This is a genomic window from Actinoplanes sichuanensis (assembly GCF_033097365.1).
GTDB classification, from domain to species: domain Bacteria; phylum Actinomycetota; class Actinomycetes; order Mycobacteriales; family Micromonosporaceae; genus Actinoplanes; species Actinoplanes sichuanensis.
Genome location: NZ_AP028461.1, coordinates 9383204 through 9440874, shown reverse-complemented (window position 1 = coordinate 9440874; position 57671 = coordinate 9383204). Strand labels below are relative to the sequence as shown.

Genomic DNA, 57671 nt, shown 5'->3' with positions numbered 1-57671 from the left:
CGTGCGCGCCGTTGGACGCGGTGGTCTGGCTGTGAGGGCCGTTGGCGGCCGCCGTGTGGCTGTGCGCGGCATGGTGGCCGACCGCTGGGCCGGGAGCGACGGACGCCCCGGAGGAAGCCGGACCGGCGGTCGAGCCCGGAGCGCCGGCCCGCAACGAAGCGGCGACCGAGGTGTCGATCGGCGCGGTGACCGTCGCATTCCAGGCCGGCTGAGCCACGACCGGTTCCGAGTGTGGCGCGGCACGGCGCGGTTCGTACCCGCCAGGCCCGCTGAGAGCCTCGCTGCCCGGCGCGGAAGGCCGCACCGGGGAAGCGGTGGGGGTGACGCCACCCAGATCGTTTCTGGGGGCCGTCGAGCCGCCGGCCTCCTCGGCCGCCCGCCGCCGGGCCGCAGCCGCCGCGACGCTGATCTCATCCGGTGCGGACGGAGCGGACGCTGCGGACGAAGCGAAGGGTGCGGACGAAGCGAAGGGTGCGGACGAAGCGAATGGTCCCGCCGCAGCGAATGGTTCGGCCGCACCGGGCGGAGTGAGCAGGGCAGATGAAGCGGCCGAGGGAGACGGGGCCGACACGGTAGACGGTGGCGACATCGCCGGCGGGGTGGACGACGCTGACGCGGCGGACGGTGCCCCCGACGGCTCAGTGGGCCGGGGATCGACGTTGCCGCCGGGTCCGACCGGAGACGCGAGCGGCCCACCGGGGACACCATCGGGTGCGGCGTCGGTGATCCGTGGGATGTAGGCCGTCTGGGCGTCGCTGTCCGGCGCACGGTGCCGACCGGACCCGGACGGGTTCGCGGGGTACTCCGGAGGGACCATCACCGGACAGCCTGCGCCGCGCGGAGGTCGGTCGAACCGTCGTACGCCTGCACTGTCACGTTCTTCTCCACCTTTTCCGTGTAACCGAGCCCGAAGTCGGCGACGGCCTCCCGGAACTGCCTGACTCCCTCTGACGAGTCCAACGCGCGAGTGAGCGCTGTGGGTTCGCCGATCGCGGTGATCTTGAAAGGCGGTGAGAAGACCTGGCCGTGAAGGAGCAGCGTGTTGCCGACACAGCGTACCGCGCTCGTGGAGATCACACGGAGATCCATGATCGTCATGGCCTCGGCGCCACCGGCCCACAACGCGTTCACCACGGCCTGGACGTCACCCTGATGGACGACCAGATCGTCGTTGTCCGGAGCGTTGTCGCCGAAGTCGGTGCCGCGCCGAGGTGAGTCGTTGAGGGTCACGGTCATGCCGGGGCCCTGTAGTCCGGTGAAGCCGGCCGACTGGCGCAGCGCGTTGGCCTGACTCTGTGCCGGTGGATCCAGTTCGGCCAGTCGGCCGGTCTGCTGGTCGACCTCGTTGAGCAGGCGAGCGGCCTTGTTCTCGTTGGCCGCCAGCCGGGTCCGCTTCTCGGCGATCAGTTGAGTCAGTTGCGGCCGACGGTCGTCGCGGAGTGCCGTACCGTCTGCGGTGGTCGCCGACGTCGTGAACAGCAGACCCGCCGCCAGCGCGATCAGCGGGACCCCCGCGGACCAGACCGATCGGCGGCGGTCGCGTCGTGGCCGGAGGCCGCGGGCGACGCGCCGGAGCACGAGTTGCCAGGAGGCTCCACCGGCGTCGCTCGGAACGCCGCCAACCCCTCGAAAAGCCACCCAGCCCCCTCAAGAACAGACGCTCGGGGTATTTTCTCGCCCCGGCGGGTGCCTGTCTGCGTACCGTCTTGACTACGCTAGCGGTCGAACAGTATTCGCCACGGGCAGCATTCGGGAGTTCCGGAGCCGCTCAGCGGTGGGTTGTTCACCACTTGTTGCCCTCAGGAGATCGCCGTGCCCAAGTCAGTGGTTCGCAAGAAGAAGGTCTACACCCCGCCGTCGGACATCAACCCGGCGGTGAAGGGTGCGTCCAACAAGCCGAGTCCGGTCTGGGTGCCCGTCAGTGCGGTGACCCTGATCGTGGTCGGCATCGCCTGGCTAGTCGTCTACTACCTGTCCGAGCAGCAGTGGCCGGTGGCGAGCTGGGAATACTGGAATCTTGCGGTCGGCTTCGGCTGCATGGTGGCGTCGCTGGGCCTGCTGTCACGCTGGCGCTGAAACGCTGTTTCCTTTCTTACCGCGTATACGTGAAAATCCTCGAAAGTTAGCGCACCCCCGCCTGGCGTGGGGTGCGCTTTCGGCGTGGGACGCACGCCCTTGACCTGTGGCGCGCGCCCGTCTATTACTCGTGGGTAACATGGGCGGGCGCACCGCCGACCGAGGAGGCACAACGCAGATGGGCTACGCGCAGATAGTCGCCACCGTCTTAGCGGGGGCAATCACGGTGGTAGCCGTCTACCTGGCGGTACGTGCCGTTATGACGATCACCGCGGTGATCCGACAGGGCCAGCCCGATCCGGCCCGGTTCGCCGAGCCGAAGGTCCGGACCAAGACCATGCTGGTGGAGACCGTCGGTCACACCAGGATGCTGAAGTGGTCCGCGATCGGCGCGGCCCACTGGTTCGTGATGTTCTCGTTCCTGATCCTGTCGCTGCTGGTGCTGGAGGCCTACTTCGAGGTCGCGGCCCCGGCGATGGGCCTGCCGATCATCGGCCACTGGACGATCTTCGGCCTGGTCACCGAGTGGTTCGGGATCCTCGGCACGATCGGCATCCTCTACCTGATCTTCGTACGGCAGCGGAACAAGCCGGGCGCGGTGAAGCGGAGCCGGTTCCTGGGCTCGACCATGTGGCAGGCGTACTTCGTCGAGGCCGTCATCGTCGGCGTGCTGATCTTCGGCTTCCTGATCCGGGGCTTCAAGGTCGCCGGCGACCACTTCGAGTACCCGCTGTGGGCGACCCCGGTCAGCCACGCGGTCGGCTCGATCCTCCCGGCCTGGGAGGACGGCGCCACCTGGATGGCGCTCATCAAGATCTGCATCTCGATGACGTGGTTGATCACCATCTCGCTGAACCCGACGATGGGTGTCGCCTGGCACCGCTTCCTGGCGTTCTTCAACATCTACTTCAAGCGCAGCCCGGAGAAGCCGGCCGGTTCCGGTCTCGGTGCGCTGAAGCCGATGATGAGCGAGGGGAAGCCGCTCGACTTCGAGGAAGCCGACCCGGAGAAGGACCTCTTCGGTGTCAACCAGGTCGAGCAGTTCACCTGGAAGGGCCTGCTCGACTTCTCCACCTGCACCGAGTGCGGCCGCTGCCAGTCGCAGTGCCCGGCCTGGAACACCGCCAAGCCGCTGTCACCCAAGCTTCTCGTGCTGTCGTTGCGCGATCACGCGTACGCCAAAGCCCCTTATCTCCTCGCCGGAGGCGGTAAGGATCTGATGGGTGAGGAGAAGGCCACCGAGGCCCAGCTCGCCCACATGGACGTCCTGGCCCTGGCCGAGGCCGACCGCCCGCTGATCGGCGGCGTCGACGAGAACGGCGTCATCGATCCGGACGTGCTCTGGTCCTGCACCACCTGTGGCGCCTGCGTCGAGCAGTGCCCGGTCGACATCGAGCACATCGACCACATCGTCGACATGCGCCGCTACCAGGTGCTGATCGAGTCGAGCTTCCCCTCCGAAGCCGGCGTGATGCTGCGCAACCTGGAGAACAAGGGCAACCCGTGGGGCGCCCCGCAGAACACCCGTGAGGACTGGACCAAGGGGCTGGACTTCGAGGTGCCACGGGTGGGCGAGGTCGAGGACTTCGACTACCTCTTCTGGGTGGGTTGCGCCGGCGCCTTCGAGGACCGGGCCAAGAAGACCACCCGCGCGGTCGCGACGCTCCTCAACGAGGCCGGTGTGAAATACGCCATCCTCGGCGAGGGCGAGACCTGCACCGGCGACCCGGCCCGGCGGATCGGCAACGAGTTCATCTTCCAGATGCTCGCCCAGCAGAACGTCGAGACGCTGACCGAGGCCTTCGAGGGCCAGAAGTCCAAGAAGATCGTCGCGACGTGCCCGCACTGCTTCAACACCCTCGGCAACGAGTACGAGCAACTCGGCCTCGAAGTCGAGGTCGTGCACCACACGCAGCTGCTCGCGCACCTCGTGAAGGAGGGCAAGCTCACTCCGGTCCAGCCGATCGACGGTGACGTGACCTACCACGACCCCTGCTACCTGGGCCGGCACAACCGGGTCTTCGACGCGCCCCGCGAGGTACTCGGCGAGGCGGCGAACCTGGTCGAGATGCCACGTAACCAGGAGCGCTCCTTCTGCTGCGGTGCCGGTGGCGCCCGGATGTGGATGGAGGAGCGGATCGGCAAGCGGATCAACGTCGAGCGCACCGAGGAAGCCCTGGCCACCGGGGCGAAGACGATCGCGGTCGGATGTCCGTTCTGCTACACGATGATCGGCGACGGCGTCACCGGTAAGGGCAAGCAGGAGGAGGTCGAGGTGGTCGACGTGGCCACGGTCCTGCTCCGCTCGCTGAAACAGGAAGCCTGATCGTTCTGATGGTCAGTGGCCGGCAGCTCAGCTGCCGGCCACTGTCGTTTCCGCCCGGGGCGTGACCGCACGGTTGGTGGCGAATGGCCCGAGTCCGGCACAATGAGGTCCGAGGTGAAGCGATCATGGACGGGCTGTTCCTGACCGCGGTGCTCCCGTTGGTGGCGTTTGCGCTGCTCACGGCGGGCAACGCGTTTTTCGTGGCGGCCGAGTTCGGGTTGGTGACAGTCGATCGGGTGGAGATCGACACACGCGCCACCGCGGGTGACCGCCAGGCGCGCCGGGTGCAGACCGCCCTGCGGGAGCTCTCCTTCCAGCTCTCCGGCGCGCAGCTGGGCATCACCCTCACCGCGTTGCTCACCGGATACCTTGCCGAGCCGGCCCTGTCGGAGCTCTTCATCCCCCTGGTGGAACCGGTCGCCGGCGACTCCACCGACACCGTGACCCATGTGCTCGCCCTGGTCGTGGCCACCCTGCTCTCCATGCTCTTCGGTGAGCTGGTGCCGAAGAACGCGGCGCTGGCCCGCCCGATGGGGATCGCGCTGCGCACGGCCGCACCTCTGCGTACCTTCTCGATCGTCTTCAAATGGCTGATCGCCGCGCTCAACGGCACCGCGAACTGGCTGGTCCGTCGCCTCGGCATCGAGCCGCAGGAGGAGCTGGCCAGTGCCCGCTCCCCCGAGGAGCTCGGCCTGCTCGCCGCGATCAGCGCCTCGGCCGGCGCGCTGCCCACCGAAACCGCCACCCTGCTGCGCCGGACCATCCGGTTCGGCGAGAAACGGGCGGCCAAGGCGATGACGCCACGTGTCGACGTCGTCGGGCTCAAGACCACCGCGAGCGTCGCGGACCTCATCACAGTGGCGCGAGAAACCGGACACACTCGATTCCCGGTGTACGAGAGCACGCTCGACGTCGTCACCGGAGTGGTCGGGGTGAACGACGCCCTGGGCGTGCCACCCGAGCGACGGGCCGCGACACGCGTCTCCACCCTCGCCCGGGAACCGGTCCTGGTGCCGGAGAGCCTCAACCTCGACAAGGTGCTCGAAGTGCTGCGTACGGCGGGCGCCGACCTGGCCATCGTGGTCGACGAGTACGGCGGCACCGACGGTGTCGTCACCATCGAGGACCTGATCGAGGAGCTGGTCGGGGAGATCGCCGACGAGTACGACATCGACCTCGCCGAGACCGGTACCCAGGAGCTGACCGCCCCCGGTGGGGAGAAGACGTTCCTGGTCGACGGGCTGCTCCGGGAGGACGAGGTGCACGAGCAGACCGGGTTCCGGCTGCCCGAGGGGCCGTACGAGACGCTCGCCGGTTTCCTGCTCGCCCGCCTCGGACACATCCCGGTCGCCGGGGAATCGCTTGAAGAACACGGGTGGGAGTTCACCGTGATGGAGGTCGACCGGCACCGCATCGAGCAGGTGCGCGTGGTCGCGCCGCCGGAGCCGTCCGATGACTGAACTCCTGTTCGTCGCGGTTCTGCTGGTCGGTAACGGCCTCTTCGTGGGCGGCGAGTTCGCGCTGATCGCGTCCCGGCGTACCGCTCTGGAACCGCTCGCCGAGACCTCGCAGGCGGCCCGCTGGGCGCTGTCCGCGATGAGCCAGATCCCGCTGATGATCGCCGGCGCTCAGCTCGGCATCACGATCTGCACCCTGGTGCTCGGCGCGATCGCCGAACCGACCGTGGCGCACCTGCTGGAGGGCCCGTTCCATGCGATCGGGCTACCGGACAACGCGGTGCACCCGATCGCGTTCGTGCTGGCCCTGATGATCGTGACGTTCCTGCACACGGTCGTCGGCGAGATGGTCCCGAAGAACATCACCCTGGCCGGCCCGGAGCGGTCCGCGCTCATTCTCGGCCCGTTCATGCTGGCCTTCTGTACCGCCACCAAGCCGCTGCTCAACGCGATGCGCTGGGCGTCCCGCAACATCCTGAAACTGTGGAAGATCGAGACGACCGACGCGGTCAAGACGGTCTTCACCGCCGAGGAACTGGCCGGCATGGTCACCCAGGCCCGCAGCGAGGGCCTGCTCGGCTCGGAACAGTACGCCCGCATCCACGCCGCGCTCGGCCTCAGCAACCGCACCGCCGCCGACACGTTGCTGCCCTGGTCGCGGGTCACCACGGTGGCCGCCGACGTGTCACCGGCGACGCTCGAGGCGGTCGCCACCCGCAGCGGCCGATCACGGTTTCCGGTGGTCCAGCGCGACACCCGCCGGGTCCTCGGATTCGTGCACGTCAAAGACATTCTGGGGTACGGGGGAGCACAGCGCCGCCTACCGGTGCCGCCCGAGGTGATCCGTCCGCTGGCCGTCGTGCCGCCGGACCGAAGCCTCGCCGACCTGTTACTCACCATGCGCCGCGACCGTCTGCACATCGTGCTGGTCAGTGACGGGAGCCGCCCGCTCGGCGTGATCACGCTGGACGACGTGCTGCACGCGGTGATCGGCGAATCGTCCGCGGCGGCGCATCCGACGTCACGGATGCGGTGATCTGCGTTACCCCGGTTCGGATTCGGTGGTTCGGTCTACCGCGTTCGAGTGGTTCTCCGGCGTTTCGGTGCGCCGGTTCGCGACTTAGGCCTCATTCCGGACAATAAGCACATGCTTCACTTTCGGCGACGCGCTGTACCGATCGGTGTCCTTTCGGCGGCTCTCGTCCTGACCGGGGTGTCCGTGATCCTGCAGCGCACCCCGTCCGTCGCCGGGCCGCCTCCCCCCTTCGGGCACAGCCCGGTCCCACCGACATCAGGTCCGCCCGCGCCACTGCGCGTCACACCGGTGCCCGCGGTCACCCCGAGCCGGCCGGTACCAGGTTTCCTCAACAACGTGAGTGCCTTCTCCGCGCCGGTCACACCCGGCCGGATCCGCATCGCCGGGTCGCCGTTCGAGGTCCGGTACGACTTCGACGCCGGTGTCGGCCGGCCCATCGCCGACGTCGAAGGCGGGCACGAACTGCGGCCCCTCGGGCAGAACGGGGGCGCGCTCCGGCTCGTACCCCAGGGCTCCGGTCTTGCCGTCGCCTACCCGGACCGATGCACGCTGCCGCGCGAACGGGATTGCCCCCGCGCGATCCTGGAGGGCTTCCGCGACGACAGCCTCAACCCCGGACGGCGATCCATGCGGTACGGGGCGTCGGTGCGGATGACCTACGCGGACCTCGCCGACGGGTCCAACGTGCTGCAGAAGGGCTACTCGGTCGGTGGGGTCAGCCAGTACAAACTCCAGGTCGACCACCGGCAGGGCCATCCCAGCTGTGTGATCGCCGGAGCCCGGGGCGGAATCTACCGAGCCGAACCGTGGATCAACGTGGCCGACGGCCGATGGCACGACCTGGAATGCCGCCGAACCCTGAACCGCCTGATCATGGTCGTCGACGGCGCCCCGCGAGCCTGGGTGCCGCTGCCACCCCAGCTCTCGATCGCAAACGCCGAGCCCCTACGAATCGGCGGAAAGGGCCCGGCCCCCGGAAACGACCAGTTCGCCGGAGCAATAGACGACGTCTTCATCACCATCGGCGACTGACCGCGGCCAGGCGCGCGGGTGATGGCGCACTGCCGGCCGAGCAGCCTGGTCAGTTCGCCGGTAGTGGGCCTATCTCGTTGACATGTGCCCACACGTCCGACAGCGGGAAATCGGGGGGACACGGGATGGCCTCGACCTGAGGTGCCGGTCCGGAGCCGGTGTGCCGGTCACGGACGCGCACGTCACCCAGGAGAACTCCTCGTATGTGCCGCCGCCGCCCGCGCCTCGCCCGTTCACGGCGAACTGCGCGGTGACTCGACGTCCGTCCGCCGTGACCGCGAGCAGGTGAGAATCCTTGCCGCGGTCCCGCAGGCCGGGCTCGATCTCCTCGCGAAGCCGCTGACCGGTCCAGGTCTGACCAGCCGCCTGACGCAGTTGATAGCTGAACCCGTCCCGGAAGTCGTCCAGGCCCTGACGAGCCGACTCGACGGCCGCGTCACGCGCCTCATCCGTCGCGTCGGGAAAGTCGCATCCGGCACCGACCACCAGCACGCCGACGGCCAGAGCCACCAGGCCGCACCTTCGTCCGGCGGCTCTCACTCCCGGTGTCTCCTGTCCTGGAGGTGGCCCGCGGCGTCGGCCCGGCTCCTAGCGACGTCGAGCCCCGGAGAACGCAGCCCCTCTTTCTTAGGTCCTGATTGCACTACGGTCCTTCTCCATCACGTCGAAGACAGCCCGTAGGCGCTTGTCCGCAGCGTAGCCAAGGGCCGCGAGTATCCACCCGGCTGTTTCGGCATGGCCCGGAACGACGGAAGCCCTGGTGAGGACATGTGTCCTGACCAGGGCTTCCGTATGTGGAGCGGGTGACGGGAATCGAACCCGCACTGTCAGCTTGGGAAGCTGATGTTCTGCCATTGAACTACACCCGCAAGCTGCCCCACTGTACCTGATTATCCGAGTCGGCGATGGCACCGGTCCCGGAAAAGCGAGCGGCCAGGACACGAGCAGCTGTCGAGTGGGTGTCGGGGTCGGTGGTCAGCTGGCCACGGCTAACAGGTTGGGTTTCGGGTGGGGGGCCTGCCAGGTCTGGGCGTAGGCCGGCAGGAACGGGGTGGCGGCCAGTGGTAGCGCTCCGGCTGGGCCGTGGCGGCGGAGCATGGCTGTCTCGATCGTCAGCTCGAACAGGCGCCAATCGACGTCTGGAGAGGCGTGCAAGGTGCCGGCCAGGTGCGCGATCACCCGGGTGTCTCGGACCGGGACTGCCCGGCCGGTCAGGGTGGCCTCGTCGTCGTTGTCCTCCGGTGGGTAGGCGTGCAGGGCGTAACGCCCGTCGCGCTCCAGGTCTCGGCGTTTCGGGGAGTCGACGATGAAGCAGTAGAGACCGTCGGCTGTGAAGACCGGGGAGACCGGGTGGACGCGTGGACCGCCGTCTGGGCGGATGGTTGCCAGGTAGCCCATGCCGGGGCCGTACTGCTGCAGGAGCGCACGGATGCCGTCGGCGAGCGCCGGCTCGGCGGCGGCGAAATCGGACCAGGAAGCCATGCCCGCATTCTATCGAACATACGTTCGATGCGGCCACTGAACACGCCGATTCGGGCGACTTCGGCCTGGTCGGTGCGGCTCCGGACAGGAGCGCGCCGGGGACGGTCGGTATGGTGTTGCGATGCTGCTCTCCGACCGTGACCTGGTCTCGGAAATCAAGTCCGGTGGCCTCTCGCTGGAGCCGTTCGAGCCGTCGCTCATGCAGCCGTCCAGCGTCGACGTTCGGCTGGATCGGTTCTTCCGGGTGTTCAACAACCACCTGTACACCCACATCGACCCGGCCGAGCAGCAGGATGAGCTGACCGCCCCGGTCGAGGTGGAGGATGGTCAGCCGTTCGTGTTGCATCCGGGTGAGTTCGTGCTGGCGTCCACGCTTGAGGTGATCACTCTCGGGCAGGATCTCGCCGCCCGGCTCGAGGGCAAGAGCAGTCTCGGGCGACTCGGCCTGCTCACCCACTCGACCGCCGGGTTCATCGACCCGGGGTTCTCGGGGCACGTGACGCTGGAACTCTCCAACGTGGCCAACCTGCCGATCAAGCTCTGGCCGGGGATGAAGATCGGGCAGCTGTGCATCTTCCGGCTGTCCAGCCCGGCTGAGCACCCATACGGTTCGGCCGTTTACGGATCCCGCTACCAGGGGCAGCGCGGGCCGACGGCGAGCCGTTCGGCGCTCAACTTCCGCACCTGGCCGACGCACTGAGGGGCGGGCCGCCGGAAGGTGAGACGCGCTGAGAGGCGAGCCGGCGGACGCAAGGGCCAAAGGCGCAGGCCGAAAGGGTGAAAGGCGCGAAGGCCGAAGGCGGAGGCTGCAAGGCGAAGGGCGGACGGGAAGCCGCTGATGGGTGGGGCGACCGGCCCGCTCGGCGTGGGGGAGATCCGGGTAGCCGTACCCCTAATGGGTGTTTCGTCGGACCGGAAGCCCGTTCGCGGACGCCGCGCCGAGGACCTGTTCGATCTGTGCCGGGCTCAGCCCGGCCGTCGGAACCGGCAGGAATCGGGTGCCGCGCAGTCGGAAGAGCAACTGCCCGGAGAGTTGTTCGACCGACCGGACGGCCCGCCAGGCGTACGCGTGCCGAACCTCCGAGTCCGAGCTGGCGACCCCGCCCTCGCTGATCTCGTAGGTGGTGAGCCGCCCGGCGCGCAGGCCACGCGCGGTGTGGTTGAGCAGGACCACCGGCACGATCACGGCGAGCGCCGCGCCCCCGGTTAGAAGACCCGGGCTGAGGTCCCCGGTGACGCCCAGCAGAAGCACCGCGACCAGCAGGAACGCCCATCCGGCGAGGCGGGCGGCGAGGACCGGGCGGCGGAGGCCGTGCCTGGTGGCGGCGGCGATCAATGCCGGGTCGGCAACCGCGGTGATCTGGATCTGCACCCCCGAAAAGTACCTTTTGCCCGCCGCTGATCGGCACCCTCCGGGCGGCTGTAACGGGATCTACGATTGGCGGCGTGTATCTCATGATTTCGACGTACCTGAAGCCGCTCGACGAGGTCGACGCGGCCCGTGCCGACCACCTGGCCTTCGTCGACGAGCTGGAGAAGACGGGCTACGCGGTCACCGCGGGCCGGATGGACCCGCCGACCGGCGGCATCATCCTGCTGGACGTGGACACCGAGGCCGAGGCGCAGGAGCTGATGGCCACCGACCCGTATGTGGTGCGGGGCCTGGCCGGCTACACCGCGACCGGCTGGCACCCGACCCGGGGCGCTCTCGCCGGCTACCAGCGGGCCCGCTAGTCCATTTTGTTTACGGGTCCAGGTCCATTCCGGTCAGCAGGGTCCTGATCACCAGCTCGGCCGACACCTCGGGCGGGCACTCGTCGACGATCACGGCCGTGCCCAGGTACCTCGATCCGAGAAGTTCGCGCAGGCCACGAGCCTGAGCCCCGGTGGCCGCCCAGTCGTCGACGACGAGGGCGCGGTCGCCGGGGCCGATCAGTTTCTCCCGTACGCCCAGGCGCTGCACGTCGCCGCGGTGGTCCGAGGGCACGTCGGCCCAGATCATCGGCTCGGCGATGGCCCGGCGCGCCCCGGCCCGGTACGCCTCCACGAACCCCACCCCGAGCGCCCGTGCCACCAGGGGCCCGACCATGAATCCGGTCACCTCCGGCGAGACCACGACGGTCGGCCGGTCGGCTCGGAACAGGTCGGCGAGGGCCGGTCCGAGACCGTCCAGGATGCGCGGGTCACGCCACCATCCGGAGCGGTCGCTGACCATGTAGTCGTGGCCGGGGCCGAGGTCGGTCCAGCGGAAGGCGGATCGGAGAAGATCACGGAGATCGTCGGTCACGCAGACATCCTGTCACCGGGCGCCGTTCTTGTTGGACCGACCGAATGACTGCGGTACCTACGTCAGGTCAGAACCGACTCAGCCTACGGGTCAAGTTGATGCCCGACGTCAGGTCGATCGGGCATGCTGTTCGGCGGAACCATGCCTACTTTCATGGCGGGACGACGCCCGCTGAGCCCAGGGAACCGCGCCGGGATCGGCGCGGCCCTCGTGCTGCTCGCCGTCGTGTCCGCCGTGGAGTCGACCGAGCCCGGCGTGGACTATGTCGGTCTGCTGGCGGCGGTGCCGTTCCTGGCCGCGGTCTTCGCCGTCTGGCAGTTGGTCCTGGGGACCGGCGTGGTCGCCACGATGGTCGGGGCGGTCTTCGTCGGGCTGGCCGGTCCGAATGTCGGCATGGCCGGCCTGGTCAACCTGATGGGCATCGTGCTGGCCACCGGCGTGGCCGCCGCCGGTGCCACGATCCGCCAGCGGCAGGCCGAGAAGATCGCCGAGCTGCTACGGCTGGCGGCGGTGGCCCAGCAGGCGGTGCTGCGACCGATCGGGCCGCAGGTGGGCGCGCTGGCGGTGGCCGGCCGGTACATCTCGGCGACGGCTGCGGCGGACATCGGAGGCGACCTCTACGAGGCCCTCAACACGCCTTACGGCGTTCGGATCATCATCGGGGACGTACGGGGTAAGGGCCTCGACGCGGTACGCCTGGCGAGCATCGTGCTCGGTTCGTATCGGCATGTCGCGTACGAGCGGGCCGATCTGAAGTCGATCGTGCAGGATCTGGACCGGGCGGTGGCCCGCAGTGTCGGCGATGAGGATTTCGTCACAGCGGCTCTGGTCGAGGAGCGCGGCGGCACCCTGACGATCGTCAACTGTGGACATCCGGCGCCGCTGCTGCTGCGGCGGGGTCAGGTCATTCCGCTGGAGCCGCCCGCGCCGGCACCGCCTCTCGGTTTCATGCCGGAGGTCAAGGCGCGGGTGGAGCGTCTGGAGCCGGGCGACCGGCTGCTGCTGTTCACCGACGGGCTGGGCGAGGCGCGGCGGGACGGTGAGTTCTTTCCGACCGCCGACCGTGCGTGGCGCCTGCTGGGCCACGGCACGGTCGGGGACGGTCTCGCGTCGCTGGAGACGGCCCTGGTCGACTGGGTCCATGGGCGTCTCGAGGACGACATCGCGTTGGTTCTGCTGGAGTACGCCGGTCCGGACGGCGGCGCTGCCGTCTCGGTGCCGAGCTGGGAAGTCGGAGCCGCGGGCAGCTGATGTCAGGCCGCGCTGTCCTCGGTCTCGACCGGGACGGCCGGCGAGGTCGGCGCTGGAACTGGTGGAACCTGGTCGGGTTGACGGTGTCGCCCGACGTAGTTGCGCGGCTGGTTGGCCTGGCGCGGCTCCGGGATCAGGTTCTTGAGCGTGGCGAACATGGCGTCCCCCTGTTCGTAGCTGTCTATCCCTAAGAACGAGCCGTCCGTGCCCGCGATACGTGATCAGCGTGTCGAAGTAGGCAAATGGCCGAACGGCTGTATCGACAGCCACCCGATCGGACTGACCCACGCCCCTTCCTGGTGGGTCTGCCCAGAAACCCTGCCTGGGTTGTCGCTGGCTACCGATGAGTAATAGAGTGGGGTTACTGACGGGTAACTCGCGTCCGGAGAGCGGGGCCAAGCACCATGACGCACTACAAGAGCAACCTTCGTGACCTCCAGTTCAACCTGTTCGAGGTCTTCGGAGCAGAGAAGTCGCTCGGCCAGGCGCCGTTCGACGAGTTCGACCTGGAGTCCGCGCGCGACGTGCTCGTGGAGGTCGACCGGCTGGCCCGTGAGGACCTGGCCGCCAGCTACACCGACGCGGACCGCAACCCACCGGTCTTCGACCCCGCGACGAACACCGCGCCGCTGCCGGAGTCGTTCAAGAAGTCCTACGAGACGTTCATGGCGTCCGAGTTCTGGCGGCTCGACCTGCCGACCGGCCTCGGTGGCACCCCGGCGCCGCGGAGCCTCGTCTGGGCCGTGGCCGAGCAGATCCTCGGGGCCAACGCCCCCGTCTGGATGTACTCGTCCGGTCCGTCCTTCGCCAACGTGACCTGGACCGAGGGCACCGAGGAGCAGAAGGAGTGGGCCAAGCTCTTCGTCGAGAAGCAGTGGGGCTCCACCATGGTCCTCACCGAGCCGGACGCCGGCTCGGACGTCGGTGCCGGCCGCGCCCGCGCCATCCCGCAGCCGGACGGCTCGTGGCACATCGAGGGCGTCAAGCGCTTCATCACCTCGGGCGAGCACGACCTGAGCGAGAACATCATCCACTACGTCCTGGCCCGCCCGGTGGGCGTCGAGGGCGTGGGCGGTCCCGGTACGAAGGGGCTGTCGCTCTTCATCGTGCCGAAGTACCACTTCGACCCGGCCACCGGTGAGCTCGGTGAGCGCAACGGCGTCTACGCCACCAATGTCGAGCACAAGATGGGCCTCAAGGTCTCCAACACGTGCGAGATGACCTTCGGTGAGCACGGCACCCCGGCCAAGGGCTGGCTGCTCGGCGAGGTGCACCAGGGCATCCGGCAGATGTTCATGATCATTGAGAACGCCCGGATGATGGTCGGCACCAAGGCGATCGCCACCCTGTCCACCGGTTACCTCAACGCGCTGGAGTACGCGAAGAACCGCGTACAGGGCGCCGACCTGGTGCAGAACACCGACAAGGCCGCGCCGCGGGTGACCATCACCCACCACCCGGACGTACGCCGTTCGCTGATGCTCCAGAAGTCGTACGCCGAGGCCCTCCGCGCCCTGGTCATCTACACCGCGACCTGGCAGGACAAGGTCGCCATCGCGCAGGCCGCGGGCGACGAGAAGACCGCGAAGATCGCCAGCCACGTCAACGACTTCCTGCTGCCGCTGGTCAAGGGCGTCGGGTCGGAGCGGGCGTACGAGCTGCTCGGCGCCGAGTCGCTGCAGACCTTCGGCGGTTCCGGCTTCCTCCAGGACTACCCGCTGGAGCAGTACGTCCGGGACGCGAAGATCGACACCCTCTACGAGGGCACCACCGCGATCCAGAGCCTCGACCTGATCTTCCGCAAGATCGTCAAGGACGGCGGGCGTACGCTCGGCACCGTCGCCGCCGAGATCCAGGGCTTCATCGAGAGCGAGGCCGGCAACGGTCAGCTCAAGAACGAGCGGCTCGCCCTCGGCAAGGCGCTCACCGAGATGCAGAACATCCTGGGCGTGACCCTGGGCTGGCTGCAGGCCGTGCAGAACGGCGAGGCCCGGGAGATGTACAAGATCGGCCTGAGCTCGCGCCGGATCCTGCTCGCCCTCGGCGACGTGGTCCTCGCGTGGCTGCTGCTGCGCCAGGCCGAGGTCGCCCTGACCGCGCTGAACGGCGAGGTCTCCGAGGCGGACAAGAAGTTCTACACCGGCAAGGTGGCCGCGGCCCGCTTCTTCGTCGCGGAGATCCTGCCGCGGATCGGCGCCGACCGCCGGATCATCGAGAACACCACCCTCGACCTGATGGACCTGGACGAGGACGCGTTCTGATCTGAAGCTTTTCCCACTCTCCTGAAAAAGGCGAAGGCCCGGCGGACAACGACGTCCGCCGGGCCTGAGTCTTCTCGAGGCCACCGGCTACGATGATCGTCGATTCCATCGTGGATCGCCGAGCGCGGGGGCTCATCGGGTGCGGATTGCTTCTCGGAACCGACTACACGGCACCGTTCGTACTGCCCGTCAAGACCGGCTCCTACAACGGAAACGTGCGACTCGACTGGCGGGTGACCGACCGGTTCGGTCAGGCCCGCATGCTGGGCCCGCGGATCATCGTCGCGGACAACAGCGGTCCCGCCGTAACGATCAGCAAATGGCCGAAGAACAAAGACCATGAAGGTCCAGGTCCGGGCGTACGACAAGCTCGGCAACGTGAAGTACACGAGCACCCGGACCTGGTACCGGAGGTAGGGCTCAGCCCCGAGCGGTGTGAGACCGGGTCAGGCGCATCGAACCCGGTTCCACCGACGGCCACGGCTTCTCGCCGGTGTGCACGGCCAGGCCGGACGTCTTCATCTCGACGACTGTGCCGGTGTACTGATCATCAGGTAGCAGTAGAGCGGACACTTCGGACATTGTCGGGTTGTGGCCGATGATCAGCACCGTCCGGACCGTCTCCGCGACCTCGTGCAGCAGGTCGAAGACCTCGCCGCTGCGGCCCAGATAGAGCGAATCCGGGTAGTGCACCTCGGGCGACGGCTGCCCGTTGCGGCCCTGCGCCAGCGCGATCGCGGCGTTCTGCCAGGTCTGCCGGGTGCGCTTGGCCGGTGAGCAGATCACCAGGTCGGGATGCAGCCGCTCGTCGACGAGCCACGCGCCTGCCGCGTCGGCGTCGAGGCCGCCCCGATCGGACAGGGCACGGTCGAAATCGTCGAAGTCGCCGGGGATCTCCGCCTTGGCGTGGCGCAGAAGGATGAGCGTCCGCGTGGTCATCGGTACAGCTTGCCTGATTGGGATTCGGTGCGTGCGGGTAAACGCTCGATCAACGCATTCATCACGGTCGAGCGGGCTCGCACGGCCGGGCGGACACCCGAGGAGGGTCCGATGGGCATCGGTGCAAGCATTTTCCTGCTCGCTCTGGGGGCGATCCTGGCGTTCGCCGTGGAGGCGGACATCAGTGGACTGGACATCGGCGTGATCGGCTGGATCCTGATGCTGGCCGGCCTGGTCGGCCTGGTCATCACGCTGTCGTTCTGGAGCAGCCGTCGCCGTACCGTGGTGACCCGCACGCAGGCGCCGGTCGCCGGGGCGGGCTACACCTCCGAGTATCGCGAGGTCCGCCGCGACGACGTCCCGCCGCCGCCTCCCCCGGCGTACTCCTGACGAGAAATGCCCCGTGCACGAGCCCGGGGCATTTCTCTGCGCAAGCTAGGCGTACAGAGCGAAGTAGACGGCGATGTGGTGGCAGATCGCCGCGACCAGTGTGCAGGCGTGGAAGAACTCGTGGTGACCGAAAACGGTCGGCCACGGGTTGGGCCGCCGCAGCGCGTAGAAGACCGCGCCGATCGTGTAGATGGCGCCACCCACGAGCAGCAGCACCAGGCAGGTGACACCGCCGACGTGCAGCACCTCGGGGATGATCGCGACCGCGACCCAGCCGAGCGCTACGTAGAGGGGTGCGCCCGCCCAGCGGGGCAGGTGCGGCCACACCATCTTCAGCGCGACGCCGCCGAGCGCCCCGCCCCAGACCAGGCTGAGCAGGACGACCTGCTGGGTGCCCTCGAGCAGCAGCACACAGAACGGCGTGTAGCTGCCGGCGATGAAGATGAAGATCATCGAATGGTCGGCGCGCCGCATGATCTGATAGCCGCGCTCACTCCACACCCGGCGGTGGTAGAGCGCGCTGATGCCGAACAGGCCGCACACCGTGATGCTGTAGATCAGGCAGCTGACGAACGGTGAGATGCCGGGGCGGCTCAGCGCTATCGAGCTGAGCACGATGCCGCAGACGAGCGCGACGAAGAACGCGTACTGATGCAACCGGCCGCGTAGTCGCGGCTTGCCGAGGTCGGTCGGCTTCATCCGGAACGGGGCTGAGGTCGTCACGCGTTCCAGGTTACGGCACCGTAGGTTACTGAGGGGTAGTGATGCCGGATACGGTTGACGCTGCCGGATGATTTCCACATGAAGATACGACGGGTGGGGGCGGCCGGGCTACTGATCGAGTGCGATGATGCCGACCGGGTCGAGGACTGGCGCGCTGAGCTGTGGCAACGCCGCGAAAAAGGTGAGCTGCAAGCGGTCGAGATCGTGCCCGGCGCGCGCACGATCCTGCTCGACGGAGTGGCTCCCGGCACTGCGGGACTGCTACCGCGATGGGAGCCGGCACTCGGCGGAATTCAGTCCGAAGGGCCCCTCGTGGAGATCCGGACGGTCTTCGACGGCGAGGATCTCGCATCCGTCGCCGAACTCTGGGGCGTCACCACGGACGAGGCGATCCAGCGCCTGACCGACACGACACTCCACGTCGCCTTCTCCGGATTCGCCCCTGGATTCGCCTATCTGCGGGGACTTCCGGACGCCTGGGCGGTCTCCCGGCTCGCCGCTCCGCGGCCTCGCGTCCCGGCCGGCGCCGTCGCGCTGGCCGGCGGCTACGCGGGCATCTATCCCACAGCGTCGCCGGGCGGGTGGCGGCTCGTCGGTCACACCGATCAAAACCTCTTCGATGTACGGCGGAAGCAGCCTGCCCTCCTCACCCCCGGGACTCGCGTGCGGCTGGTGGCGGCATGATCACCGTGTTGCGGGCCGGACCGCTGACCACCGTGCAGGACCTGGGCCGGCCGGGTCACGCGCATCTGGGCGTACCCCGCTCGGGCGCGCTCGACGAACCGGCCCTGCGGCTCGCCAACCGGTTCGTCGGCAACCCCGACGACGCCGCCGGCCTGGAGACCACCCTGCTCGGCTGTGCCCTGCGGTTCGCCGAGGCGGCGCTGGTGGCGGTCACCGGCGCGGTCGCCCAGGTCGACGTGAACGGGCGTCCGGTCGAACGACCACACGGCCAGCAACTGTTCGAGGTGCCGGCGGGTGGCGTGCTCGACATCAAGCGGGCCAGTCGTGGCGTGCGGTCCTACATCGCGGTGGCCGGTGGCATCAACGTCGAACCGGTGCTCGGCAGCCGTTCCACCGACACCCTCTCCGGGCTCGGGCCGGCCCGGCTGATCGAGGGCGCCGACCTGCCCGTCGGTGTGCCCAGCGGAGCGCCCTCGCTGGTCGGGGAACCGGCCCGGATCGGCGGTGAACTGGTGCTCGGGATCCGGCTCGGGCCGCGCGACGACTGGTTCGAGTCACACGGGCTGTTCGGTTCGGCGTACCAGATCAGCCCGTTGAGCAACCGAGTCGGCGCGCGGCTCGCCGGCAATGCCCTGACCCGCAGAGACGTCGGCGAATTGCCTTCCGAGGGGGTCGTCCTCGGTGCCGTCCAGGTGCCCGCCGACGGGCAGCCGATCATCTTCCTCGCCGACCACCCGACGACCGGCGGATATCCGGTGATCGGAGTTGTCGACGACGTCACACCCCTCGCGCAGGCGCGTCCGGGCACTAGCGTGAGGTTCCGTGAGCTCGATTGATCTGAACGCGGACCTGGGCGAGGGCTTCGGCGCCTGGCGGCTCGGCGACGACGACGCCCTGCTCGACGTGGTGACCTCGGCCAACGTGGCCTGCGGCTTCCATGCCGGCGATCCGTCCACGATGGCCTCGGTATGCCGACGGGCGGTCGAGAAGGGCGTCGTGATCGGCGCCCAGGTCGGCTACCGCGACCTGGCCGGATTCGGACGGAGGCGGATCGAGTACGCCCACGACGAGCTGCGCGACGACATCGTCTACCAGATCGGGGCGCTGGAGGCGTTCAGCCGGATCGCCGGTGACCGGGTGCGCTACGTGAAGCCGCACGGCGCCCTCTACAACACCGCCGCTGTCGACGAGTTGCAGGCGTCCGCGGTGGTGGCCGCGGTCGTCGCCTACGACCCGGCGCTGCCGGTCCTCTGCCAGCCCGGGTCGGTACTCGCGATCCGGGCCGCCGAGGCCGGGCTGACCGTGGTCGGCGAGGGCTTCGCCGACCGCGGCTACCTGCCGGACGGGCGGCTCGTGCCCAGGTCCCGGCCGGATGCGCTGGTGCACGACCCGGACGAGGTGGTCGCCCGGGTCGTGCGGATGGCCGTGGACGGCTCGGTCGCGGCGGTCGACGGCTCCATCGTGGAGTGCCGGGTGCGGTCGATCTGCCTGCACGGCGACACCCCGGGAGCGGTGCGCCTGGCTCGGGCGGTCCGCGCCGGGCTCGCGGACCGCCTGACGGTTCAGGCCTTCTGACGGGCGCGGTCCACCAGCGCGATCTCGTCGATGCTCGACTCCGGCGTACCCAGCATCCGGAAGGTCTTCGGGTCGAAGACCCAGACCACGACCTCACTGGTCTGACCGGTCGGAACCCAGGCCACGCCGACACCGTCGCGACCACGTGAGTCGGTCACGCCCTCGACCAGCCGGACACCGTCGATCAGGCCGATCGCCCGGTAGAGCGCCGCCCGCTGGGCCGGACGCATCCAGAACCGGGTGGAGACGGTACCGAGATACTTGGTGACGGCGTCGAGGCTGTCCGAGCCGAAGTCCTTCCGGGCCGTCGCACGCAGCCACGCGACCATCGCCTTCGGGTCGGTCGGCATGTCGGCTCGGTAGCGCACCACCGCCCGGCAGTCGCCGCCGACCGCGCAGCCCGGAATCGTCGCGTACTTTCCGTCCTGGTCGACGCCCCACCCGTCGTGCCGGCCGTCGATCGACAGCCAGGCCTCGTTCGCATCGCCGCCCCACTCGATGAACCGCAGGTAGAGGAACTGGTCGCCGCGCGGGACGACGTCAGGCTCGTTCTCGGCGGCGGTGGCGGCCTGGTCCAGGAAGGCGGCGACAGGCGTCAGTTTCGGTCCCGGCGCCACGCTCGGGGCCGGGGCGGGTGGCTGTGCATTCGGCGTCACGATCTGCGGGACGGTCACCGCCGCGATGGCCGTGGCGGCTGCGGCGGCCAGGAGGGCGGCCCATCGGCGGGGCCGCTTCGGCGGGTCGATCTCGGACATCAACCGGGTTCGTGCGGCGGCGAGACGGTCCGGCGACGGCAGCCGCTTCTCCTCGCCCAATTCCCGGACCAGCGTGATCTCATCCATGACGAACCCCCTCCTCGGTGCTGTGCATCGGATTACGGCCGCCCAGCGCGGCACGCAGAACGCTTCGGCCCCGGTGCAGACGGGAACGGACCGTGCCCACCGGAATGTCGAGCGCGGCCGCGACCTGCTCGTAGGTCAGTTCCTCCTGCACGATCAGCAGCAGGACATCACGGTCACCGGCGGCCAGGTCGGCCAGCGCCGAGGTGAGGACATCCCGCAGGGCGGCCGCGGTGACGTCGGCGGCCACCCGATCGGCGTGGCACTGGGTGTCCGGCTCGGCCGGGACGACCCGGTGCAGGCGCAGCCGCCGGACCTCGTCACGGCGATGCTGAGCGACCAGAAGGGTGGCGATCCCGTAGAGCCACGGGCGGGCGTCGCGCTGATCCGCCCGGAACGTGCCACGGCGGCGGAACGCGGTCAGGAACGTCTCGGCGACCAGATCGTCGGCCGCCTGATCGCCGAGACGTCGAGCCAGATAGCGGTGGATGTGTGGGGCATGTCGATCGAACAACGCCGCGAAGTCCTCGCGGAGCAACGCGGCGTCGTCCGGCTCGCTGTCGCTTCTCATGCCCCGTTATCCGTCACTCGACGGTGATGGGTTCACGCATCCAGACCGCGCAGGATCAACGGGAGCCGGTCCGGGCCGGCCGGGTCGATCACGATCGGCACACCCCAGTCCTGCCGGGTCAGGTGGCAGGCCCCGAACTCGGCGTCCACATCGCACGTCGCGGCCTGCGCCACGACCTGCAGAACACCCTTAGGAACATCCGGGTTGAGTACGATTTTTCGCGATAGGTCAGTAGTAGTGCCTTCACCCGCCAGGAGCAATTCCGCGGGCGACGCCGACACCACCAGCCGCACCGGCGAACCGAACTGGCTGTCCAGCTTCTGCCCGGGCGCCGGCGTGAAGATCACGTCGAGGGTCACCTCGCCCGGAGCCAGGTGCGACGGCGGCCGTTCGGTCTTGTGCCGCTCCCCGTCGACCCGCTTGACCACACCCGGAGCCAGTCGGGTCAGCCGGTGCGCGGCCGACTCCACCACGACCACCGTGCCGTCGGCGAGAACCAGGACGTCACTCGGCTCGGCCAGACCGGAATCACCGTGGACACCTCGTTCGACACCTGGTCGAACCGCCGGACCGCACCGTTGTATGTATCCGCCACCAGCACCGAACCGTCGGCCAGAGCCGCCACGCCGAGCGGATGCTGGAACAGGGCTTCGGCCGCCGGACCATCCACGTGACCGAAATCGAACAGCCCCTGACCGACCGCGGTGTGCATCACGCCGTCCTCGACGTAGCGCAGCGCGGACGTCTCGCTGTCCGCGATCCACAGCCGCCTCTGATCCGCGCTGACCGACAGACCGGACGGCTGGGCCATCCACACATCCGGGATCGGGCCGTCGCGCAGCGCCTCCACGGTCGTGCCCGCGTAGACACCGACCGTGCGCTTGATCGGGTCGAACCACCACAGCTGGTGGATCCCGGCCATCGCGATGATCACCTTCTCGTCGAACCAGGCCAGGTCCCACGGCGACGACAGGTCGGCGGCCAGCGCGTCGTGCGCGTGATCGTCGACCGCGGACCGCCACGGCCGTCCCGAACCGGCCACCAGCGTCACCTCGCCGGTCGCCGTGCTGAACCCGCGCAACTGGTGATGGACCGTGTCGGCGACCACCACGTCGTAACCGGCCACCTCGGCCACCGCGGGCGGCAGCGACACCAAGCCCTGCGGCTCACTGAACGGCTCGCCCCGGACGCCACTGCCGATTCGGCGGACCAGCGCCTCTCCATCCGGCGTCAGCTCCACCAGCGAATGCCGGGCCGAATCGGAGACCAGCAGATTGCCGCCCGGCAGTTCGATCACCTTGCCGGGGAAGCGGAGCAGGCCCTCCGGTGCGGGCGGCGGAACATACGGCCCGTCACCGCGGTGCAGCGTGCCGTTCGCCTCGTGCTTCGTGATCAGCTCGTCGATCAGGCGGGACAAGCCCTCGGCGTGCCCCTCGCCGGCCATCGACGCGACCAGATAACCCTCCGGGTCCACCACGGCCAGGGTCGGCCATGCCTTCGCCGCATATTGCTGCCACACGTGCATGTCGCCGTCGTCGACGACCGGGTGGTGTACGCCGTACCGCTCCACGGCCGCGGCCAGCGCCGCCGGGTCACGCTCGTGCTCGAACTTCGGCGAGTGCACGCCGATCACGACGATCGCGTCGCCGTACTTCTCCTCGATCGGCCGCAGCTCGTCCAGGACGTGCAGGCAATTAATGCAGCAGAAGGTCCAGAAATCCAATATTAGGATTTTTCCGCGCAGATCGGCCAGGGTGAGGGCCTTGCCGCCGGTGTTGAGCCAACCGCGACCCTTGAGTTCGGGCGCACGCACGCGAAATTCCATCCCGCCATGGTGCCTCACCCACCAACGGTGAACGGCCTCACCCCGGGGTGAGGCCGTTCACCTGGAAGCGCTCTTGATCAGCCGTTCTTCTTCAGGCAGAGCACCTGGTCACCGTCGTCCTTCGGCACCACGATGTACGGCTGGGAGACGTCACCGCACTGCTCCTTGGCGGTCACGATCGACACCACCGTGAACGTCTCCGGCTCGGTGCACGCGGCCGCCACCGGGGTGTTGCCGTCACGCTTCACGCACTCACCCTGGGACACGCTGAAGTCGTCACCCGAGATCAGGTACACCAGGCCGAACACGAGGCTCAGCAGCAGCGCCGCACCCAGCACGACGGCCAGCGCGACCGGGATCGTACGGACGTTCACCTTCCCCGACGGGGCCGGCGGTGGCGCGGGCGGATCGGCCTTGAACTGGTCGAACCGGCCCTGCTCGTCGGCTGGCCCGGGCCAGCTCGTGGTGTCCTCCGGACCCGGTGGAGTCACCGTGGCACGAGTCGCCGGGCCACCCGAGTACGCGCCGCCGGGCTGCTCACCGGGCATCGGCGGCAGGGCGGGCGCCGGAACGTACGGCGAGTTGCCCCGGCCGGACACGTCCGTGGTGTGCTCGTTGTACTGGTCCGGGAAGCCGCCGGGCATCGGGCTGTGGCCACCCGAGGCGAACTCGCTGTAGGGCGGCCCGGACTGGTCGCCGAACTGGCCCGGGAACTGCGGCGAACCCGGCATGGCCGGACCACTGCCCGGGAACGGCGGCTGAGCACCGGGGTCACCGGCGCCCGGGAACGGCTGACCGTCACCACCGGGGAACTGCGGCGAACCGGGCATCGAGAACGGCGATCCGCCACCCGGCTGCGCCTCCGGCGGAGTGACGCGGGCGCTCGCCGTGGCACGGGCAGTGGCCCGGGCCGGCGACTGCGGGGCGACACCCGGAGCACCCGGGGTGCCGGGGCCGCCCGGAGCGCCGGGGCTGCCATGGGTGCCGCCCGGAGCGCCGAAGCCGTCGCCTGACGGTGGCTGGAAACGATCATCGTTGGAGGGCGGCTGGAACCGGCCCCCATCCTGTGGGCTGCCGGAGGGCGAGGCCGCAGTGCCGTAGACGGGCGGCGGAAAACCACCAGGCTGCTCGCCGCCCGGGGAACCGGGGAACGGCGTGGCGCCACTGCGGTCGTCGGCACCCCGCTGCGGCAGGCCGAACCCGCCGGACGGGTTCTCACCACGCTGCGGACCACCGAACGGGTCGTTGCCCTGCTGCGGAGCACCGAACGGGCTGTTGCCCTGCGATGGCTGGCCAAAGGGGTCGTTGCCCTGCTGCGGAGCACCGAACGGGCTGTTGCCCTGTGACGGCTGGCCGAACGGGTCGTTGCCCTGCTGCGGGCCACCGAACGGGTCTGACGGCTGGCCGAAGGGGTCGCTGCCCTGCTGCGGGCCACCGAACGGCTTGTCGCCCTGCGACGGTCCGCCGAACGGCGAGGTCGGCGCGGCCGGGAAACCGCCGGACGGGTTGTCGCCCTGCGGTGGGCCGCCGAACGGGGAGGTGGGAGCGGGCGGGAAGCCACCCGCGGCGCTGTCGCCCTGCTGCGGTCCGCCGAACGGGTCGCCCGGGCGGGCGGATCCGCTGAACGGTGAGGTCGGCGCGGGCGGGAAGCCGCCGAGCGGGTTCTCACCCTGCTGCGCCGGCCCGTTCTCACCCTGGCGAGACGGGCCACCGAACGAATCGCCCTGCTGGGCGGGCCTGCCGAACGGATCGTTCGAGGACGGCGCACCGAAGGGGTCGCCCTGCTGCGGCCCACCGAACGGGTCGTTCTGGCCCGGCTGGGAAGGCCCGCCGAGCGGATCACCCGCCGGGGAGCCGCCGCCGAACGGGCTGTTCTGGGGCCCGCCACCGAGCGGGTCGTTCTGGGCGCCGCCGAACGGGCTGTTCTGGGCGCCGCCGCCGAGCGGGTCGTTCTGGGGCGGCGCACCGTACGGCGACGTGGGCGCGGGCGGGAAACCACTCTCACCCTGCTGCGGCCCGCCGAACGGCGAGGTCGGTGCCGGGGCGAAACCACCGGACGGGCTCTCGTCCCGCTGCGGCAGGCCGCTCGGCTTGCCCGGCGGGTACTGCGGGGCGGGGCCACCGCCCTCGCCTCGCTGGGGCAGGCCACTGGGCTGGTCACCATACGGCGACGCGGTGGACGGTGCTGCCGCGAAACCGCCCGACGGCGACTCGTCGTTGGTGGCCGGGGCCTCGTCCGGGGCTGCCGGGGCCGGGCGGCCGTAGACGCGGGCCTGCGGTGCGGCGCTGGACGGCGGGGGAAGCTCGGCAGCCTCGGCCGGGGTGACCCGGACACCGGGAACCGACGCGCTCGCGGTCACCGGTCGGGCCGAGCCGACCGCGGGCTTCTTCGCCGGGTCACGCGGCTGCGGGACCGAGGAACCACCCTGCTGGTCATCGGGGAGGGCGCCACCCGTGGAGAGCGCCGCACCCGGGACACGCTGCGGGTAGCCGGCTGCGGACAGCGGCTGCTCGCCACCGTCACGCGGGCCGGACTCCGGTGCGGGCGGGAACGATCCACCGAACGCGGGAGCGTCGCCCGAGCGCGGGAAGGAGCCGCCACCGAACCCGGAACCGTCCCCGGCGGGCGGGGCGGAACCCCCGAACGCGGGGGCGTCACCGGGCGGCGGGAACGATCCGCCACCGAACCCGGAACCGTCTCCCAGGGGGGCGGGCGAGTGGTTACCCGAAGGCACGGCCGATCCACCGAACGCGGAACCGTCTCCCGAGGGTGCGGTCGACCCACCGAACGCGGAACCGTCTCCCGCGGGTGCGGTCGACCCACCGAACGCCGAAGCGTCACCGGGCGACGAGAGCGGGCCGCCGAACGCGGGAGCGTCGCCGCTCGGGGGGAACGTGGCACCGCCGAGCGGGTCGCGGGAAGCGTCCGCGGGCGGGTTGCCGAACGGCGGAGCATCCGACGGCGGCGGGAATCCACCCCCGCTGAGCGGGGAGGGGCTGCCGAACGGCTCGCGAGCCTGATCGGACGAGGACGCGGGCGGGGTGCTGCCGAACGGCTGCCGGCCCCGAACCGGCAGGTCCAGGCTGGGCTGGCTGCCGGAGGGCGACTCGGTGCCGGGGCCGGCCGGGGCGCGCAGCGGGAAGCCGCCGCCCTCGCCGCGCCGGGACGGGAACGTGGTGCTGGCCGGCTGCGGCGGAGCGGAATCCGGGGTCTCGGACCCGCGAACGTTCTGCATCCAACTGTTCTGTGCCGGGCCGGTGCTGAACGTGCCGGGGGCCGAATTGTCCGGAAGGTCGGAGAGGCTGGCCCCGGGCACCCGGACCGGCTGGTCACCGAATGCGGAGAAGGAGCGGCCGAGACCACCGTCCTCGGGCGCGGTGGCCCCCGGAGTGCGGGTCGGGAGCCCACTCGACGTGAGCCGACCACCGGACGGCTCCGGTGCGGCCGGGGGTGGGAAGCCGCCACCGAACGATCCCGCGGCGCCGGGCTCGGCCGCTGGGGGCGGCGGGGTGGCGGAACCGGGCGGGGTCCAGGACGGCTGCGGCTGGCCGGCGTCGAACGGCGCGGGCGCCGGGACGGACGCGGCACCGGAGGAGGGCGCGGATCCATACGGCGTCGGCGGAGTGCCGGGCGGACCGTACTGACCAGGGGGCGAACCGTAGGGCGACGCGGTACCGGCGGCCTCGGGGGAGACCGAACCATACGGCGACGCCTCGGGCTGCGGCACCCGGGCCGAACCGTAGGAGGTGCCGCCCTGGCCGGAGCCGGCGCCGAAGGTGGAGACGGCGGGCACGACGAACGGTGAGCCACCGCCCGGAGTGCTGGTCGGCGGCGGACCATACGAATTGGGGAAGCCCTCAGCGGGCGGCTGGGCCGATGCCCGGCCGGCGATCCGCTGTGCGTCGGGGTCGGGCGGGAACCCGCCCGACGTGGGTCCGCCCGACGTGGCCTCGGCCGGCTGACCGGCGTGCTGCCCCTCGGACGTCATACGCGCCTCCTCATCGATGCGGCCGTGCCAGCTTTGCACGGACGCGACTCCACCGACGACCTTCCGCCAGGGGTCGTGCCAGCTTTCCGGCCTGGCCGTGCTGAGGCCGTGGGCGTTGTCGCTGCCCGGGTGGCCCCGGTCTCCCTCGCCGATCGGCCGTGCCGGTTCGGGGACCGTGCCCACGGTACCGGGCGGGCGCGGCGGGAGGAATCCCGGTGTACGCCCCTTGGGGACCTCTTACCGATCTTCAAGGTTGAGATCAGACACGAACAGGGTGCGATCCCGGAAACGAGGAGGACGTGATTCTGGTAACGCCGGAGCCCTGTTCACGCGTACACGAAACAGCCCGCCCGGGTGACCCGGACGGGCTGGAACGTCGTGTGCGAAAACGCCTGGGACCTCAGTTGGTCCAGCGACGCTGGGCGATGACGGCGATCTCGTCGCGCATGGCCTGCGTGGGCGCCGCCTGCATCGCGCGCTCGATGGCACGGTTCTGGCGGCTGATCATCCGGTTGCGGCGAATGCGGTCGATCATGTTCATGGCAGTGCTCACTTCTCCCGCGGTGGCGGGTCTGGCTTGACGAGCGTCGCCGGACCGCTTGTGGCGGACCCCCTCGGCGCGCGTCCCGTTGTCGACTCAAGTATCGGTCGACAACGGGCGCTCCGCCAGGGAATTAAGGGGTGAGCTGGGTCATGAACCTAAGGATCGAAGGTCACCTGCCATGTGTGACCAACGGTCCTTAGGTCCAGCTGAGCAGTGTCGCCTCCGGGTCGGTCAGGAACGCACCCACGTCACGCAGGAACTTCGAGCCCAGTTCGCCGTCGATGATCCGGTGGTCGAAGGAGAGCCCGAGTGTGGTGACCTGACGCACCTTGATCTTGTCCTTGTGCACCCAGGGCATCGGCCGGATCGCGCCGAAGGCCAGGATCGCCGACTCGCCCGGAGGCAGGATCGGTGTTCCGGTGTCGATGCCGAACACACCCACGTTCGTGATCGAGAGTGTGCCGCCGGTCATGTCGGACGGCGGGGTCTTCCCCGACTTGGCCACCCGGACCAGCGTGTTCAGGGCCTCGGCCAGTTCGCGGAGGGTGAGGCGGCCGGCGTCCTTGACGTTCGGGACGATCAGGCCACGCTCGGTCGCCGCGGCGATGCCGAGGTTCACGTAGTCCTTGATCACGATCTCCCCGGTCGCCCCGGACCAGGTCGAGTTGACCATCGGATGACGTTTCGCCGCGAGCAGCACCGCCTTCGCCACCAGCAGCAGCGGCGACACCCTGGTCTCGGCGAACTCGGGCCGCGACTTCAGCTTCTCCAGCGCCTTCATCGAGCGCGTCACGTCGACCGTGAGGAACTCGGTGACGTGCGGTGCCGAGAACGCCGACGCGACCATGTTCTCCGCGGTCAGCTTCCGCACCCCCTTGATCGGGATGCGCTGCTCGCGGGATGCGTCGAAGACCGCGGCCGGTGCGGTGGGCACGGTCGCCGCAGCGGTCTCGGCCGGCGTTTCCGGGCGAGAAGCCGCCAGTTGTACGTCGTCCCGCGTCACCGAACCCATCGGGCCCGTCCCGTTGACTCCGGCGAGGTCGACGCCGAGATCACGGGCGAGCTTCCGAACCGGCGGCTTGGCGAGCACCGGCCCGGTCCGTCCGGCCGGGGAGGCCGTCGCGGGTGAGATGACGGCCGGGGAGACGGCCGCCGGGGGGACGGTCGCCGGAGCGACGGGCTGGACCACGGGAGCCGGCACGATCGGTGCGGCCACGATCGGGGCGGCAGCCGCCGGAGGCGGGGTGGGTGTGGTTGCGGTTGTCGAAGTCGTGGCCGTACCGCTGCGGGGTCGTCGTTTTGCCGTTGTCGTTTTCGGGCCGTAACCGACGAGAACCGCGGTCCGCCCGCCGGGCGCCGGACCACCGATGAGGCCGGCTTCGGTCTCGCCGTCCTCGGACGAGGAAGAGGAAGAGGAAGCCGGCGCGGAATCGGGCGACGGCACCGGACCCGCGGTCGGGTCGGTGTCGATGGCGATGATCGGCTGGCCGACCTCGACCACCGCCCCCGCCTCGTGGAAGATCCGGGTGACTACGCCGCCCCATTTCGCCGGGATCTCGACCGCCGCCTTCGCGGTCTCGACTTCGACGATCGGCTGGTTGAGCTCGATGGTGTCGCCCACCTTGACCAGCCAGGACAGGATCTCGCCCTCGGTGAGACCCTCACCGAGGTCGGGCAGGTTGAACTCCTTGATCCGGGACATCGGCGTCACCAGCCGAACGAACGGTCGACGGCGTCCAGCACCCGGTCCAGGTCGGGGAGGTATTCCTCCTCGACCCGCGCGGCCGGGTAGGGGATGTCGTATCCGGTCACCCGCAGTACCGGCGCTTCCAGTGAGTAGAAGCACTCCTCGGTGATCCGGGCGGCGATCTCAGCGCCGAGACCCACGTTGCCGGGCGCCTCGTGGACGACGACGGCGCGGCCGGTCCGGCGGACCGACTCGAAGAGCACCGGGTAGTCGATCGGCGAGAGCGAGCGCAGGTCGATCACTTCGAGCTCGCGGCCGTCCTCGGCGGCGGCCGAGGCGGCGTCCAGCGCCACCCGGACCATCGGGCCGTACGCGAGCAGCGTCGCGTCGCTACCCGGCCGGGCCACCCGTGCCGAGTGCAGCGGGAACGCACCGCTGAGCGGAGCGTCCAGGTCGACCTCGCCCTTCTCCCAGTAGCGCCGCTTGGGCTCGAAGAAGATCACCGGGTCGTCGGAGGCGATCGCCTGCTGGATCATCGTGTACGCGTCGGCCGGGTTCGAGCAGGTCACCACCTTGAGCCCGGCGGTGTGCGCGAAGTATGCCTCGGGCGACTCGGAGTGGTGCTCGACCGCGCCGATGCCGCCGCCGAACGGGATCCGGATGGTGATCGGCAGTCGCAGCTTGCCCTTGGACCGGTAGTGCATCTTCGCCACCTGGGCGACGATCTGGTTGTAGGCCGGGAAGACGAACCCGTCGAACTGGATCTCACAGACCGGCCGGAACCCGCGGATGGCCAGGCCGACCGCGGTCCCGACGATGCCGGCCTCGGCCAGCGGGGTGTCGATCACGCGATTCTCGCCGAAGTCCTTCTGCAGGGCGTCGGTGATCCGGAAGACGCCGCCGAGCTTGCCGACGTCCTCTCCCATGATCACGACCTTGGGGTCGTCCTCCATCGCGCGGCGCAGGCCGTGGTTGAGAGCTTTGCCCAGTGTGATCATCAGTGCCCACTCCCCTCGAACGACGCCTGGTACCGGGTGAACGCGTCACGCTGCGCGTCGAGTTCCGGCGAACCGTTGGGATAGACGTGATCGAAAAGCGTCACGGGTTCGGGGTCGGGCATCGCCAGCACCCGCTCCCGGAGATCCAGCGCCTTCTTGTTGGCGGTCTCGTCGACCTCGGCGAAGAAGTCCTTCTTGGCGATCTTCTGCTTGCTCAGGAAGGCCCGGAGCCGGCTGATCGGGTCCTTCGCCTTCCACGACTCGACCTCGCTCGAGATGCGGTAACGCGTCGGGTCGTCCGAGCTGGTGTGCGCGCCCATCCGGTACGTGTACGCCTCGATCAGCGTCGGGCCCTGGCCGTTACGCGCGTTGTCCAGCGCCGCCCGGGTCACCGCGAACGTGGCCAGCACGTCGTTGCCGTCCACCCGGATGCCGGGGAAGCCGTAGCCGCCGGCCCGCTGGTAGAGCGGAACCCGGGTCTGGCGCTCCAGGGGCTCGGAGATCGCGTACTGGTTGTTCTGGCAGAAGAAGACGATCGGGGAGTTGAACACCCCGGACCACACGAACGCCTCGTTGACCTCGCCCTGGCTGGTCGCGCCGTCGCCGAAGTAGGCGATCACGGCCTCACCGTCGGCGGAACCGGTCTTGCCGTCCATGGTGACGCCCATGGCGTAGCCGGTCGCGTGCAGTGTCTGCGAGCCGATGACGATCGTGTACTGGTTGAACTTGAACTCGTTGGCGTCCCAGCCGCCCTGGTCGACTCCCCGGAACAGGCCGAACGGCATGATCGGGTCGATCCCGCGGCAGTAGAGGACGCCGTGCTCGCGGTAGGTCGGGAAGGCCATGTCCTGCGGCCGCAGCGCCCGGCCGGAGCCGACCTGCGCCGCCTCCTGGCCCAGCAGGCTGGCCCAGATGCCCAGCTCGCCCTGCCGCTGCAGGGCGACCGCCTCGGTGTCGAGGCGACGGACGGTGACCAGGTCCCGGTAGAGCTCGCGGTACTCCTCGTCGGTGAAGTCGACGGAATACGTCGTCCCGTCGGCGGCGGTGACGCTGTCGATGCGTTCGCCGTCGGGGGTCAGCAGTTGGACGAAGCCGCCGGGCGGGATGTCGGTCCCGGCCACGCTCTCGCCTTTCGCCATCCGTGTCTCCTGTTTCCTCGTTGCGCCCGCGGCGGGTGTCTCCCGGCCACGCGGCGGACCTCTCAGGTGCCGCGCCTGGCCCGGGTGTGGGTTGCCGCGCGGCGAGCACCGGCTGGAAGCCGGGACGGACGCCGTGGCCCCGCTGGTCGGCGGATGGCGACAGCGGCGATGCCGTCGTCCCCATCCTGACAGAGAGAGTGACCACCGTTACAGGCTGCGTGGATCACGAATCCAGAATTCTTGGACGACTATTTGTCGCTTTTACTCTATTTTGTCCAGTCACTTCGGTACTAATAGCCCTTTCATGCCGCTCCTTCCCGTGCCCGCCGTCGTTCATCCCCAATGACCGGGACGGATTCAAATTGATCTTTGGGTCTCCGGTCGGACTTCGTTGGTCTTCGTTCGGACTTCGTTGGGAGGAGCCTCGCGTGCCGCACGTACCGGATGACGACGACTTCGCGCGGCCCTTCAAGGTGCTGCGCAAGCGGATCGACGGGGTGTACCGCGAGGACCACGGCTTCTCCGGCACGACCCGGCGCTACGTGCTGATGGTGGTGATGCTGGTCGGGCTCGCCTCGCTGCCCACCCTCGCGATCTTGACCACCGGATCCGGCGAGATCACCGGGGACGGCCGCACCGGCGCCATCGACGTGCCGTTCCTGCCGCCGGCCGGGACCGGGCCGGTGCGTCCGGCACCGTTGCCGCCGGCCCCCGACATGCCGTCCCGCGCGGTTCCTTCCCAACCCGTGCAGGGGTACGGCGAAAGCCCGCGCCCGACCACCTCCTCGACGTCCGTCCCGACCCGGGACCCGCGGCCGGCCGAGTCGCCGGGCGGTTCACGAGCCCCGGCGCCCACGGTCGGCCCTACGTCGTCCTCCGCGCCCACGGTCGGTTCCGCATCGTCCGCGCCTCCGGCTTCGTCGGCGTCCGCCTCTTCGTCCGGCGTGGCGTCCGCTGGGAAAGGGCGGGCCCGCTCGGCTCATTCCCGGGATTCGGCCCGATCGGCGCCGACTTCCGGTGGGAAGGCGCGACCCTCTTCCGGAACTGATGGTGCGAGTTCGCCGCGAAACTCGTCGAAGGGTGAGCCGCGTCCGTCCCGTGACGGGCTGCCGTCGTCTCCGGCTAAGGCGCATTCGTCGTCGGATGGGCGTCCGTCTCGGAGCGGGTGGTCACTGTCGCGGGCCGGGGCGTCACTCGCGCGGCGGGCTATCCCGACGGTGCCTGACCTGCCGGCGGTTCCGAGCGAGGAGGTCCGCCCGGAGCCCGACGATCTCCCGGATGTTCCGAACCTGCCGGACATTCATCACGAACCCGGACGACCGGTCGACGACCACCACGACGATCCCAGAAATTACGATGAACCGCGTAAACCGGATTTTCCTGGGAATTCCGCCTGCGAGAAGACCATCTTCGCGTCTGAACGTTCCAGCCGGCGGCCTCCCGACCATGCGGACACGACCCAGCGCTCGGCCGGCGACCCGCACCGGCGTGACCACCGTTCCACAGCCCATGATCGCCGATCCACGGATCGGCCCCGACACAGCCGGAGGTCAGCAGTGGCCGAACGCCCGTACAACATCCGCCCGTCCCGGATCCTCGAACAGAGTCCCTCCGACGGAAACCTGAACGTGGTGCGCCGTCTGCTGACCGACTCGAACTCCGAGGAGAACCGGCGCGCGAACCGCCCCTACCGTGGGATGCATCGCGCCGAACACACCAACTACCCGGAGGAACGCAACGCCTCCTACAACCGCAGCACCCGGGTGGGCCGTCACCACGCGGACCCGGACGCCCACTACATGAACCGCCGCTGAACCCCGGCTGGTCGCGAGAGCTGTCTGGGGGCCGGCCGGGGCTGGGTCATTCGTCGCGGTTGGCTTCCAGCCAGGCGTCGATGGCGGCGGAGTCGTTGGGGTCCACGCCCTCGGAGATGAGCTGCGCCACCGCCGCGGTGGCCGGGCTGCGCCGCTCGCCAGTCGTGTAGAGCCGGGCGAACTCCGGGATCAGCTCCTCCAGCGCGTCCTCGGTCTCCCGGACCGCCGCCGCCGGCAGGTTGCGCCGACCGGTCGAATACGCCGACCAGGCCCGCACCACGCGCGGCATCATCGCGGCGTCGTCCAGATCCAGGACGGCCCGCCGGTGCACCCAGTCGAGCAGGAAGAGCCCCGCGACCGCCGGGCTCCAGCGCAGCGGATCACCACCGGGCAGGGTCGCCGCGTGATCGAGCACCAGGCTGAGGCAGAAGTCCATCGACGCGACGTCGGCCGCGCCGCCGCCGGTCAGGTCGAACCGGGTCGCCTCCGGCGAGGCGAGGAAGTCACGGACCAGATCCTGCCCGGTCGGACCGGCCGGCTCGGTGAGCGGCGGCGTGTTCACGGCCGGGAGCAGGGCGAGCCGGGCCGCGGCGAGCGCCCGGTCGGTGGAGAGCGAACCGTCCGACGGCAGGTCGCTCAGCTCGTCGGTGACCCGCAGGTGCCGGCCCACCTCGTCGCGCAGCCGGCCCGGATCCTCACTGCGGAACCAGGTCAGCTCGTCGGCGTCGCAGATCTCCCGCACCTGGTCGAGCAGCGGCGCGGCCGAGGTGGCCACGAAGACGTCCTTGGTGATGCCGATGTTGTGGTCGACGAGGGCCACCACGGCGTGCTCCGGCCCGCCGTCGGAACTGTCCTCGTAGGCGTAGGTGACCAGGTAGGAGGTCTGGTCGCCATACACGTCCCCATACGCCCAGCAGCCGGTGGGCCGGACGCGGCCGAGCTGCGTGGCCCACAGCGGCGCCTCGGTGGCGTGGCCGACCTCGGCCGCTCCGTCGGCGTCGGGCACCAGGGTGGCGAAGACCTCGCGGATCGTCGCGGTGGCCGGGGTGTCCGGATCGGTGGTGGCGGTCAGGAACCGGCCCACGAAGTCGCGGACGGCTGCGGCCCGATCCTCGGAAGCGACCGTGTAGACGCTGCCGAGCAGGGCGGTGCCGAGCATTTCGGCATCGAGCGCGCAGCCCAGTTTCGTGACGTCACGGGCTGCTTGCAGCACGGCGTCGTAGACCGTCCGGGGTGCGGGCATGCCGCGAGCCTACGCCGCGACATGCCCCGGAACTACTCCGCTCGTACGACGCTGAGAGCTTCTCTCGCCTGGGCGTAGGCGTTCAGGACCTCACGCACCGGCGCGACCACGTAGCCACGGCCCACCTCGGTGACCGCCGCCCGCAGCCGCAACTCGGCCCGGCGCCGGGCGCGGCGTGCGCCGGCCTCGATGATCGGACGCAACACCAGCCACAGCAGCAGACCGCCGGCCAGGCCGCTGAGCAGCAGGAGCGTCGGCAGCGGGACCACACCGACGGTCGGCCCGTCGATCTCGGGGAGGCCGAGAGCGGTCAACGCGTACCCCAGAATGAGCCAGCCGAGGCCGGCCGCCGCGGTCGCCAGCAGCACCCACTGGAGCACCCCGACGGCCCGCCACCAGGCCGGTGGCTGCTCCAGGCCGAGGTCGGTCTGTGCCACCGCGCGGTCCAGGGCGTCGGGCAGGTCGGCCGCCTTCGAACGGGCGGCGCTGTTCAGCGACGGCGACCACACCTCGGGCAGCGGCGCGGCGGCGCGGGCCGCGACCGCCCGGACGGTCAGGCCGACCGCCGACTTCTGCGCGGCGTCGGCCTCCGGCACGGAGGTACGCGGTACGACATCCGTGGACACCGAGTCGGTCTTGACCGGTTCGGCGAGGTGGAGTTTGCGCAGCGGATCCGGCCGCAGCCTGCGCAGCCCGCGGACGAGCGGCCAGCCGGTCGCCGCGGCGGCCCGGTGCCGGTACGCCGCCGCGGTGGAGTCGGCCACTCCCGGCACCCCGGCCGACTCGGCCAGCGCGTCGCACAGCTGCCGTACCGTCGTCCGGTCCACCTCGTCCTCGGCGGCCGGTGGCCCGATCATGGCGCCCAGGTCCTCGCCGACCGCGTCCAGGTCGGCGGCGAGCCGGCGCAGCGCGGCCTTTCGGTTGGCGACCGTCGACTCCAGCGCCGACCGCAGGTCGCTGAGCATGCCCGGCTGCTTCGCCGAGGTGGCGATCACCGGTGTGTCGGTCAGCCCGTCCTCTTCGAGGAGCCGGGCCAGGTCGCTGCGGACCACCTCGGTGTCGGCCGGAGTGAGCCGGTCGGCCTGGTTGAGCACCACGATGGTGACACCGGCGTGAGTGCTGAACTGGGACAGGTAGGCCTGGTGCAACACGCGGTCGCCGTACTTCTGTGGGTCGACCACCCAGACGATCTGGTCGACCAGGCCGAGCAGCCGGTCCACCTCGAGCTGGTGGGCCCGCTCGATCGAGTCGAAATCGGGCAGGTCGAGCAGGATCAGACCGCGCAGGGTGGCCTCGTCGTCGCCGTCCAGAGCGCTCTCCCGGACGAACCGTTGCCGGGGCAGCACGCCGACCCAGTCCAGCAGCCGGTTGGCGGGTTCCAGCGGTCCCCAGACCACGGCGTGTGCGGTGCCGGTGGTCGGCCGGCGCACCCCGACCGGCGACAGCTTGAACCGGGCCAGCGCGTTGAACAGGCTGGACTTGCCGCTGCCGGTGCTGCCGGCGAGCGCGACCACGGTGTGGTCGAGGGAGAGGGTGAGCCGCCCGCTGGCCCGTTCGACCAGGGTGTGCGCGGCTACGAGTTCACCGTCCGGCAGGTACGGGTCGGCCACCCGCAGGAATCGGGCGAGTGCTTCCAGCCGTCGTGCCAGGGACTCCGCGTCGACTGATTCGTCGCGCGACTTCTGCACCAAGTTCATGACCCGGACCCGGTCAAAGCGAGTTCCTTCCTGGCGTTCTCCACCTCGGTGGCGGTCTGGCGCAGAAGCGTGCCATGAGTCGTTTCGAGGCGTGCCGCCGAGGTGCGCTCGGTGAAGCGGGCGGCCTCGACGGCGAGCAGTTTCTCGACCCGGTCGAGCAATTCGGCGCGGGCCCGGCCGGCGAGGGAGCGGATGGCCTGGTCGCCGAAGACGGCTTCGAGCACCTTCTGTGCGGCGACCGCGCTGCCCGCACCGGCGGCGACCTCCAGGCCGGTGGGGACGAAGGCGGTCGCGGTGAAGACCGCGATCATGACGGCCAGCCCGGCGCCGTTGACCGCGAAGGCCGCGCCGCGGGCCACCGCGCGTTTATCCGATGCCTCGGTACGGACCAGGTCGAGCACCCAGTGCTGCCAGTCACGGACCAGGCGGTCGGCGCGTTCGGCCAGATCGGGCGAGGCGTGCTGGAGCTCCGGGGCGAGCAGGGCGGCCCCGGCCGGATGGGCGTGCCAGGCGGCGTACGCCTGCTCGGCCGCGTCCGTTGCCACCCCGCGCAGCAGGGTGACCAGCTGGGATTCGAGCGCCACCCGCAGGTTCTGGGCCGGAGTGGTCCGACCGCTGAGGGCCGCCACCAGACGATCACGCAGGTGGCCGACCCGGGACTCCAGGTTGCGGACCAGGTCGCCGGTGCCCACGTACTCCTGCCAGCGGGCCAGCACCTCGCCGCGGAGCAGCCGGCCGTCGCGCAGACCCTCCTCGGTCACGTGGTGGGCGGTGCGGTAGGCGGCCTCGACCCGCTCGTCCAGCGACAACGCGGTGCGGACCTGGTCGTCAGCGGCCTCGGCGAGCCCGTTGAGGGCCGGGGCCAGTGCGCCGAGCGCGCCGTCCAGAGTCTGCCGGACCACCGTGCCGCGGGCGCCGGCGTCTCCGGCCAGCTGGGCGAACCAGATCCGCATCGGTCCGATCGCCGCGTCCGGGAGTAGCCCGCGCTGATCCAATTCGGTCTCGGGAAGCACGAACAGCGGCGCCGAGCCGAGCTCGTTGGCGGTCAGCATCTCGCCCAGGTGTGCCGCGATCTCGGCGGCGGCGTCGACCGGCACCCGGTCCAGGACCAGGGCGATCACCGTGCCGCGCAGCCGGGCGGTGTTGAGCAGCTCCCAGGGGACCGCGTCGGCGTACCGGGCGGCGGTGGTGACGAAGAGCCACAGATCGGCCGCGGCCAGCAGTTGGGCGGCGAGCTTACGGTTCTCGTCGACCACCGAGTCGACGTCCGGCGCGTCCAGCAGGGCGAGTCCGGGACCGATCGTCGGGGCGGCCACCACCTGCAGCGCATCCGAGGCGTTACTGGCCTGGCCGGTCCGGGTCAGGCCGGGTAGCAGCCCGCCGCGGCCGAACCACTGCACGTCGTCCGGGTGGGTCACCAGCACCGGCGACTTGGTGGTCGGCCGGAGCACGCCGGCGTTGCTCACCGGTGCCTGGACCAGGCTGTTCACCAGGGTCGACTTGCCGGCACCGGTGGACCCGCCGACGACCACCAGCAGCGGGGCGTCGAGGCGGGCCAGGCGTGGGAGCAGGTAGTCGTCGAGCTGGGCGGCCAGGGCCGAGCCGACTCGTCTGGCCTCGTCCGCGGACGGGAGGACAAGTGGGTAGGAGACCGCGCCGAGCGCCGCCCGTAACCGGCTCAGGGCCGTGGCCAGCCGGCCGACCACCGGGGGTGCTTCGACCGGTTCAGGGCGGTTTCCGTGATTTTCCGGACGGATCGGGCTCGCCCCCGTACGCTCTGGTGGGCCACCTGTGGCCACGCTGACCTGGTTCTTTTCATCCGATTGGGCGGGGACGGCGGAAAGGGCCGACGGACCGACCGCGTCTCCGTGCGTCGTCACGGGTAAAGCGTGCACGATCTATGCATCCAGGACAACAGGGTCCCGGTATGCCGTGACCTGACAGGTATGTGCCGGTGCTCCCATGCGACCACCGGCTTGCGCCCGAGGGGCTCAACTTCGATTTGACGATGTGCGGGGCCGTGGCATCATTGAGTCGGTTCCACTCAACCTTCGTACGCGAACCCTAAAGCGAGGAACACCATGGCACGTGCGGTCGGCATCGACCTCGGCACCACGAACTCCTGCGTCAGCGTTCTGGAAGGAGGCGAGCCCACCGTCATCGCCAACGCGGAGGGCTCCCGGACGACTCCGTCGATCGTCGCCTTCGCCCGTAACGGCGAGGTGCTCGTCGGCGAGGTCGCCAAGCGTCAGGCGGTGACCAACCCGGACCGGACCATCCGCTCGGTCAAGCGGGAGATCGGCACCAACTGGTCGATGGACATCGACGGTAAGCAGTACACCCCGCAGGAGATCTCGGCGCGGGTGCTGATGAAGCTGAAGCGCGACGCCGAGGCGTACCTGGGCGAGCAGATCACCGACGCGGTGATCACCGTTCCGGCGTACTTCAACGACGCGCAGCGCACCGCCACCAAGGAGGCGGGCGAGATCGCGGGCCTCAACGTCCTGCGGATCGTGAACGAGCCGACCGCCGCCGCTCTGGCCTACGGTCTGGACAAGGGCTCCAAGGAGCAGACCGTTCTGGTCTTCGACCTCGGCGGCGGCACCTTCGACGTCTCGCTGCTGGAGCTGGGCGACGGCGTCATCGAGGTCAAGTCGACCTCCGGTGACAACCACCTGGGCGGCGACGACTGGGACCAGCGGGTCATCGACCACCTGGTGAAGACCTTCCGTGGCGAGCACGGCATCGACCTCTCCCAGGACAAGATGGCGCTGCAGCGTCTGCGCGAGGCGGCCGAGAAGGCCAAGATCGAGCTGTCCGCGGCCAGCACGACCAGCATCAACCTGCCCTACATCACCGCGGGGGCGAACGGCCCGCTGCACCTGGACACGTCGCTGAGCCGCGCCGAGTTCCAGCGGATGACGCAGGACCTGCTGGACCGCTGCAAGGGCCCGTTCGAGGCGGCCATCAAGGACGCCGACGTCAAGCTCTCCGACATCGACCACGTCATCCTGGTCGGCGGCTCGACCCGGATGCCGGCCGTGACCGAGCTGGTGCAGAGCCTGATCGGCCGCGAGCCGAACAAGGGTGTGAACCCGGACGAGGTCGTCGCCGTCGGCGCCGCGCTCCAGGCCGGTGTGCTCAAGGGCGAGGTCAAGGACGTTCTGCTCCTCGACGTCACCCCGCTGTCCCTGGGCATCGAGACCAAGGGCGGCATCATGCACAAGCTGGTGGAGCGCAACACCACCATCCCGGCGCACCGTTCCGAGGTCTACACCACGGCCGACGACAACCAGCCCTCCGTGCTGATCCAGGTCTACCAGGGTGAGCGCGAGATGGCCGCGAACAACAAGAAGCTCGGCACCTTCGAGCTCAGCGGCATCGCCCCGGCGCCCCGTGGCGTTCCGCAGATCGAGGTCTCCTTCGACATCGACGCGAACGGCATCGTGCACGTGTCCGCCAAGGACCTGGGTACGGGCAAGGAGCAGAAGATGACGATCACCGGCGGCTCCGCGCTGCCGAAGGACGACATCGAGCGCATGATGCGCGACGCCCAGGACCACGCGGACGACGACAAGAAGCGCCGCGAGGACGCCGAGACCCGCAACCTGGCCGAGCAGCTCCAGTGGCAGACCGAGAAGTTCCTGGCGGAGAGTGGCGACAAGCTCCCCGAGGACAGCAAGAACAAGATCGGCGAGGCGCTCGGCGAGCTGCGCGGCGCGCTCGGCGGTACCGACATCGAGAAGATCAAGTCGGCCCACGAGCGGCTGTCGCAGGTCTCCCAGGAGGCCGGCTCGCTGCTCTACTCGCAGGGTGAGGCCCCGCAGGCTGCCGCGGGTGGCGCGCCGGGTGCCGGCACCGGTCCGACCGGCCCGGCGGCCGGCGGTGACGACGTGGTCGACGCCGAGATCGTGGAGGACGACAAGAAGTGAGTGCCAAGGACGACGAGATCGACGGTCCGGCGGCCGAGCGGGACGTCATCCAGGACGAGGTCGACTCGGCGGCCGAGGCGACCTCCGCTGAGGAACCGGTGAAGAAGAAAGCGCAGAAGCCGGTCGGCGCACATCGCGCCCGCGATGAGGAGGACGTGGCTCCGGTGGCCGAGGAGGCCGCCAAGCCCGGTCTCGGCGCCGAGCTGGAGGCCGTGCGGGGTGAGCTGGAGGAGCGGACCCACGACCTTCAGCGCGTCTCAGCGGAGTACGCCAACTACCGCAAGCGGGTCGACCGCGACCGGGGTGCGGCGGCCGAGCAGACCACCGGCAAGGTCCTCACCGACCTGCTCCCGGTCCTGGACGACATCGACCGGGCCCGTGAGCACGGCGACCTGGTCGGGCCGTTCGCCTCGGTGGCGGAGCAGCTCACCGCGGTGACCGGGAAACTCGGGCTGGTGGCCTTCGGCGAGAAGGGCGACCCCTTCGACCCGAACCGGCACGAGGCGGTCGCGCACCTGACGTCCGCGGACGTCGACGAGCCGACCTGCGTCGAGGTGATGCGTCGGGGTTACACACTGGGCGAGCGGCTGCTGCGCCCGGCACTGGTAGCCGTCGCCGATCCGGAGTGAGATCAGTGACTGTGTCCCGCCCACCGGTCTCCGGTGGGCGGGACGTCGCCGAAAGTCCGAGGCGCAGACGAATCGAGGAGGTGGACTGAATGAGCTCGAAGGACTGGCTCGAGAAGGACTTCTACGCCGTGCTCGGCGTGAACCGGTCCGCCTCCCCCGACGAGATCAAGAAGGCGTACCGGAAGCTCGCCCGCGATCTTCACCCCGACCGCAACCCGGACAACAAGGAGGCGGAGGAGAAGTTCAAGGCCGCCTCCGAGGCCTACGACGTGCTGGCCGACGACAAGAAGCGCAAAGAGTACGACGAGATGCGCTCGCTGTTCGGCTCGGGCGCGTTCCGGCGTGGGGCGCGGGGCGGCGGTGGCACCCAGTTCGATCCGTCCGATCTGTTCGGCGGCTTCTCCGGTGCCGGTGGCGCGCCGGGTGCCGACCGCCGGTTCGGCGGGAGCGGCTTCTCCGACATCTTCAGTTCGATCTTCTCCGGCGGGCAGGCGGCCGGTGGCCCGGCGACGGCCCGGCGTGGTCCGCAGCGCGGGCGGGATGTGGAGACCGAGGTCACCCTCGACTTCGCCCAGGCGGTTCGGGGTACGACCCTGCCGCTGACCTTGCGAACGCCGGGGGCCTGTGACACCTGTCACGGCAGCGGTGCCAAGCCGGGCACCACCCCCCGGTCCTGCCCGAAATGCCACGGCACCGGGCTGATCTCCAGCAACCAGGGTTCGTTCAGCTTCTCCGAGCCGTGCCGTGACTGTCAGGGCTCGGGCAGCATCGTGGACGAGAAGTGCCCGGAGTGCCGGGGCAGCGGCGGGGTCACCAAGACCCGCACGATCAACGTCCGGTTCCCCGCGGGTGTGGCCGACGGCCAGCGGATCCGGCTCAGCGGCCGGGGCGAGCCGGGCGACCGCGGCGGTCCCGCCGGAGACCTGTACGTGCAGGTCAAGGTGCGGCCCGACGACCTGTTCGGGCGCAGTGGCGACGACCTGACGCTGACGGTTCCGATCAGCATCGCGGAGGCCGTGCTCGGCGCCGACCTGAAGGTCCCCACTCTGGACGGTCCGGTCACGCTGCGAGTGCCACCCGGCACCCCGGGCGGCCGGAAACTGCGGGCCCGGGGCAAGGGCGTGGTCCGCAAGGAAGGCCAGGCCGGCGACCTGATCGTCACTGTCGACGTGCAGATCCCGGCGGGAGTGACCGGCGAGGCCCGGGACCTTCTGGAGAAGTTCGCGAAGTTGACCCCGCCGCCGGCGCGGGATCGGATCGAGGCCCGCCTGCGTCGGGCTGCCGGTTAGGACCCTCCCGGGAGGTGGCACATGTATGAAGAGATCAGCATCTCGATTGAACAGGCCTCCGACGCGAAGGTTTTGATCATCTCGGTGGCGGCGCGGCTCGCCGGGATGCACCCGCAGACCCTTCGGCAGTACGACCGGCTCGGGCTGGTGCAGCCCGGGCGGGCCGGGGGTGGTGGCCGGCGTTACAGCGAGCGGGATGTGGCACTGCTCCGCGAGGTGCAGCGGCTGAGCCAGGAGGACGGCGTCAACCTGGCCGGCATCAAGCGGATCATCGGCCTGGAGCAGTTGGTCACCGATCTGCAGCACCGGGTGGCCGAGTTGGAGCAGGAGCTCGAGTCGGCGTACACCCGGATGGCCCAGATGGAAGCGATGACCAATCCGTACGGGAGCCGTGATCTGGTTCGCCAGGAGCGGCACTCGACGGCGCTGGTGGTCTGGCGGCCACGGCGATCGCCGGACAAATGAGTAACGGCGGCCCTGAGGGCCGCCGTTACTGCGTGTAGTGACCGTACGAATACTTTCCGTACTCAGCGGCGGTTGAACAGGCCCAGTCGGCGCGGGTAGCGCACCAGGCCGCCCTCCATCCAGTCGTGGTGGTCGAAGAGCTCGGGCCGGGTCATCAGAACCCGGCAGTTGTGCGCCCAGATCTGCATCGGCTCGTCGCCGACCTCCTCCGCGCGCTCCACGAACTTCTTGAGCCGGCGCTTGCGCTGCCCGCTCGCGTTCTGCCGCAGCCCGTCCGCCGCGTAGATGTACATGCAGTGCTGCGCGAACCGTCGGGCCGGGCACTGCCGGTCCATGGCCAGTTCGAACAGGGTCGGGCCGAGCACATCGCCGGAGATCAGGAGGTCCCAGTCTTTCGGCATGCTGCTCAGCGGAACCGACTCAGGGTTGTATGCCCAGGTCTGCAACTCGTCGGGTCGAGGGTCGACCGGGTTGCCGAAACCGAGGAATGTAGCTTCACGCACGCTCACGTCGCCGCCTCACTCAACCGTTCGCAATACGGCAAGCGTTACCCGCTGGCCATAGTGGCGAACGTCCCAATACTCAGAGTCGTCGCCGCGCAACGCTAGCGTGCGGAGTCCGCAAACGGAAGTGTCAAGGCTTCACATTCAGATACTGGACAGTAACTTTGGGCTTCCTGAATGGAGACGCAGGTCACTCCACGGATGGCAGGGGCTTCTGGGCCGCTCGCTGGGCCGCCATCCGCTTCCGGATGATCTCCTTGAACCAGGGGTAATCCGGCAGTCGCGCCAGCAGTGGACCGGTCACCACGGTGATCAGCACGTATGCCGTGGCCAGCGCGGCAAGCTTGGCGTTTCCGCCGTACACCACCGCGAGTCCGGCGATCACGACGGAGAACTCGCCGCGGGGCATCAGGGCCAGACCGGCCCGAATCCGGCCGGGTAGGGCGATCCCCACCCGGCGGGCCGCCAGATAGCCGGTCAGGACCTTCGTCAGCATGGTCAGTACGGCCAGTCCGAGAGCCGGCAGCAGCACTGGCGGGATGTCCGCCGGGTTCGTGGAGAGCCCGAAGAAGACGAAGAACACCGCGGCGAAGAGATCCCGCAACGGTGTGAGCATCTGGGTGGCGTGGTGCGCCACCGGACCGGAGATGGCGATACCGACCAGGAACGCGCCGACCGCCTCGGAGACCTTCAGTTCGCCGGCCACCCCGGCGATGAACAGCGTCAGCCCGAGCACGCTCAACAGCAGGGCCTCGGGGTCCTTCACCGACATGAACCGGCTGATCTCCCCGCCGTACCGAATGGCGACGACGAGGACCGCGACCACCGTGACCACCGCGACGCTCAGCGTGCTCAGGCCGCTCGCCAGGCCGAGACCGGCCAGCACGGCGGTGACCACCGGCAGGTAGAAGGCCATCGCCAGGTCCTCGATGACGAGCACCGAGAGGATCACCGGAGTCTCCCGGTTACCGACCCGGCCCAGGTCGCCGAGGACCTTGGCGATCACCCCCGACGACGACACCCAGGTGATGCCGGCCAGCACCAACGCGGCCTTCCAGTCCCAGCCGAGCAGAAACGCGAACGCGGCTCCGGGTACGGCGTTGAGCAGCATGTCGATCAGGCCGGCCGGGGCTGCCGACCGGAGGTTGCCGACCAACTCGTCGGCCGAATACTCCAGACCCAGCATCACCAGCAGCAGGACCACCCCGATCTGGGCGCCGACCGCGGTGAACTCGGTGCTGGCCCGGAGCGAGACCAGACCACCCTGACCGAACGCCAGACCGGCCAGGAGATAGAGCGGAATCGGGGAGAGACCGAAGCGGCGGCCCAGGCGACCGAGCATTCCGAGGCCGAACAGAAGCGCGCCGATCTCGATGAGCAGGATCGTCGTGTGGTGCTCCACCGCGCTCAGCCGTCGTCGTCGCCGGCCAGGATGGCGGTGACGCCGTCCAGGCCGTGCCGGGTGCCGACCGCCACCACCACGTCGTTCGCCTCGAAGCGGAACTCCGGTCCCGGTGAGGCGATCACCTCACGGTCGCGGAGAACGGCCACGATGGACGAGGTGGTACGACTACGCGCCTGGGTGTCACCCAGCCGCCGGCCCACGAACGGGGAGCCGGCCGGGAGCGCGATCTGCTCGGTCAGCAGGCCGGCCGCCTGCTGTCGCAGACCGGCGAGCTGACCCAGCATCAGCGAGGCGCCCAGCACGTCGGCCAGGGCCTCCGCCTCGTCGTCGGTGAGTGGGATCGACGCCAGGCTGGAATCCGGATCGTCGACGTCGTACAGGACGAGATCGCGTCGCCCGTTGCGATGCGACACCACCCCGACGGTCCGGCCCGATGAGGTCACCAGGTCATGGCGGACGCCGATTCCCGGCAGCGGAGTCTGTTCCACCCGTACGCGCACGATCTCACAGTAGTTGGGTGATTGATCCTCCGCGCGGCAGTACAGCGCAACGGGGCGCGCCGGGCGTCACGACGCTACGGGTTCGTCCCGTGTTCGGTATCATCTCGCGGACACGGGGAGGTAGGGAGATGTCCATGCGCCGATTCATCGCCGTTCTACTGGCCGCGCCGCTGCTGGTGGTTCCGGCCACCGCGCCGGCCTCGGCGGCGTGCGCGCGGGTGCCGAGCGACTTCAACGGCGACGGATTCGGTGATCTCGCCGTCGGCGCCCACGACCGGAAAGAGCCGACCTACAGCGTCCCGTGGCAGGGGGCGGTGAACATCGCCTACGGTTCGGCGGCCGGGATCGGTAAGGGCTCTCTCGGCTCGATGACCTTCGACGGTACTCCGGAGAGCGTCGGTCGCGGGTTCGACGGCAGCTCCCGTCTCGGCGAGTCGCTGGCGACCGGCTACTTCGACGGCGACTGTTACGCGGACCTCGCCGTCAGCGCTGCTTCGGCGAGCAAGTTTCTGCTGCTCTACGGGAGTGCGGCGGGCCTGACCAAGTCGCGGGCGGCCGGATTCGACCGGACCGCCATTCAGCCGAACGGCGCGTACCCGTCGGGCTTCAGCGAGGACCTCGCCGCCGGCGATTTCAACGGCGACGGATTCGACGACATCGCGGCCGGTGCCCCGTGGGCCGAGGACAACCGCGGTGGGCTCGGGGTGCTCTACGGCTCGGACCAGGGCATCAGTGCCACCGGTGGCCAGTGGATCGACCAGGACAGCCCGGGGGTGCCCGGCGCGGCTGAGCCGGGTGATGTCTTCGGCCGGTCGCTCACTGCCGGCGACTTCAACGGTGACGGCCGGGATGAACTGGTGGCCGGGGCGCCGGGCGAAGCGCTCGGCAGCAGATATGACGCCGGCGGCATCGTGGTCTTCCCGGGTACCGCGGCGGGTGTGTCGACCGTGGGCTCGACCTGGTGGGATCAGAACTCACCGGGCGTGCCCGGCGCGGCCGAGTCGAACGACCGGTTCGGTCACACGCTGACCGCCGGTGACACCGGTGTCGACGGCCGGGACGAGTTGATCGTGGCCTCGGACGAAGGGGTCGGCTCGAAGGGCTGGGCCGGTGCGGTGCACGTGTTCCACGGCTCCGCCTCCGGCTTGCGGCCGGGCGCGATGTTCACCCAGGATGACGCCGCCATCCCCGGTGCGTCGGAGAGCGGTGACTACTTCGGGTCCGCGCTGGCTCTCGTCGACTTCAACCGCGACGGTAAGCGTGACCTGGTGATCGGTGTAATGGGCGAGACGGTCGGTTCGACCTACAGCAGCGGTGCGGTGAACGTGCTCTTCAGCGCCGCCGCCGGCCCGGTTGCGGCCGGCTCGATCTATCTCGACCAGAACTCGGCCGGAGTGCCCGGTGCGAACGAGACGTCGGACCGGTTCGGGGGAGGCCTCTCCCGGCTGGTCAACGCCTACGGCGGTGAGAGCCTGGTCATCGGTGTCTCGGGCGAGACGGTCACCTACACGAGCGAGGGCGCCGTCGTCGTCCTGCCGGGTGCGGCGGTGGGCAAGACCCGCCCGAACGGCTACTTCTTCTCCGGGTCGAACTTCCCGGGCCGCGCCTCGGCCGAGGCGAACTTCGGCCGAGGGCTTCCCTCCTGAGTGCCGGGGGCCTTCCTCCTGAGTGCCGAGGGCCTTCCTCCTGAGTCTCGTTCCGGTCAGCCCGGGTCGGCGGCGGTCGTCGCCACCCGGGCTGTCTCGTCCTCGTGTGCCGGCGGCCGGATCGCGAGCAGCAGAAGCAGGCCGAGCGCGCTGAGTCCGAGGTTCAGGCCGTAGGCCCAGCGGAAGCCGAACTCCTGGGCCACTCCGAAGAGCGGGGCCGACAGGATCTGCCCGATCGGGAAGGTGTTGGAGAACATCGTGGACGCGCGGCCCGGGAAGCGCGGCATCAGGTCCTGGAAGTAGGAGATGCCCAGCCCGGAGGCGGCCGCGATGAGGACCGCGTTCAGCAGCTGGGCGCCGGCCAGCATCCAGACCGACGTGGCCGACGCCGCCAGCGCCTGGTACGCGACACCGCAGACCGCGCCGAACAGGATGATCCGGCGCAGCGGTATCCGGGTGGACAGCTTGCCGAAGCCGAGCATCAGCGGGATCTCCAGCGCGGCGCAGATGCCGAGGATCATGCCGGCGTCACCGACCGAGCCGTCCAGTTCGGTGCTGATGAACAGCGGCATCGCCTGGACGTTGAGCACCATGGAGGTCTGGATCAGGATGAAGCCGCACAGGATCGGGTAGACCTGCCAGGGCGCCCGGGTCGAGACCGGCTCGCCCTCCCGGGGCGCGGCCGGCGCCTCCACCTCGGGCAGCCAGCGTGCCGCGAGCAGGGCCGCCACCAGGTACAGCACCGACGCGGTCCCGTAGACGTACTGGAAGTCGCCCACCTCCAGCAGGACCGCGGCCAGCGACGGTCCGCCGACCCAGGCGATCGAGAACACGGTGCGCAGCGTGCTGATGCCCATCGCGGCCCGGCCCGGATCCTCCTGCTGGAGCACCTGCCGGGCGTACGCGAAGGATTGCGGGAAGAGTGACCCGGCGATCGCGGTGGCCGTCGCGGTGAGGGCGAGGAGCACCCAGTAGTCGCGGACCACCGCGGTGACGCCGGTGCCGGCGCACCCGGCGACGGCGGCGACGATCAGGATCGTGCGTCGCATCGGCCGGCGGTCCGAGACGCGGCCGATCGCCCACGACATGGCCACACCCGAGAGCGAGGCGGTGACCAGGAAGAAGGTGACCTGGATCGGACTGGCCCCGACGGCGGTGCTGAGGAAGAGGCCGAGGAACGGGCCGACCACCGCGGTGGCGATGCCGACAGTGAGGAAGACGAGGCCGAGAGGGAGAAGCCGGCGGAACAGTGGCACGACTGCCGACGTTACGGGTTCTTTCCGATTAGGGACCATGTTCGGTGGTGACTGTCACCGTGGTTCCGGCGCGCTAGAGTTGAGCGCGCTACGCTCAAGTCTGTTGGGTTGGCTTCAGGGGAGCTCATGAACACCGAACGCTTGACCACCAAGAGCCGCGAAGTGATCACCGCCGCGGTCGCCGACGCCGGGCGCCGCGGCCATGCCACCGTCGAGCCGTGGCACATGCTTCAGTCGCTGCTCGACACCGGCGGGTCCACGGCCACCGCACTGCTGCGGGCGGTCGGGGCCAATCCGGCGGACATCCGCCGGGCCGCGGTCCGCGCGATCGAGCAGTTGCCGTCCGCACGTGGGGCCAGCACCGTCGAGCCCAGCCTGTCGCGCGAGTTCGTCAACGCGATCGGCTCGGCCGACCTGATCGCGAAACCACTCGGCGACGAGTATGTGTCGACCGAGCACCTGCTGGCCGGCCTGGCCCGGGTCGGCGGCTCGGTCTCCCAGGTCCTCAAGGACGCCGGCGCCACCGAGGATGCGCTGGTCGGTGCATTCCCGCAGGTCCGGGGCGGGGAGCGGCGGGTCACCACGGCCGATCCGGAGCAGACCTACAAATCGCTGGAGAAGTACGGTGTGGACCTCACCGCTCTGGCCCGGGACGGCAAGATCGACCCGGTGATCGGCCGGGACACCGAGATCCGCCGGGTCGTGCAGGTGCTCTCCCGGCGTACCAAGAACAATCCGGTCTTGATCGGTGAGCCGGGCGTCGGTAAGACCGCCATCGTCGAGGGCCTCGCCCAGCGCATCGTGGCCGGTGACGTGCCCGAGTCGTTGCGCGACAAGAAGCTGGTCTCCCTCGACCTCGGCGCGATGGTCGCCGGCGCGCAGTACCGGGGCCAGTTCGAGGAGCGCCTGAAGAGCGTGCTCGAGGAGATCCGCGGGTCCAACGGGCAGGTCGTCACATTCCTCGACGAGCTGCACACGGTCGTCGGCGCGGGCAAGGGCGAGGGCTCGATGGACGCGGGCAACATGCTCAAGCCGATGCTGGCCCGCGGTGAGCTGCGGATGGTCGGCGCCACCACGCTCGACGAGTACCGGGAGCACATCGAGAAGGACCCGGCCCTGGAGCGGCGGTTCCAGCCGGTCGTGGTCGGCGAGCCCACGGTCGAGGACACCATCGGCATCCTGCGCGGGCTCAAGGGTCGTTACGAGGCCCACCACCGGGTCCAGATCACCGACGCGGCGCTGGTGGCGGCGGCCAGCCTCTCCGACCGGTACATCAGCGACCGGTTCCTGCCGGACAAGGCGATCGACCTGATCGACGAGGCCGCCTCCCGGCTGCGGATGGAGATCGACTCCCGCCCGGTCGCGCTGGACCAGCTCCACCGGCAGGTCGACCGGATGCGGGTGGAGCGCCTGGCGCTGGAGAAGGAGACCGACCCGGCGTCGATGGCCCGGCTGGAGAAGCTGATCGCCGACCTCGCCGACCGCGAGGAGGAGCTGACCGCTCTCACCGCCCGCTGGGAGCGCGAGCGCAGTGGACTCAACCTGGTCGGTGAGCTGAAGAAGCAGCTCGACGAGGCACGGGCGGCCCAGGAGCGGGCCCAGCGCGACGGCGAGCTGCTGGAGGCGTCCCGTCTGCTCTACGAGGTGATCCCGACCCTGGAGCGGGAGATCCGGAGCGCCGCCGAGTCCGAGGAGGAGGAGAACACCGAGCCGCCGATGGTCAAGGAGGATGTCGGCGCCGACGACATCGCCGAGGTCGTCTCCTCGTGGACCGGCATCCCGGCCGGCCGGATGATGGAGGGCGAGACCGCCAAGCTGCTGCGCATCGAGGATTCGCTGGCCGACAAGGTGATCGGCCAGCGCGAGGCGATCGAGGCGGTCGCGGGTGCGGTGCGCCGGGCCCGGGCCGGGATCGCCGACCCGGATCGGCCGACCGGCAGTTTCCTGTTCCTCGGCCCCACCGGTGTCGGCAAGACCGAGCTGGTCAAGGCGCTCGCCGGGTTCCTCTTCGACGATGAGCGCGCGATGGTCCGCATCGACATGAGCGAGTATGCCGAGAAACACTCGGTGGCCCGGCTGGTCGGTGCGCCACCCGGGTACGTCGGCTACGAGGAGGGTGGTCAACTCACCGAGGCGGTGCGGCGCCGACCGTACAGCGTGGTGTTGTTGGACGAGGTGGAGAAGGCCCACCCGGACGTCTTCGACCTGCTGCTCCAGGTCCTCGACGACGGGCGTCTCACCGACGGCCAGGGGCGTACGGTCGACTTCCGCAACGCCATCCTGGTCCTCACGTCGAACCTGGGCTCGGCGAACTCGGACTTCACGATGAGCGACGAGGAGCGCCACGATGAGGTGCTGGCCGCCGTCCGGGCGCACTTCAAGCCGGAGTTCCTGAACCGGCTCGACGACATCGTGGTCTTCCACGCGCTCACCAAGGAGAACCTGACCCGGATCGTCGACATCCAGCTGGCCCGCCTGCGGGACCGGCTCGCCGAGCGGCGCCTCACGCTCCAGGTGACCCAGTCCGCGATCGATTGGCTGGGTGAGCACGGTTACGACCCGATCTACGGCGCCCGGCCCCTGCGCCGGCTGATCCAGTCGTCGATCGGCGACCTGCTGGCCAAGGCACTGTTGGCCGGCCGGGTCCGGGACGGTTCGACGGTCCTGATCGACCTGGCCGATGCCAAGGACGGCCTGACCATCCGATAGCCGACTCGGTAATCACGCAGAAGGGCCCCGGGCGGAAACCCGGGGCCCTTCGCTCATCTGTCGGCCGACCGCCGCCGGTAGGCCTGTGTCATCAGTACGTCCGTGATGGCGTGCTCGCCGTCCGCGGACCAGATCCGTATGCCGTTGCGATGGAGCTGATATCGGACGTCCTTGAATCGGGTCCGAGTGTCGTCATGGTGAACGACGTCCAGGGTGTCGGCGTGGGGCATGGGACTCACCGGTCCTTGTCAGGTCTGGGGCGGCCGCGGTGTGGTCACGCGGCCGGCGCAATCGGAGTGGCGCCGTCTGCCGGTCTGCCTCGGCCCCGGGAAGGTGTGCGCGGGGCGGGCGACTCGTGCGGGCACGGCGTGCCGCTGGAGCCTTGTGCTTCCAGGAGGACGCCACGGCATCGAAGTCTAGGCGGCCTCGTCCAGGCGTGTCGCCCCCCGAAAGGGCGACGTTTTGCGGTCATTTGGGGTCATCGTTGCCTGATGTTGCCACACCGTCGCGAACGGTGAGGCCAGGTCGCGCGATGTGGTCCCCGACAAGTACCGTGAATTGATCTATAGGAGGGCAGCGTGACCGTACCGGCATATCCGGTTCCGAACCCGGCGGCGCCGAGTCGCCCGGTATCGGTGACCATCTCATCGAGTCTTCTCTACCTAGTCGTCGCCATGCAGGTCCTCAACGCGATCGTGTTGCTGGCGACCATGAATACCGCTGCCGAGGCCGCTCGGGACGCCGCTACCACGCTCGGTGAGGCGCAGTCCGCCACCGACCTGGAGATGGTCATGCGGGTCGTGCTGATCTTCATGTCGGTCATCTATCTGCTGCTCGCGGGTGGTATCACCGTTCTGGCGGTCCTGAACAACCACGGCAAGAACGCATCCCGGATCGTCACCTGGGTCTTCGCCGGTCTGGGCCTCTGCTGCAACGTCCTCAGCCTGGGCGGTAACGCGGCGGGCGGCATCGCGGCCGGCGGCTCCGGCGAGACCGGGATCGATTCCACCCAGATCGACCTGCGGGTCGCCGAGGCGATGCCGGGCTGGTATGAGCCGGTGCTGATGATCTCCACCGTGCTGACCGTGCTCGGTCTGCTCGGGGCGATCATCCTGCTGGCGGTGCCGGCCTCGAACGCGTGGTTCCGCAAGCCGCCGGCATGGAACGCGGCGATGCCCTTCCCGGGTTATCCGGGCCAGCCCGGTTATCCGGCTCAGCCCGGTTATCCGGCTCAGCCTGGTTACCCGGGCCAGCCTGGTTACCCGGGCCAGCCTGGTTACCCGGGCCAGCCTGGTTACCCGGGCCAGCCTGGTTACCCGGGCCAGCCCGGTTATCCGCAGGCACCCTACGGCCAGCCGGGATACCCGCCGCCGCCCAGCCACTTCGGATCGCCGCAGCAGTACGGTCAACCGGGTGAGCCGGCGCCGGGCCTGCCGCCGTATCCGGGTGCGAGCGAGCCGGCCACCCCGCCGCCCAGTGCACCGCCCGCCTCGCCCGCTCAGCCGGACCCGTGGGCACCGCCGCCGTCCTCCGACCCGTGGGGCACCCCACCGGTGCCACCGGCGCCGGGCGGGGAGAATCCGCCGCCCCGGCCGCCCACTGACCCTTCCTGATCGCTTTCGGACCGGTCCGCCCGTACGGGGTGGGCCGGTCCGCCCACTTTCGGGGTCCCGCACGCGATAGGTTCTTGCCAGCCGAACCAGCGGGAGCATCGATGTCCTACGCCGTCCAGCCGCCGATCGTCGCCGCACCGCCTGCCGCACGCCGGCCGGTCTCCGTCGCCACGGCGGTCGCCCTGCTCTGGGCCATGGCGGCAGCCGGCCTGACCTATGCGATCGGCATGATCGCGGTGACACCGGGCGTGGCCGGTCGGCTGCGTGACGCCGCCCCCGCCTCGGACACCGTGGACAACTTCATCGCCGTGATGTGGCTGGTGGCCGCGCTGGCGCTGGTGCTGTCCCTGCTGATGACCGCGCTGTTCGTGGTGTTGGGCGTCGCGCTGCGGCGGGGCAGCCGACTCGGCCGCTGGGTCACCCTCGGCGCGTGTGTGTTCGGCATGGTCACCGGGTGCGGGACGCTGGCGATCCTGGCCGCCCAGCGGGCCGGTGAGGCGGCTCCGGGCACGTTGAGTGAGGCGCTGAACTCGGCGTACCCGAACGGGTGGATCGTTCTCAACGTCATCATGGCCGCCGCGCAGGTGTTGGCCTACCTGACGGTGGGCATCCTGGTGCTGACCGCACCGAGCGAGTTCTTCGGCCATTCTGGGTCACCCGAGTGGGCCAAACCACAAACGAACCCTTTTGTTACCGGCGGGTCCGAACCCGATCAGTTCTCAGATCCGGCCTTGTCGCCGAAGTCCACGTCGAACCCAGAAGACGAGTTCTGGTCACGACCGAACGAGTGAGCGGTTCCGTATCGACGACTGTGGGTCACTCGAACGGGTACGGTCCGTTTCTGGCACTGTCACTCGATCGGCTGTCCGGATAGATCGAGATCGGCCGGACGGTGGGTGTTTTCGCCCGTACGGACAAACGTGATTTGGTGCCTTCACAGGCTCTTCACAGCGCGACCACCAGGTGATCCTGAGGGTGGCGGGGGTAGCGTACCGACGGTAACTGCTTTGAGCAGCATCTATGCTCCGAGGAAGAGGCGAGATCAGATGGCCAATCGGTAAACCTTGTTTACAGAAGCCCCCAAAGTCCCGCGTCAATAGTTCCGTTCCGTCCTGCCGGGGCGAAAGATTCCGGTTTCCGTACAGCCAGTACGCTCGATGTCATGAGAGCACGGCACGACCTGGGTAAATTCATCACTGAATTGTCCGTCGCGCAGCGTGGCGCCGTGCTTTCATCGGGTCGTGGGGGTGTGGACGAACTGGTGATCGCGCAGTGTGGCGTGATGGTCTCGACGCGTTCAGTGGCGAGTCATCGTCGAGGATCTGTCTGGCGAACAAATCGACGAATTGACAATGTGGTCGGCCTCACTCCGATGGCGGGGATCGAGACCTCGACACGGATGGGTAGCGACCAGATGGCGGCTGAGGCGTTGCAGGAGGCAGAGACCGAAGTCGTAGTCGCGCGAACGGTCGACCCGGATGAGGGTGTCCGGTCGACCGACTCGGCGATCGATGTCGGCCTTACGGCCTGAAAGTTAGCCGGTTCGTTCCTGCTCACATGCAGGAGAATCGATGCAGTTGGTGGAAGGATGGAGATCGTGGGAACTGCGTTGGCGGAAATGTCCATGCCTCAAATCTCGCCGCTTGCCGGTGAGCCTATTGAACGCGCTGACGCTGAGCGCCTGGCGGGAGTGCTCAAGGCGCTCGCCGACCCGGCCCGGCTACGCCTGTTGAGCCTCATTCAGTCCGCGACGGACGGTGAGGCGTGCGTCTGCGACCTGACGGCCCCCCTGGGCCTCTCGCAGCCGACCGTGAGTCACCACCTGCGGATCCTGACCGAGGCGGGTCTGCTGGAGCGGGAGAAGCGGGGTGTGTGGGCGTACTACCGGCTGGTGCCGACGGCCATCGCCACCATCGCCGACCTGCTGACCCCGCCGCGGAAGCGGGCCACCAAGAAGGCCCGCTGAAGTCTGACGGCTTCGGTACCGCGGTAATGCCTGGCGTCATTGACTATGGGGGCGTGACGCCAGGCGGAGGACCCCGGCCCACGGACGGGCCGGCGGACCTGAGGAGGAACGGGTGAACTACGTCCCCGGTGACCTGCGTGACCAGCTCGCGCACGTGGGTTACGACGTGGTGCAGGCGGGCCTCGTTTGTGGATCGGGCGGCAATCTGTCCGCCCGTATTCCCGACGAGGACGCCATCTGGGTGACCGCGAGCGGAACGTGGCTGGAACGACTCAGTCGCAAGGACTTCACCGCGGTGCGGATCTCCGACGGGGCCCCCGCCACCGTCGGCGCCGCCCCGCCGTCACGGACCGAGCCGACCAGTGAGTTGGCTCTGCACCTGGCCCTCTACCGGGCCCGGCCGGACGTCAACGCCGTGGTGCACCTGCACCCGCAGACGGCGCTGCTACTCGACGCGGTCGGGGAGCACATCCGGATCGTGACCACCGATCACGCGTATTACCTGCGTCGGGTCTCGACCGTGCCGTTCCGGCTGCCGGGCGGCACCGAACTCGCCGCACTGACCGCCGCGATGGCCGCCGACGGCACCGACTGCCTGGTGCTCAGCCAGCACGGGTGCGTGGTGATGGGCGACTCCGTCGAGCTCGCGCACAAGCGGGCCCGAAATCTGGAGGAGGCCGCGTCGCTCACCTACCGGGCTCTGACCGCCGGGCGGTTGGAGAACCTGCGGGAGTGCCCGGAGGAATTCCTGGAGAAGCTTTCCGGGTCGACCACCGTTCGGGTGTAGTTCGCGACACGAAAAAGGCCGGCCCATCGGGCCGGCCTTTCGTGTCGGATCAGTAGTTCCGCGGGTAGTCCTGCGGAGGCTGCGGCGGGTACTGCTGCTGCGGCGGGTAGCTCTGCGGGGTCGGGTGGTGCCCCTGCTGCGGGTAGGCCGGCTGCTGCGGGTCCTGGTACTGCGGCTGCTGCCCGTATCCCGGCTGCTGCCCGTATCCGGGCTGCCGGCCGTACTCCTGCTGGCCGTAGCCCTGCTGGTGGCCGTACCCCTGCTGCTGGTTGTGGCTCTGCGGGTTTTGATCGTGATCGAAGTGCTCGTGGTACTCCTCGCGGGCGGCATCGGCCAGGCCGACGACGCTGGCCGCGGCCACGACGCCGATCGCGGTGGCCGGGTCGGCCGTCTTCAGGCCGCGCTTCTTGGCCTTCCGCTCGCGGAGGATCTCGATCAGGATCGGCAGCACCGAGATCAGCACGATCAGCACGACCACCGGCAGGATGTAGCGGTCGATCTTGTCGCCGATGGCGGCGTAGATCTGCTCGGCCAGCAGGTAGCCGATCAGGATGATGCCGTCGGTCCAGAGGATCGCGCCGACCACGTTCCACACGAAGAACTGCTTCGCCGGCATGCCGAGGGTGCCGGCGACCGGGTTGAGGAACGTCCGCACGATCGGGATGAACCGGGCCAGCACCACCGCCTTGGCCGGGCCGAACTTCTCGAAGTAGTACTCCGCCTTCTCGACGTACTCCTTCTTGAAGAGCTTCGACTCGGGCTTGTCGAACATCCGTCGCCCGTACTTCGCGCCCAGCCAGTGCCCCAGCTGCGCGCCGACGATGGCACAGATGGGCGCGCCGATCAGCAAGCCGACGATGGACAGCTGCGCGCCCTCGCCGAAGATCGAGTTGGCCACCTCGGAGGCGGCCACACCCGCCAGGAACAGCAGGGAGTCACCCGGGAAGAAGAAGCCGACCAGCAGGCCGGTCTCCGCGAAGAGGATGGCCAGCACCCCCGGGAGCCCGAAGGCACTGAGCAGGTCCTTCGGGTCCAGGGGGTTCAGGGCGAGCGTCTCGGTGAGCGCATGCATGTCCACGAGGAGCCAGGGTACCGGCCGATCCGAGGCCGGTACCTGTATGAATGCTGTGCACTCCAAGATGTGACCCGGCGGTCACAGTCGGGGGTCGACCGGCTCCGATTCGGCGGCCAGGATGGCGAAGACCAGCTCGTGCACCCGCCACGCCGGGGCGCCCTCGGCCAGGCGGTCCAGGGCCGCCAGTCCGAGTCCGTGCTCACGCAGCGCCAGCGACCGCTTCCGGCCCAGGTTTCGCTGCCGCAGACGTTCCAGCTGCTCCGGCCGGGTGTACTCGGGCCCGTAGATGATCCGCAGGTACTCACGGCCACGGCACTTCACGCCGGGCTGCACGAGACGACCCTTCCCGTCGACCGCCGCGAGACCGGACCACGGCTTGACCACCATGCCCTCGCCGCCCGCGCCGGTCAGCGTCAGCCACCACTCGGTCGCGGCGGCCTCCGACACCGGGTCGGCCAGGTCCACGACCATCCGCCGGGTCGGGGTGAAGAGCTCCGGGTCGGCCGCCACCAGCCGGTCGGCAAGAGCGAGGTGCCAATCATGATCCTTTTCGGCGTACGAGACACCGGCGCCGGCCAGGAACACGAACGGGGCGAGCGTGACTCCGGTGAGCCCGTCCGTCGGCCGCACGTAGGACCGGTACGCCGCCGAGTAGCCGTCGATCTCGGCCGCCCGCAGTTCCAGCCGATCCCGTAGTTCGCCCACATCGAGGCCGCGCCCGGCCACCCGCTCCAGCACCGACAGCGCCGCGGGCAGGGCCGACCGACCGGCGGCGCCCACTCCGGCGTAGTGGTCCCGGATCAGGCTGCCCGCCTTGGCCGACCACGGCAGCAGCTCGGCGTCGATGAGCAGCCAGTCGGTCGCCAGCTCGGTCAGGATCGGGGCGACCGCGGCGCGTACCCGGGCCAGCAGCGGCTCGTCCAGCTCCGGACCGAAGAACGGCCGGCCGGTCCGGGTCCAGATCGCGTCGCCGGCGCCGGAGGCGGAGACCCGCACCACGGCCCGGGAGCCCATGTGCTTCTCCTCACACACCACCCGGTCCACCCCGGCGCTCCGTAGATCGGCGAAGGCGGACGACGGGTGCTCCAGGTAGCCCTCCACCGTCGAGCTCGTGCACGGAGCCATCGTGGGCGGGAGCCAGACCAGGTTCTCCGGGTCGACCGAGAACCGGCCCATCACCTCCAGCGCGGCGGCGGCGTTCTCGGCCGGGACGGTGGTCTGGCCGTACCCGTACTCGATGTGCCGTCGTCCGATGACGTCCGCGATGTCGAGCCCGCTGTCCGGCTTGCTCGCGACCGCGGCGAACGGACGCACCGGGGCGTAGTACTCCTTCGCCGCCGGGACCGCCACGATCTCGCGGGACGGCCAGCGCAGCGCGGTCAGCGCACCCCCGAAGACACAACCGGTGTCCAGACAGATGGTGTTGTTGATCCACTCCGGCTGTGGGGTGGGGACGTGGCCGTAGACGACAGCCGCGGAACCGCGGTAGTCGCGCGCCCACGGGTAGCGGACCGGCAGGCCGTACTCGTCGGTCTCGCCCGTGGTCTCGCCGTAGAGCGCGAAACTGCGCACCCGACCGGAGGCCCGGCCGTGGTACGCCTCCTTCAGCCCGGCGTGCGCCACCACCAGCTTGCCGTCGTCCAGCACGTAGTGGCTGACCAGCCCGTCGATGAAGGTGCGCACCTCGGCGACGAAGGCCGGGTCCTCGGCGTCCAGCTGCTCCAGCGTCTCCGGCAGCCCATGGGTGAGCTGCACGTTGCGCCCGCTCAGCTTGCGAGCCAGCTTCTGCTCGTGGTTACCGGGCACACAGATCGCGTGGCCGGCCGCCACCATGCCCATCACCAGGCGCAGCACGCCAGGCGAGTCCGGACCACGGTCGACCAGGTCACCGACGAAGACCGCCTTGCGCTCCTCGGGGTGGACCGCGTCCACCGGCCGATCCCGTTCGTCGCGGATCAGCTCCCAGCCGAGCTTGGTCAGCAGCGACTCCAGCTCGGCGCGGCAGCCGTGGATGTCACCGATGACGTCGAA

General features: G+C 69.7%; 50 protein-coding genes, 1 tRNA gene and 1 pseudogene (2 of these 52 running past the window's edge). 25 read left to right on the top strand and 27 right to left on the bottom strand.

Annotated elements, in window-relative coordinates; translation table 11 throughout:
• Positions 1-217 carry the beginning of a class E sortase gene (locus Q0Z83_RS43435; protein ID WP_317789307.1) on the bottom strand. It extends 1826 nt beyond the left edge of the window, so the window shows 217 of its 2043 coding nt (coding positions 1-217); the start codon lies at positions 215-217; its stop codon lies beyond the left edge, outside the window.
• Positions 218-816: 599 nt separating this feature from the next.
• Positions 817-1578 carry a DUF881 domain-containing protein gene (locus Q0Z83_RS43430; RefSeq protein ID WP_317789306.1) on the bottom strand — a complete coding sequence of 254 codons (762 nt, stop codon included), beginning with the start codon at positions 1576-1578 and terminating at the stop codon, positions 817-819.
• A 234-nt stretch (positions 1579-1812) separates the two neighbouring features.
• On the opposite strand from Q0Z83_RS43430, the gene Q0Z83_RS43425 reads away from it, so the two are divergent.
• The 5 genes from Q0Z83_RS43425 to Q0Z83_RS43405 all read left to right on the top strand — a co-directional run bounded on the left by Q0Z83_RS43425 (position 1813) and on the right by Q0Z83_RS43405 (position 7927).
• Complete coding sequence (locus tag Q0Z83_RS43425) at positions 1813-2076, top strand: cell division protein CrgA (RefSeq protein ID WP_317789305.1); 264 nt, start codon at positions 1813-1815, stop codon at positions 2074-2076.
• 178 nt (positions 2077-2254) lie between these two features.
• Positions 2255-4402: a (Fe-S)-binding protein gene (locus Q0Z83_RS43420; protein WP_317789304.1), complete on the top strand. Its 2148-nt coding sequence runs from the start codon at positions 2255-2257 to the stop codon at positions 4400-4402.
• Positions 4403-4527: 125 nt separating this feature from the next.
• Positions 4528-5862, top strand: a complete 1335-nt coding sequence (locus Q0Z83_RS43415) for a hemolysin family protein (RefSeq protein WP_317789303.1) — start codon at positions 4528-4530, stop codon at positions 5860-5862.
• Positions 5855-6895 carry a hemolysin family protein gene (locus Q0Z83_RS43410; protein ID WP_317789302.1) on the top strand — a complete coding sequence of 347 codons (1041 nt, stop codon included), beginning with the start codon at positions 5855-5857 and terminating at the stop codon, positions 6893-6895. The genes Q0Z83_RS43415 and Q0Z83_RS43410 overlap by 8 nt, the downstream gene beginning before the upstream one ends.
• Before the next feature lie 336 nt (positions 6896-7231).
• Positions 7232-7927 (top strand): LamG domain-containing protein, encoded by a 696-nt coding sequence (locus Q0Z83_RS43405; protein ID WP_317789301.1) that lies wholly within the window; start codon positions 7232-7234, stop codon positions 7925-7927.
• Between the two features lie 69 nt (positions 7928-7996).
• Here the strand turns inward: Q0Z83_RS43405 and Q0Z83_RS43400 are convergent, their stop codons facing one another.
• From Q0Z83_RS43400 to Q0Z83_RS43390, 3 genes are all read right to left on the bottom strand, one after another.
• Complete coding sequence (locus Q0Z83_RS43400) at positions 7997-8437, bottom strand: hypothetical protein (RefSeq protein WP_317789300.1); 441 nt, start codon at positions 8435-8437, stop codon at positions 7997-7999.
• Positions 8438-8722: 285 nt separating this feature from the next.
• A tRNA-Gly gene (locus Q0Z83_RS43395) sits at positions 8723-8796 on the bottom strand.
• A 106-nt stretch (positions 8797-8902) separates the two neighbouring features.
• A complete protein-coding gene (locus Q0Z83_RS43390; RefSeq protein ID WP_317789299.1) occupies positions 8903-9409 on the bottom strand; it encodes a pyridoxamine 5'-phosphate oxidase family protein in 507 nt (168 codons plus the stop codon).
• Positions 9410-9530: 121 nt separating this feature from the next.
• Here Q0Z83_RS43390 and dcd point away from each other — a divergent pair, with 121 nt between their 5' ends.
• Positions 9531-10109, top strand: coding sequence for a dCTP deaminase (gene dcd, locus Q0Z83_RS43385; protein ID WP_317789297.1), 579 nt, complete (start codon positions 9531-9533; stop codon positions 10107-10109).
• Positions 10110-10301: 192 nt separating this feature from the next.
• Here dcd and Q0Z83_RS43380 read toward each other — a convergent pair whose 3' ends face one another.
• Positions 10302-10781: a YcxB family protein gene (locus Q0Z83_RS43380; protein ID WP_317789296.1), complete on the bottom strand. Its 480-nt coding sequence runs from the start codon at positions 10779-10781 to the stop codon at positions 10302-10304.
• An 83-nt stretch (positions 10782-10864) separates the two neighbouring features.
• On the opposite strand from Q0Z83_RS43380, the gene Q0Z83_RS43375 reads away from it, so the two are divergent.
• Entirely contained in the window at positions 10865-11143 is a 279-nt protein-coding gene (locus tag Q0Z83_RS43375) for a YciI family protein (RefSeq protein WP_317797291.1), read from the top strand.
• Between the two features lie 10 nt (positions 11144-11153).
• Here the strand turns inward: Q0Z83_RS43375 and Q0Z83_RS43370 are convergent, their stop codons facing one another.
• Positions 11154-11696, bottom strand: coding sequence for a phosphoribosyltransferase (locus tag Q0Z83_RS43370; protein WP_317789295.1), 543 nt, complete (start codon positions 11694-11696; stop codon positions 11154-11156).
• Between the two features lie 123 nt (positions 11697-11819).
• On the opposite strand from Q0Z83_RS43370, the gene Q0Z83_RS43365 reads away from it, so the two are divergent.
• Positions 11820-12947, top strand: coding sequence for a PP2C family protein-serine/threonine phosphatase (locus Q0Z83_RS43365; RefSeq protein WP_317789294.1), 1128 nt, complete (start codon positions 11820-11822; stop codon positions 12945-12947).
• Between the two features lie 2 nt (positions 12948-12949).
• On the opposite strand, the gene Q0Z83_RS43360 is transcribed toward Q0Z83_RS43365, so the two are convergent.
• Positions 12950-13105, bottom strand: coding sequence for a hypothetical protein (locus tag Q0Z83_RS43360; RefSeq protein WP_317789293.1), 156 nt, complete (start codon positions 13103-13105; stop codon positions 12950-12952).
• 246 nt (positions 13106-13351) lie between these two features.
• Between Q0Z83_RS43360 and Q0Z83_RS43355 the strand changes: the two genes are divergently transcribed.
• Positions 13352-15208: an acyl-CoA dehydrogenase gene (locus tag Q0Z83_RS43355; RefSeq protein ID WP_317789292.1), complete on the top strand. Its 1857-nt coding sequence runs from the start codon at positions 13352-13354 to the stop codon at positions 15206-15208.
• Between the two features lie 420 nt (positions 15209-15628).
• Here the strand turns inward: Q0Z83_RS43355 and Q0Z83_RS43350 are convergent, their stop codons facing one another.
• Positions 15629-16147: a SixA phosphatase family protein gene (locus Q0Z83_RS43350; RefSeq protein ID WP_317789290.1), complete on the bottom strand. Its 519-nt coding sequence runs from the start codon at positions 16145-16147 to the stop codon at positions 15629-15631.
• Positions 16148-16258: 111 nt separating this feature from the next.
• On the opposite strand from Q0Z83_RS43350, the gene Q0Z83_RS43345 reads away from it, so the two are divergent.
• Complete coding sequence (locus Q0Z83_RS43345; RefSeq protein WP_317789289.1) at positions 16259-16537, top strand: DUF6458 family protein; 279 nt, start codon at positions 16259-16261, stop codon at positions 16535-16537.
• A gap of 45 nt (positions 16538-16582) precedes the next feature.
• Here Q0Z83_RS43345 and trhA read toward each other — a convergent pair whose 3' ends face one another.
• Positions 16583-17260: a PAQR family membrane homeostasis protein TrhA gene (trhA, locus tag Q0Z83_RS43340; RefSeq protein WP_317789287.1), complete on the bottom strand. Its 678-nt coding sequence runs from the start codon at positions 17258-17260 to the stop codon at positions 16583-16585.
• A 78-nt stretch (positions 17261-17338) separates the two neighbouring features.
• Between trhA and Q0Z83_RS43335 the strand changes: the two genes are divergently transcribed.
• Genes Q0Z83_RS43335 through Q0Z83_RS43325 form a run of 3 tightly spaced genes read left to right on the top strand, consistent with a single transcriptional unit; the run spans position 17339 to position 19519 of the window.
• A complete protein-coding gene (locus Q0Z83_RS43335) occupies positions 17339-17944 on the top strand; it encodes a 5-oxoprolinase subunit B family protein (protein ID WP_317789286.1) in 606 nt (201 codons plus the stop codon).
• On the top strand, positions 17941-18780 hold the full coding sequence (locus Q0Z83_RS43330) for a 5-oxoprolinase subunit C family protein (RefSeq protein ID WP_317789285.1): 840 nt from the start codon (positions 17941-17943) through the stop codon (positions 18778-18780). Before Q0Z83_RS43335 ends, Q0Z83_RS43330 begins: the two co-directional genes overlap by 4 nt.
• A complete protein-coding gene (locus Q0Z83_RS43325) occupies positions 18776-19519 on the top strand; it encodes a LamB/YcsF family protein (RefSeq protein ID WP_317797290.1) in 744 nt (247 codons plus the stop codon). The genes Q0Z83_RS43330 and Q0Z83_RS43325 overlap by 5 nt, the downstream gene beginning before the upstream one ends.
• On the opposite strand, the gene Q0Z83_RS43320 is transcribed toward Q0Z83_RS43325, so the two are convergent.
• From Q0Z83_RS43320 to pdhA, 8 genes and pseudogenes are all read right to left on the bottom strand, one after another.
• Entirely contained in the window at positions 19507-20361 is an 855-nt protein-coding gene (locus tag Q0Z83_RS43320) for a CU044_5270 family protein (protein WP_317789284.1), read from the bottom strand. The genes Q0Z83_RS43325 and Q0Z83_RS43320 overlap by 13 nt on opposite strands.
• The gene (locus tag Q0Z83_RS43315; RefSeq protein WP_317789283.1) at positions 20354-20929 is read right to left on the bottom strand and encodes an RNA polymerase sigma factor; all 576 of its coding nucleotides are present in this window, start codon (positions 20927-20929) and stop codon (positions 20354-20356) included. Before Q0Z83_RS43315 ends, Q0Z83_RS43320 begins: the two co-directional genes overlap by 8 nt.
• A gap of 32 nt (positions 20930-20961) precedes the next feature.
• Positions 20962-22754: pseudogene (locus Q0Z83_RS43310) on the bottom strand (NHL domain-containing thioredoxin family protein).
• Positions 22755-22831: 77 nt separating this feature from the next.
• The gene (locus Q0Z83_RS43305) at positions 22832-26743 is read right to left on the bottom strand and encodes an LppU/SCO3897 family protein (protein ID WP_317789282.1); all 3912 of its coding nucleotides are present in this window, start codon (positions 26741-26743) and stop codon (positions 22832-22834) included.
• Positions 26744-27143: 400 nt separating this feature from the next.
• Complete coding sequence (locus tag Q0Z83_RS43300) at positions 27144-27284, bottom strand: hypothetical protein (RefSeq protein ID WP_317789281.1); 141 nt, start codon at positions 27282-27284, stop codon at positions 27144-27146.
• Between the two features lie 199 nt (positions 27285-27483).
• Positions 27484-28989, bottom strand: a complete 1506-nt coding sequence (locus Q0Z83_RS43295; protein WP_317789280.1) for a dihydrolipoamide acetyltransferase family protein — start codon at positions 28987-28989, stop codon at positions 27484-27486.
• A 5-nt stretch (positions 28990-28994) separates the two neighbouring features.
• The gene (locus Q0Z83_RS43290) at positions 28995-29972 is read right to left on the bottom strand and encodes an alpha-ketoacid dehydrogenase subunit beta (RefSeq protein ID WP_317789278.1); all 978 of its coding nucleotides are present in this window, start codon (positions 29970-29972) and stop codon (positions 28995-28997) included.
• Entirely contained in the window at positions 29972-31111 is a 1140-nt protein-coding gene (pdhA, locus tag Q0Z83_RS43285; protein ID WP_317789277.1) for a pyruvate dehydrogenase (acetyl-transferring) E1 component subunit alpha, read from the bottom strand. Before pdhA ends, Q0Z83_RS43290 begins: the two co-directional genes overlap by 1 nt.
• 428 nt (positions 31112-31539) lie before the next feature.
• Between pdhA and Q0Z83_RS43280 the strand changes: the two genes are divergently transcribed.
• On the top strand, positions 31540-32925 hold the full coding sequence (locus Q0Z83_RS43280) for a hypothetical protein (RefSeq protein WP_317789276.1): 1386 nt from the start codon (positions 31540-31542) through the stop codon (positions 32923-32925).
• Positions 32926-32971: 46 nt separating this feature from the next.
• Here the strand turns inward: Q0Z83_RS43280 and Q0Z83_RS43275 are convergent, their stop codons facing one another.
• From Q0Z83_RS43275 to Q0Z83_RS43265, 3 genes are read right to left on the bottom strand one after another with little or no spacing between them, the layout of a single operon-like run.
• A complete protein-coding gene (locus Q0Z83_RS43275; RefSeq protein WP_317789275.1) occupies positions 32972-34168 on the bottom strand; it encodes a hypothetical protein in 1197 nt (398 codons plus the stop codon).
• 32 nt (positions 34169-34200) lie between these two features.
• Positions 34201-35865, bottom strand: coding sequence for a GTPase (locus tag Q0Z83_RS43270; RefSeq protein ID WP_317789274.1), 1665 nt, complete (start codon positions 35863-35865; stop codon positions 34201-34203).
• A complete protein-coding gene (locus tag Q0Z83_RS43265; protein ID WP_378078455.1) occupies positions 35862-37745 on the bottom strand; it encodes an ABC transporter in 1884 nt (627 codons plus the stop codon). The genes Q0Z83_RS43270 and Q0Z83_RS43265 overlap by 4 nt, the downstream gene beginning before the upstream one ends.
• 201 nt (positions 37746-37946) lie before the next feature.
• Here Q0Z83_RS43265 and dnaK point away from each other — a divergent pair, with 201 nt between their 5' ends.
• From dnaK to Q0Z83_RS43245, 4 genes are all read left to right on the top strand, one after another.
• Positions 37947-39797, top strand: a complete 1851-nt coding sequence (dnaK, locus tag Q0Z83_RS43260) for a molecular chaperone DnaK (RefSeq protein ID WP_317789270.1) — start codon at positions 37947-37949, stop codon at positions 39795-39797.
• Entirely contained in the window at positions 39794-40426 is a 633-nt protein-coding gene (grpE, locus tag Q0Z83_RS43255) for a nucleotide exchange factor GrpE (protein WP_317789269.1), read from the top strand. Before dnaK ends, grpE begins: the two co-directional genes overlap by 4 nt.
• Positions 40427-40515: 89 nt before the next feature.
• A complete protein-coding gene (dnaJ, locus tag Q0Z83_RS43250; RefSeq protein ID WP_317789268.1) occupies positions 40516-41715 on the top strand; it encodes a molecular chaperone DnaJ in 1200 nt (399 codons plus the stop codon).
• Between the two features lie 21 nt (positions 41716-41736).
• A complete protein-coding gene (locus Q0Z83_RS43245; protein WP_317789267.1) occupies positions 41737-42180 on the top strand; it encodes a heat shock protein transcriptional repressor HspR in 444 nt (147 codons plus the stop codon).
• Positions 42181-42242: 62 nt separating this feature from the next.
• Here Q0Z83_RS43245 and Q0Z83_RS43240 read toward each other — a convergent pair whose 3' ends face one another.
• From Q0Z83_RS43240 to Q0Z83_RS43230, 3 genes are all read right to left on the bottom strand, one after another.
• On the bottom strand, positions 42243-42689 hold the full coding sequence (locus tag Q0Z83_RS43240) for a hypothetical protein (RefSeq protein ID WP_109600942.1): 447 nt from the start codon (positions 42687-42689) through the stop codon (positions 42243-42245).
• Positions 42690-42873: 184 nt separating this feature from the next.
• Positions 42874-44025 carry a cation:proton antiporter gene (locus tag Q0Z83_RS43235; protein WP_378078468.1) on the bottom strand — a complete coding sequence of 384 codons (1152 nt, stop codon included), beginning with the start codon at positions 44023-44025 and terminating at the stop codon, positions 42874-42876.
• 65 nt (positions 44026-44090) lie between these two features.
• A complete protein-coding gene (locus tag Q0Z83_RS43230; protein WP_093620717.1) occupies positions 44091-44588 on the bottom strand; it encodes a cation:proton antiporter regulatory subunit in 498 nt (165 codons plus the stop codon).
• Positions 44589-44722: 134 nt separating this feature from the next.
• Here Q0Z83_RS43230 and Q0Z83_RS43225 point away from each other — a divergent pair, with 134 nt between their 5' ends.
• Positions 44723-46234, top strand: coding sequence for an FG-GAP repeat protein (locus Q0Z83_RS43225; RefSeq protein ID WP_317789264.1), 1512 nt, complete (start codon positions 44723-44725; stop codon positions 46232-46234).
• Between the two features lie 56 nt (positions 46235-46290).
• Here Q0Z83_RS43225 and Q0Z83_RS43220 read toward each other — a convergent pair whose 3' ends face one another.
• Positions 46291-47490 (bottom strand): sugar efflux transporter, encoded by a 1200-nt coding sequence (locus Q0Z83_RS43220; RefSeq protein WP_317789263.1) that lies wholly within the window; start codon positions 47488-47490, stop codon positions 46291-46293.
• 126 nt (positions 47491-47616) lie between these two features.
• Between Q0Z83_RS43220 and clpB the strand changes: the two genes are divergently transcribed.
• The 6 genes from clpB to Q0Z83_RS43190 all read left to right on the top strand — a co-directional run bounded on the left by clpB (position 47617) and on the right by Q0Z83_RS43190 (position 54565).
• Positions 47617-50199, top strand: a complete 2583-nt coding sequence (clpB, locus tag Q0Z83_RS43215; RefSeq protein WP_317789262.1) for an ATP-dependent chaperone ClpB — start codon at positions 47617-47619, stop codon at positions 50197-50199.
• A gap of 578 nt (positions 50200-50777) precedes the next feature.
• Positions 50778-51812, top strand: a complete 1035-nt coding sequence (locus Q0Z83_RS43210) for a collagen-like triple helix repeat-containing protein (RefSeq protein WP_317789261.1) — start codon at positions 50778-50780, stop codon at positions 51810-51812.
• A gap of 101 nt (positions 51813-51913) precedes the next feature.
• The gene (locus tag Q0Z83_RS43205; protein ID WP_317789259.1) at positions 51914-52603 is read left to right on the top strand and encodes a hypothetical protein; all 690 of its coding nucleotides are present in this window, start codon (positions 51914-51916) and stop codon (positions 52601-52603) included.
• Positions 52604-52974: 371 nt separating this feature from the next.
• On the top strand, positions 52975-53343 hold the full coding sequence (locus Q0Z83_RS43200; RefSeq protein WP_317789258.1) for a hypothetical protein: 369 nt from the start codon (positions 52975-52977) through the stop codon (positions 53341-53343).
• A 57-nt stretch (positions 53344-53400) separates the two neighbouring features.
• Positions 53401-53778: an ArsR/SmtB family transcription factor gene (locus Q0Z83_RS43195; protein WP_317789256.1), complete on the top strand. Its 378-nt coding sequence runs from the start codon at positions 53401-53403 to the stop codon at positions 53776-53778.
• Positions 53779-53890: 112 nt separating this feature from the next.
• Positions 53891-54565 (top strand): class II aldolase/adducin family protein, encoded by a 675-nt coding sequence (locus Q0Z83_RS43190; RefSeq protein ID WP_317789255.1) that lies wholly within the window; start codon positions 53891-53893, stop codon positions 54563-54565.
• A 49-nt stretch (positions 54566-54614) separates the two neighbouring features.
• Here Q0Z83_RS43190 and Q0Z83_RS43185 read toward each other — a convergent pair whose 3' ends face one another.
• The gene (locus tag Q0Z83_RS43185; RefSeq protein WP_317797289.1) at positions 54615-55637 is read right to left on the bottom strand and encodes a DedA family protein; all 1023 of its coding nucleotides are present in this window, start codon (positions 55635-55637) and stop codon (positions 54615-54617) included.
• Between the two features lie 81 nt (positions 55638-55718).
• On the bottom strand, positions 55719-57671 hold the 3' portion of the coding sequence (locus Q0Z83_RS43180) for a polynucleotide kinase-phosphatase (RefSeq protein ID WP_317789253.1). It continues 543 nt past the right edge of the window; 1953 of the gene's 2496 nt are visible here — the last part of the coding sequence; its start codon lies beyond the right edge, outside the window; the stop codon is at positions 55719-55721.

Bases quoted from the DNA above. Each gene is read 5' to 3' on its own strand.
- Q0Z83_RS43420 (WP_317789304.1), top strand. From the start codon at position 2,255: ATGGGCTACGCGCAGATAGTCGCCACCGTCTTAGCGGGGGCAATCACG.
- Q0Z83_RS43415 (WP_317789303.1), top strand. From the start codon at position 4,528: ATGGACGGGCTGTTCCTGACCGCGGTGCTCCCGTTGGTGGCGTTTGCG.
- Q0Z83_RS43410 (WP_317789302.1), top strand. From the start codon at position 5,855: ATGACTGAACTCCTGTTCGTCGCGGTTCTGCTGGTCGGTAACGGCCTC.
- Q0Z83_RS43390 (WP_317789299.1), bottom strand. From the start codon at position 9,409: ATGGCTTCCTGGTCCGATTTCGCCGCCGCCGAGCCGGCGCTCGCCGAC.
- dcd (WP_317789297.1), top strand. From the start codon at position 9,531: ATGCTGCTCTCCGACCGTGACCTGGTCTCGGAAATCAAGTCCGGTGGC.
- Q0Z83_RS43375 (WP_317797291.1), top strand. From the start codon at position 10,865: ATGATTTCGACGTACCTGAAGCCGCTCGACGAGGTCGACGCGGCCCGT.
- Q0Z83_RS43365 (WP_317789294.1), top strand. From the start codon at position 11,820: ATGCTGTTCGGCGGAACCATGCCTACTTTCATGGCGGGACGACGCCCG.
- Q0Z83_RS43360 (WP_317789293.1), bottom strand. From the start codon at position 13,105: ATGTTCGCCACGCTCAAGAACCTGATCCCGGAGCCGCGCCAGGCCAAC.
- Q0Z83_RS43355 (WP_317789292.1), top strand. From the start codon at position 13,352: ATGACGCACTACAAGAGCAACCTTCGTGACCTCCAGTTCAACCTGTTC.
- Q0Z83_RS43350 (WP_317789290.1), bottom strand. From the start codon at position 16,147: ATGACCACGCGGACGCTCATCCTTCTGCGCCACGCCAAGGCGGAGATC.
- Q0Z83_RS43345 (WP_317789289.1), top strand. From the start codon at position 16,259: ATGGGCATCGGTGCAAGCATTTTCCTGCTCGCTCTGGGGGCGATCCTG.
- Q0Z83_RS43335 (WP_317789286.1), top strand. From the start codon at position 17,339: ATGAAGATACGACGGGTGGGGGCGGCCGGGCTACTGATCGAGTGCGAT.
- Q0Z83_RS43330 (WP_317789285.1), top strand. From the start codon at position 17,941: ATGATCACCGTGTTGCGGGCCGGACCGCTGACCACCGTGCAGGACCTG.
- Q0Z83_RS43320 (WP_317789284.1), bottom strand. From the start codon at position 20,361: ATGGATGAGATCACGCTGGTCCGGGAATTGGGCGAGGAGAAGCGGCTG.
- Q0Z83_RS43315 (WP_317789283.1), bottom strand. From the start codon at position 20,929: ATGAGAAGCGACAGCGAGCCGGACGACGCCGCGTTGCTCCGCGAGGAC.
- Q0Z83_RS43305 (WP_317789282.1), bottom strand. From the start codon at position 26,743: ATGACGTCCGAGGGGCAGCACGCCGGTCAGCCGGCCGAGGCCACGTCG.
- Q0Z83_RS43300 (WP_317789281.1), bottom strand. From the start codon at position 27,284: ATGAACATGATCGACCGCATTCGCCGCAACCGGATGATCAGCCGCCAG.
- Q0Z83_RS43295 (WP_317789280.1), bottom strand. From the start codon at position 28,989: ATGTCCCGGATCAAGGAGTTCAACCTGCCCGACCTCGGTGAGGGTCTC.
- Q0Z83_RS43290 (WP_317789278.1), bottom strand. From the start codon at position 29,972: ATGATCACACTGGGCAAAGCTCTCAACCACGGCCTGCGCCGCGCGATG.
- pdhA (WP_317789277.1), bottom strand. From the start codon at position 31,111: ATGGCGAAAGGCGAGAGCGTGGCCGGGACCGACATCCCGCCCGGCGGC.
- Q0Z83_RS43275 (WP_317789275.1), bottom strand. From the start codon at position 34,168: ATGCCCGCACCCCGGACGGTCTACGACGCCGTGCTGCAAGCAGCCCGT.
- Q0Z83_RS43270 (WP_317789274.1), bottom strand. From the start codon at position 35,865: ATGAACTTGGTGCAGAAGTCGCGCGACGAATCAGTCGACGCGGAGTCC.
- dnaK (WP_317789270.1), top strand. From the start codon at position 37,947: ATGGCACGTGCGGTCGGCATCGACCTCGGCACCACGAACTCCTGCGTC.
- dnaJ (WP_317789268.1), top strand. From the start codon at position 40,516: ATGAGCTCGAAGGACTGGCTCGAGAAGGACTTCTACGCCGTGCTCGGC.
- Q0Z83_RS43245 (WP_317789267.1), top strand. From the start codon at position 41,737: ATGTATGAAGAGATCAGCATCTCGATTGAACAGGCCTCCGACGCGAAG.
- Q0Z83_RS43235 (WP_378078468.1), bottom strand. From the start codon at position 44,025: ATGCTCGGTCGCCTGGGCCGCCGCTTCGGTCTCTCCCCGATTCCGCTC.
- Q0Z83_RS43225 (WP_317789264.1), top strand. From the start codon at position 44,723: ATGCGCCGATTCATCGCCGTTCTACTGGCCGCGCCGCTGCTGGTGGTT.
- clpB (WP_317789262.1), top strand. From the start codon at position 47,617: ATGAACACCGAACGCTTGACCACCAAGAGCCGCGAAGTGATCACCGCC.
- Q0Z83_RS43205 (WP_317789259.1), top strand. From the start codon at position 51,914: ATGTCCTACGCCGTCCAGCCGCCGATCGTCGCCGCACCGCCTGCCGCA.
- Q0Z83_RS43200 (WP_317789258.1), top strand. From the start codon at position 52,975: ATGAGAGCACGGCACGACCTGGGTAAATTCATCACTGAATTGTCCGTC.
- Q0Z83_RS43195 (WP_317789256.1), top strand. From the start codon at position 53,401: ATGGAGATCGTGGGAACTGCGTTGGCGGAAATGTCCATGCCTCAAATC.
- Q0Z83_RS43185 (WP_317797289.1), bottom strand. From the start codon at position 55,637: ATGCATGCGCTCACCGAGACGCTCGCCCTGAACCCCCTGGACCCGAAG.